We start from the raw sequence: 57,671 nt of genomic DNA, 5'->3' as shown, positions 1-57,671 counted from the left end.
GCCAGGGTTCATCAAGGAGGCCAGGTGGTCGCTGAGCACCCGCACTGTCACGCCCCGCTGGCAAGCTCGCTCCAACGCATCAAAGAAGGGCTTGGTGGCTGCATCGTGGACCAATATATAAAATTCCACGTGCACAAAGCGCTGTGCCGCATCAATCTCACGGGCCATGGCGGCAATGGAGCCATGGTAGTCCGGGAGCAATTCAACGCTGTTGCCGCCCACCATGGGCAACGCGCCCAAGTTGTTGTTAAGGGTGACCAGCGTGGAAAGGCCCTTGGGCCAGTCTTCCCTGTGGCTGTGCTGGTCAAGCCCCTCGGTGCGGGCCAGAATCAACTCGTTGACGTGACGTTGCTTGTCCCTGCGGGCCTTTGGCAGCCGGGTGAAACCCACCAGCAAAAAAGCCACGATACCCACGTAGGGGATAAAGATAATAGTGAGCATCCAGGCAATGGCAGTAGCTGGCCGTCGCCGGGCAGAAATGTATGCCACGGCCACGGCGCCCAAGAGCACATGTCCTGCCAGCAGCAGCCAGGCCAGTGCATCGTGGTTATTGAACATTGCGTTCCGCCGCTTCCTTAAGTCCTTATGTCATGGAAAAGGAGGCTGTGGGTACGTTGAGAGTCCGCAGCCGCCTTCGTGCGATCTTATCCTTGCGTGGAACCGAGAATGCTTAAGCCAGGGCCTTTATCTTGAGCTGAGCGTATTCGGGCTCCGTGATGGTGCCTGCATCCAGTAGCGACTTAGCTGCCGCAATCTACTAGTCTGCCGGACTCTGGATTCCGGCCACGAAGCGCAAGCATTCCCCGCCTTGCTGCTGCGCCGAGGTTGCAGCCTGCTGACTGCGCTTGGTCATGTAGTTGCCTCGGGCGATGAGGTACACAAACACGTCAAAATTGAGAGTTTTGTTTCGGTCTGAATCAGCGTGATTCCAGCAGTGATCTGGTGACGTAGTTGGTGAGGTTGCGGAAGCCGAGTGCGAATCCTTGGAGGTATTCCAGTCCTCCATTAATTATTTCAGTTGAGCCATTGGACGTTCCGGGTAGGTCCACGGAGGCCAACACATCAACGGCCAATACGCCGCCCAAGCGTGTTTTTCTCTCAGTCAGTAGATCGGCACGGGTGAGCAGTGTTCGCAGTGCTTTATAGCGGGGTTCGCCGGCACATGCGCGATGTCCGCACGTTACTTGCTGAATGCGTCAGCGGCCGCCGTTACAGCGCTGCTGGCGGCCATGGTCCTGGCGCGGGTTCTCACGATTGGCCACGCCCACCGTTCCATGGTGTGACAAGCCCTGATTCTGGTGGTTCGCATGATTCCACTCTCAGCGTTCATCACCCAGACCGGCACAGCCAAGATGATCGCGGATGGGATGCTCACGTTCACCGGAGACGGCAGCCCGTACCTTTTGCTACGGGGTATTCTCCTAGTCACCGCGGTCTTGTACATCTCATCAGCAATACGGCAACGGAGTTCCTGGTGCCGTTCTGAGACTGCCTGCGTTCCAGCACACTGGTGAAAAACAGAAAACCCCCGGTCCGAGGACCAGGGGTTTTCTTGTGGAGTTGCGGGGACAGGATTTGAACCTGTGACCTCCGGGTTATGAGCCCGGCGAGCTACCGAACTGCTCCACCCCGCGATGTGATTATTACTTTACCGTCCATTCGCCCGCAGGTAAAACTGAGAGCACGTGACCTTCGTCTCCCTGGCGAAATTGGGCAGAAAAAGGCCCGGCCACCATGAGGTGACCGGGCCTTTTACTCTTCAAGGACGACGACGGACCTAGGGTTTGGCGCTTGGCGTGGCCTCCGGAGTGGACGGCACTACCGCCGCGCCTTCAGCAGCAATCGCTGCGGCAATAGCGGTTTCCAGGGCCTTCTGCGCGGTTCCATAAGCGGCAAAATCGCCCTTCGCGAGAGCGGCCTGCCCGGCTTGCAAGGCCGCATTGGCATCACTGAGCGCCTTGGCCAGCGCCGTATTCTCACCACCCGAGGGAACTCCAGGCTTATCCGTAGAAGTACCTCCGGTACCCTCACCCTTGTTCACACCGGCATCACCGGCAACAGCACCGGAGTCACCGCCAAAGAGCTTGTCCAGTGCCTCGTTCAACGTGGCGGCGTAACCGATCTTGTCGCCGAAGGCCACCAGCACACGCTGCAATGTGGGATATGAAGTGGAGCCCGTTGACTGGACATAAACCGGCTGCACGTACAGCATGCCACCACCCATGGGCAGTGTGAGCAGGTTGCCGTTGATGACGTCAGACTGTCCCAGTTTCAACACGTTCAGCTGTTCGGACACTGTGGGGTCTGACTGGAAGGTGTTTTGCACCTGTCCGGGGCCAGGCACCTGGGTGGCATCCGGCAGCTGCAGTAGTTGCAACTTGCCGTAATCGGGGCTCTTGACACCCTTGACGTTGCCGGCATCACCATTTGCGGCCATGAAGCCGTACAGAATGTTGCGGGAGTCGGTGTTCTTGACTTCCTGCGGTATGAAATCGGTAGTCAGGGAGAACGCAGTCTTGTCCTGGCCAGGCATCTTCAATGACAGGTAGTAAGGGGGCTGCTTGTCAGTGGCCTTGGTAGTGGGATCGTCCGGGACGCTCCAGGCCAGAGTGTTCTTGAAGAAGTTGGTCGGATCAGTGACGTGGTAACGGCCCATCAGCTCACGCTGAACCTTGAACAGGTCTTCGGGGTAGCGCACATGGGACATGACGTCTGCCGACATTTCCGTAAACGGCTTCACCGTGGTGGGGAAAACCTTCTCCCACGCCTTCAGGATCGGATCTTCCGCATCCCACGCGAACAGCTCAACGGAACCATCGTAGGCATCCACAGTGGCCTTGACGGAGTTGCGGATGTAGTTGATGGATGCGTTTGGCAAGGGCGCAATGCCGCCGGCAACTGTCAACGAGTCAGTGGTGGCTTCCTGCAACTGCTGCTGCTGGGAATAAGGGTAGTAGGAACTTGTGGTGTAGCCATCCACAATCCACTTGACCTTGCCATCAACAATAGCCGGGTAGGGGTTGCCATCCAGCGTCAGATACGGGGCAACCTTGGCAACACGTTCTGCAGGGGTGCGATCGTAGAGGATTTGAGATTTCTCATTGACACCGTTGGTGAGTAGCAAATCAGTTGACTGGAACTTCAACGCATACATGGCCCGGTTGAACCAGTTACCCACGGTAGGTCCGGCATTGCCCGTGAACGTTGTCAGTGTCTCATCCGAGGCATTGTCCGTGGCTGCTGCGGCATTGCCTTGGGGACGGTCAAGCTCAATGGGGGCGGTTCCACTGGGGGCGCCAACAACCGAATAGTCGGTGGTTGACTGTCCGAAGTAAATGCGCGGCTGGTAGCTAGTATCAGTGCCCAGCACACCTTCGGAGGGGACGCCGGCCTGCATAAACTCGGGTTTGCCGTCGGCAGTAACGGTGTTGCCGTAGGCGGCAACCACACCATAACCGTGAGTGTAGACCAGGTGCTGGTTGTACCAGCTTTGCTGTTCCGGGCTGATACCGGCAGGGTTCAGCTCGCGCACAGCAATTACGGCGTCCTGGACCTTGCCGTCAATGGTGTACCTGTCAACGTTGAGCGTCTTGGGGAACTTGTAATACGGGCGGTACTGTTCCAGCTGCGCAAACGTTGAGGAGATCAGGTTCGGGTCAAGCAGGCGGATGTTGGCCGCGGTGTCTGCGTCCTGGCGTAGTGCCCCGGCCTCCGCCGTGATGGTTGCGTTATAGGGAGTCACCTCCATACCAGTCAGCCCATAGGCATCACGGGTCATGTTGATGTTGCGTTCAATGTAGGGCAACTCCACGCTTCCTTCGGAAGGTTTCACCTGCCACTGCTGAATGGCCCATGGGTACAAGCCGCCGGCCACGATGGCTGTGACAACCAGCATGCCGGTACCAATCAGAGGAAGTTTCCACTTGCCCATGAAGGCGGCAACAATGAAGAGCACCGCAACGATGAGGGCGGCGGCAGCAAGAATGGCTTTGGTGGGGATGACCGCATGGACGTCGGTAAACATGGCACCGGCACGGTAACCACCATTGTCCTGCAGTGTGGCGTAACGGCCCAGCCAGAAGTTGCCAGCCAGCAGGAGCAGGAAAATCCCAGCCAAAATGGCGATGTGGATCTGCGCCTGTCGGGAGGCGAAGATGCCACGCTCTGTCAGGCGGATTGCCCCGTATAGGTAGTGGGTCAGTATGCCGGCAATGAAGGCAATTACTGTGACACTTATGAGCATTCCCACCAGGAAGCCCAGGAACGGCAGCGTGTTGGTGTAGAAGCTGAGGTCCAAACCGAATTCGGGATCCGTGGTGCCAAACGGCACGCGGTACAGGAACAGCATGACCTTTTCCCACTGGGACATGGCTGCGGTGCCGGCAAACAAGCCAAAGACCACGGGCACACCAACCATCACCACACGGCGGATCGGTTCCAATTGGAGTTGGTAGCGGTTGAGGTTGTCCTCGTGCTCACTGTCCGGGGCGTAAACGGGCCGCGCCTTGTAGGCGGCTCGAATGGAGAAGTACACCCCCAGGGCCATGATCAGGAACGCTGCTAAGAAAATCAGTATCTTGGCAATGCGTTCGGTCCAGAAAACCTCGGAATAACCTATCTGGTTGAACCACAGCAGATCGGTGTATACCCCGGAGAAAAAGAGCAGTGCCACGACCAGCACCGCGACAACAATGATGGTGGGCATCAATGCGCTGCGACGTTTGGGCCGGACGGACTTGCTCGGCGGCGGGTATGGGCGGGATGTCACTCTCTACCTCTAACTCAACTGGTGGATAAGAAAAACTGCATGTGCTTTCAAAGGGTGCCACGAACAAGCTGTGGGCCCAGTTCCGTATGATGCGCAATCGTTACGCACCGAAATTCAATCGTTACTTGCATGTGGGCAGTCCCGATCCGTCCTTGCCGGAGCCGATCAGGGTGACGGCGTTGTACGCATCTTTGAGCGTATCCACCTTGATCACCTGCAGACCATCAGGAATATGCCCCACCACGTCTTCGCAATTTGCACCAGGGGCCAAGAAATAGTCAGCACCGGTACTGCGGGCGCCAATCATCTTTTGGGCAATGCCGCCGATGCCGCCAACGTTACCTTCAGGATCGATGGTTCCTGTTCCGGCAAAACGCTTCCCGCCCGTGAGATCCCCGGGAGTGAGGCTGTCCATGATGCCCAAGGCAAAGATCATTCCCGCACTGGGGCCGCCAATGTTGCTCAAAGTGATCGTGACGTCGAACGGAAAGACGAAGACGTTTTGGATCTGGACGCCCAGCAGGTATTTGCCGTCGCTACCTTGTTTGGGGGTGACGCTCAGTTTCTGCTCCACATTATTTCTGCGCACCTGAAGTTCCACAGGAGCCCCCTTGCCCTCGGCAAGCACAGTCTGAATGACACCAAGGTCTGTGACCTTCTTGCCATCTATGGTGAGAAAGACGTCGTCGGGCTTCAAAATTCCTGACGCGGCACTCTCGGCAGGAATGGCGGCAATGCTGAGATTTGTCTGAAAATCAATACCCAAAGCCGTCATGGCTGCGGCTGTTGCGTTCTCCTGTGAACCGGTCATGGCCGCCGAGTTCTCACTGTTAATGACATCTTGGCTGGAACCGGGAGCGTAGATGAGCTCCGCTGGGTACACGGTGTGCGAGGGTGTGAGCCAGGAGGAAAGCACGTCAAAGAAATTAACCTGGCTATCCGGGAGTCCACCGGTCAAATGCACTGTTGTCAGATCGAGCGTGCCTGAGGTGGGCGGAAAACTCTCGTGACCTGAGATGGTGATGATGGGCTTGCCGTTCAACTCACCAATGGTGTTGATGGCGGGGCCCGGAGATTCAACAACATAAGGCACCGGGATAGTCACCGCGGCCACACCCAGCACAAGCGCCAGCACACCTGAAACTGCCATCAAGGAAATTCTTTTGTCGCGGGACGTACGCGACGGAGCTGCCGCTTTCTCGGGTGTCTCCTGGCTCAAAGCTGTGACCTTTCCAAAGTCTCTGGGGCCTCGCAGGCACCGCCAGTCAAAACGGGGTACCAACCACCTAGCCTACTGTGTCTGGATGTGCTGTGCTTGTGCCGAGGCTGGGAGTCGGCCATGAATGAGTAGTGGCGGAGCCCCAGGCCCAGATACCCTTTGCCTAGAGCGAACAGTGAGTAGGCACAGGGCGACAACGCACCATGGCGGCGGTAACGTGAAGTTATTCAGAGTCCACGCCAACGATCGGGCCATCATGTCATCCACACCATCCAACAACGACGACGAAACCCCGAAGGATCCGCTTCAGGAAATGCTCGCCAACCTTATGGGCGGACAGGGCATGGAAGGCTTTGACCCCGCCGAACTAGCTAAAGCCGCCGGCCTGCCCTCGGATCCCAATGCGCTTGCACAAATGTTCTCCCAGGTACAAGCCATGATGAACAGTTCCTCAGACACCCCCGTCAACTGGGATTTGGCCCACGATGCTGCCCGGAAGGCCGCCGCAGGTGATGACCCCTCCGTGACGCCCCACCAGCAACGCGAAGTTGACGAGGCCTTGCGTCTGGCAGAAATGTGGCTCGACCCCTTTACTGACTTGGCCGCAACTGCCATCATTGGCCGGGCCTGGTCCCGCGCCGAGTGGGTGGAGGAAACCCTCGGAACGTGGAAGCGCCTGACCGAACCGGTGGCAAACAGCATTGCTTTCGCCATCTCCACCGCCATGAACGATCACCTCCCTGAAGAGATGAAGTCCATGATGGGCGGTGCCGCCTCCATGATGCAGAACATGGGCGGTGCGCTGTTCGGTCTGCAACTGGGTCAGGCCGTGGGGGCGTTGTCCAAGGAAGTACTTGGCTCAACAGATATTGGTATCCCGTTGGCCGATCTCCAGATGGCCCTCCTACCCTCCAACATTAAGGAGTTTGGTGAGGGACTGGAAATTCCCGAGCAGGAGATCCGCCTCTTCTTGGCCCTGCGGGAAGCCGCCCACGCCCGCCTCTTCGTTCAAGTTCCGTGGCTGCGCGGGCACTTACTGGGCGCTATCGAGTCCTACGCGCGAGGCATCCACATCGACATGTCCCGCATTGAGGATTTGGCACAAAACCTGGACCCCTCCAATCCGGAAGCCATGCAGGCGGCCTTGTCCGAGGGCGTCTTTATGCCGGCCCGGACCCCTGAGCAGGATGCTGCCCTAGCCAAGCTTGAAACTGCGTTGGCGCTCGTTGAGGGCTGGGTTGACGAAGTCACTTTTGCGGCTGCCGCAAATCTGCCCGCAGCAGCTGCCCTCCGTGAAACTGTTCGGCGCCGCCGTGCCACCGGTGGCCCTGCTGAGCACGCTTTTGGTTCTCTGGTCGGTTTGGAACTGCGTCCGCGCAGGCTCCGCGAGGCCGCTGCCTTATGGGCTTCCCTGAAAGATCTGCGCGGCATTGCCGGACGCGACGCCATCTGGGCGCACCCGGATCTTTTGCCTACCTCAGCCGATCTGGATGACGCGGCAGGTTTCAGCGCACGTCGCAGCGCCGAGGATGCCTCCGAGTTGGATGTTGATGCGGCACTTGCCAAGCTGCTGGACGGCGGTTTTGAGGATTTCCAAACCGACTCCACCACTGATGGCGAAGCAAAAACCAACGACGGCGAACCCGGCCCGGGTGCCGACGGCACCGAGGGCACCGGCGGCACCGATGGTGCCGGCGGCAAAGACTAACCACGCCGTCCGGGATGCTACCGGGGCGGGCTAGAGGGATTTATTCAGTTGTGTATCTCTGTAGCCCCCTCCCCGGTAGCATCATCATTTTCATCCCCTGGCTCCTCATCCATCCCTTGCGCCATGCCGGCGATGTTCCGTGAGGCGGCAAATGAGGCACCTTGCAGGAACGCCTTGGCGGTTTCCAGCTTTGGGTAGCTTGCCAGCTCCGCCCAGAATGCCCGGCTGTGGTTCGGGTGGATCAAGTGGGCCAATTCATGCAGCAGGATATAGTCCAGCACCCACTCGGGCATGCCCTGCACATGATGGGAAATCCTGATGGTCCTGCGCGCCGGGGTGGCGGATCCCCACCGGCCGTTTTGATTCTTGACCCAGCGCACTGATTCAGGCCTAGCGCGGGAGCCTAAATAGGTTTCCGAGAGGTCAAAGCTGCGCTGTAACAAGGCGTGGTCGCTGGCTGGTACAGGGCGTTGGGCATGACTGCGTTCTAGCTTGGCCGCCATATACGGCACCCAATATTGTTCATCTTCTAGACTCAGCCGCGCCGGAACGGCGATCACTGCCTGTCCGTTCTCCCAAAACGCGGCCAGCCCGGTTTTGCGCCGCGCCGTCCGTCTGACCACAATGGGGTCCCCGCTGCTGGTTCGGTGCTGGGAGACGGAGTCTCCCAGCGGTCCTTTGGTTCCCGTTCCGATGGGCCCACGGCGTCGGGAGGCCCGCGGCGCTGGTGTACTTGATGCCGGCGTACTTGATGCTGGGTTACTTGGTGTTGCTGCCATTCTTCGACCGTACCGCCAAGCCGCCGCTTCCGGGTACCCGGAAACAGCTGTCCGTGGATAAGATGCCATGGTCACCTTCCTGTGGATAACTCTCGGTGGCCGGACCCCGGAAGTGCAATGATTTTAACTACGGCACCTGCCGGTAGGGATTCATTGGAGGTCATCATGACGGCTGTCAATCCAGCTCTTCGCATGGTCAGCCGGGGAACCCACAGCGTCCAGATCGGGTTGGGACCTGGCGGGCTGATCTTGGCGGGCCTGCAGGGCACGGATCTGGCATTCATCAAGGAATTGCGTCGAGGAATTGCCGATGACCAAGTAGTGCAGAGCGCGGTATCTCTGGGCATACCAGCCGCTCGAGCCCAGGAAATATGTGCTTTACTCGCCCCCGTTTTGTGCTCCGATACGGAGCTTTCCATCCGGGGCTACCGAGAAGAACGGCTCCATCCGGACAGGACGGCGCTCCTGGGACTATACCGTGACTCCGCCCGGGCCCGCTTGGATGCGCGTGCCCGGAACGTGGTTCACCTGGTGGGGTTGGGGCGCACCGGGGCCGCGTTGGCGGGCGTCCTGGCCAACGCGGGCGTGGGCACGCTCATGCTCGAGGATGACTCTGCCGTCACTGCCGCCGATGTCTGCCCCAGTGCGTTCACCGTGGCGGACATCGGGATCCCGCGGTCCTTAGCACTGCGGCGACACCTCATTGCCTTGGACCCTGGCCTGCATATCCATATGGTGCACGACGGCGGGGCGGGAGGTCCCAGCCTGCAGTACCTTGATCTTGCCGTTGTGGTAGGTCATGACTGTGCAAGCGCGGGCACCATGGCCCGTTTCATGAGCACGGAACGCGCCCACCTTCTGGTGTTGCACCGCGAACAAAACGGCACAGTAGGCCCCCTAGTGGTTCCCGGGGAAACTGCCTGTACCGACTGTGTGGAACGGCACCGCGCCGTGGCCGATCCGCAGTGGCTGCTGACCTGCCATGAGTTGTCTTCAGGCAATCAGCGACCACCGGGCGTCACCGCAAATCCCCCGAACACGGAGGGCAGCGCGGTCTCGCTCGCACTAGCCGGCACGGCAGCCACGCAGGCGCTGATCTTCCTTGATGGCGTTAACCAGCCCAGCTCATGGTCTTCAGTTATGACTTTTCACCCTGACGTTGGCCGCTGGACGGAGCAGGCATTCGGCCCCCATCCGGAATGCGGGTGTCAGTGGCAGAATCAGCCGGTCGCCACAATGTCCAAGACGGCTTCGCCGTAGCGCTCCAACTTTGCCGGCCCCACTCCGGGCAGCGCCGCCAATTCATCGAGGTCTTGAGGTGCAGCCTCGGCAATAGCCATCAAGGTGGCGTCGGTGAACACCACAAAGGCTGGTACCGAAGCCGCCGCCGATTCCTTGAGGCGCCACTCACGTAGCTGTTCAAACACTGCTTCGTCGTAACCGGGCGGGCAGTCAGGGCAGCGCCCAACCTTGCGCTCGGCCCCGGTGTTCAGGATCTTCCCACAGATCCTGCACACCGACGGGCCTGTAACCTTGCGGGATTTGCGGGTGGTGGCCATCCGCGGACCGGTGGGCGCACCGCCCACCGAGTTGGGCCGCAACCCGTCCAAGAAGCGAGAGGGCTTGCGGTTGGCCCGTCCGCCGGGCGTGCGGGCCGTTGACCAGGAAAAGTTCAGATACTCCCGTGCACGGGTGATCCCCACGTACAAGAGCCGGCGTTCCTCATCCACGGTCTCGGGAGTGTCAGCGAAGGAGATGGGCATCAGACCTTCGCTAAGTCCCACGAGGAAAACAGCATCCCACTCCAGACCTTTGGCGGAGTGCAAGGAGGCCAGTGTGACGCCTTGGACCGTGGGTGCGTGCTGCGCCGAGGCCCTTTCCTGCAGTTCAGCCACAAAATCCAGGATGGAAAATGTGTGCTCCGGTGTGCTCCGGGAGAGCACAAGTTCATCAGCCAGTGCCACAATGGCGCTCAGCGATTCCCAGCGTTCCCGGACGGCGCCGCTGGTGGTGGGAGCTTGTGCCTGGTAGCCAAGGTTGCCCAGCACGTCCCTGACGAGCTGGCCCAGGGATTCATCCTCGGCAGCACGGGAAGATGCACGAAGTTGAAGCACGGCGTCCCGAACTTCCTTCCGGGCGAAGAAGCGTTCCCCGCCTCGGAGCTGATAGCCGATCCCCGCTGATGTGAGAGCTTGTTCGTAGGCTTCAGACTGGCCGTTGGTCCTGAACAGGATGGCAATTTCACTAGCGTGGGTGCCGTTCTCCACGAGCACCTTGATCCTTGCGGAGACTGCTGCCGCCTCGGCCTCATCGTCGCTGCACTCCATGAACTCCGGCGCGGGGCCCCCCGTGCGCTGTGCCACTAGTTCCAAGGGCTTGGACCAGAGCGCATCCGCAACCATGCCCCCGCTGCGCCGGTTGGCCAGCAGGTTGTTGGCCAAGCCGACCACCTGTGGGGTGGAGCGGTAGTCACGGACCAGCTTCACCACACTGGATTCGGGGAAGCGCTTGGGAAATTCCAAGAGGTGCCGTGGTGTGGCCCCTGTGAAGGAGTAAATGGTTTGGCTGGCATCGCCCACTACGCACAGTTCATCGCGGCCGCCCAGCCACAGGTCAAGCATGCGTTGCTGCAGCGGGGAAACATCCTGGTATTCGTCCACAACAAAGTGCCTGTATTGATCCCGCACTGTTGCGGCCACGCGCGGATCCTCCTGCAAGATCCCCACCGTGATGAGCAGAACATCCTCAAAGTCAATGAGGTTTCTGTCCGCTTTGACATCTTCATAGCCTTGAAAAAGCCGGCCCACGGTGACCTTGTCCAGGCCTCCGGGCTCCCCGCGATCCTCAGCCTGAGTCAGGTATGTTTCCGGAGTGAGCATGGAAACCTTGGCCCACTCGATTTCGGCGGCCAGGTCCCTGATCGCCGCCCTGTCGGTGGGCAGACGCAGCCGGCGAGCCGCTTCCGCAATGATCTGGGCCTTGTGTTCAAGCAGGCCAGGTAATTGACCGCCGACGGCGTGGGGCCAGAAATATTGCAACTGCCGCAATGCGGCGGCATGGAAGGTGCGGGCTTGGACCGTTCCTACCCCTAGATCGCGCAGCCGGGTCCGCATTTCCGCCGCGGCCCTGGCCGTGAAGGTCACGGCCAGGAGACGGTTGGGGTTGTACACCCCGGTGTGGACCCCATATGCAATTCGGTGCGTGATGGCGCGGGTTTTACCCGTGCCAGCACCGGCCAACACGCACAGGGGTCCGCTCAAGGTGGTGGCCACGGTGCGTTGTTCCTCGTCCAGGCCGGAGAGTATCCGTTCTTCTGCCGTCTGTGCGTCCATGACTGGCAGACCCAGCTTGCTGGGGTCAAAACTCACGCTTGTTCACCTGGTTCCAAAATTTTCCCGCCATACCAATGTTCAATGAGCTCCCGTGCAATGGACGCTCTGGAGGAAATTACCGCTTCCCCATTCAACACTGCACCTTGGAGCTCGGCGCGGCTGAACCACTTGGCTGCCCTGACTTCTGTTAAGTCGGGGGTGGCTACCGTGTCATTCGTGTAGCCGATGTAACCCAGCATGAGGGACCGCGGGAAGGGCCACGCCTGGGATGCCACGTAGTGCAGGGCGTGGAGGCGGACACCTACCTCTTCGGCAATTTCGCGCACCGCGCCTGCCTCAGCACTCTCGCCTGCCTCCACAAAACCTGCCACGGTGGAGTATCTCTTCTGATCCCATTGGAAATTGTTGGCCAGCAGGATTCGTTCGTCGGCACCCACTATGGCGACAATCGCTGCGGGGTCTGTGCGGGGAAAATGTTCAGAACCATCCTGAACGCAGCGCCTCATCCAGCCCGCTTTCATCGGCTCCATGGGGTTCCCACACCTGGGGCAGAAAGTATGGGTGGCGTGCCAGTTGGCAACAGCCTGGGCCTGAATCACAATTTGCGCATCAGCAGCCCGCAATTGTTGACCAACGTCCCGGTACCCCATGAATGAGCTGCCGTCTGGCACCCATCCCAGCTCCCCGGCGTCGTGCGGGAGAGCGAAGAGGATCAGCGGGGTGCCAGCTGCCAAAGGATGGCCCTGTCCGGGAAGCACCTTGCCCAAGTAAACCGTTTGCGTACCTGCTGGCAGATCGCGGGGCAGCTGTGTGGGACTCAGATACGTCACAGAGTAGTCCGGAGAGTTGTGGTCGGGACTGTGCTCGGGCTCAGAAATCAGGGCCTTGCGATTATGGAAAATTACCGCCCTGTAGGTGCCCGTCGACATGACCGTCTCCAAAAACCCCTGTTCGTTGCGTTGCTCGCATTGCCGGTCCAGCACAACATCGGGAGAGGTGTTCGGTTTAGTCATGTTTCTACCGTACGCATGCGCTGCATTTTTTTACATTCCGCGGGGCGTGATTGTGGACAACACGGCACTGTTGTGTGATCCGTGCAGTGGGATCCGTGCAGGACTTCTCACGACTCGCCGCACCAAGGATGCTGGGTTGGCGCCTGGGCGTTCTACGGTAGAGGAGTGAGAAGAATGACTGCAATCGAACTGGCCGCTATTGCCAGCGCCGCCGTGCCCGGACTTAATGTCACCGCTTTTGGGCCCGAACCTGACCATGCAGCCGATTTCTGCTCCGCGTTGTTAGTGGATTCGGAAAACCGCCGCTGGCGGGTCCGTTCGCCTCGGCACGCCGAAGCGAGCGCCCGCCTGGAAACAGAACGCCAAGTATTGCGGGCCTTCACCCCTGCCATTCGGGCGGAATTGCCGTTCTTACTTCCCACCGTTGCGGGGACAGTGCGGCAGGGCGAACTCATCACCTTCGTGTATTCCCACATTGCGGGGAAGGCTTACACGGTGGATCAGCTCGCTGCTGGCAGCGCCACCCTGGCCATGGAAATTGGTGCCGCCATTGCCGCCATCCACGATCTCCCGCAGGAACTCGTCACCAATTACGATCTTCCCAGCTATACGGCCAATGAATTCCGTCATCGCAAGCTCAACGAATTGGATCAGTCGGCCACGACTGGCAAGATCCCGCCAGCTCTCCTGCGCCGTTGGGAACATGCCATGGAGGATGTTGCGCTCTGGCGCTTCAATGCCTGTGTGGTCCACGGCGACCTGCACGAGGACAATATTTTGCTCGACGGCGATCAGGTCACGGCTGTCAACGGCTGGACGGAGTTGCGAGTGGGCGACCCCGCTGATGACTTTGCGTGGCTGGTTGCTGTAGATGATCCGGACTTTGTTGACACGGTATTGCAGGCCTACGCCGGTGCACGCCAGGAAACACCGGATCCGCACCTGCTCCGCCGGGCTGCCCTGAGCGCCGAATTTGCCCTGGCACAGTGGCTGGTCAAGGGCTACGCTGCTGACAGTGCCCGCATGGTGGAGGATGCCGAATCCATGCTGCGCACCCTCGAAGCCGACATTGCCGAGCACGGCGGCCAGCCCATCAGTGTGGAACCCGCAGCGAGCCAGCCAGCCCAGCCCGCACCGCAGCCCACCCAGCTTGCCCAGCCAGCCCAGCCCGCACCGCAGCGCACCCAGCCTGCCCGGCCAGCAGAACCGGTTAGGCCAGTAGTGGAGGCAGTAGTGGAGCCGGCTGCAGATCCGGAGCAGGAAGCTGTCGCCGTCCCTGAGCCTGCAGCCACCCCGGCGGCCAAGGCTAAGAGCACCCAGACCCCAGTGGATGCCGATGATTCCCCCGCCGCTGATGCTGTAGTCTCCCCGGAAGACGTTGACACAACCGCGTTGAAGGTCATAGCCGTCAAGATCCCCCAAGAAGCCAAAGATTCAAAAGTAACTCACGAGACCGAAGGCACCGACTAGCCAAGGCACCTGGACCGGGCCAGTTCAGCCGGTGTAGGCGTTGGTGACGATTGCCTCGAGTTCCTCCTGACCGGCAAGGTCGACTGGCCGGATGAGTTTGTCCTGTCCAACGTAATAAAACGCCGCACGTACTTTCTCCAAGGGGACTTCCTTCAGCCTTGCCCACGCCAGCCGGTAGACGGCCAGCTGCACGCCCCGCACCGCCAGCTGTGCCTTGGAAGGAACCCGGCCGGTCTTCCAGTCGATCAGGTCCCAGCCGCCGTCGTCGTCCCGGAACACGGCGTCAATACGGCCACGCACCACAACATCGGCTACACGGGTTTCAATGGGCACCTCAAGATCGGCAGGTATGCGGGCAGCCCAAGCCGAGTTCTTGAACGTCTCTTGCATGTCAGCCAGTCCGTAGGCCTCATCCACGTAGGCGTCAGCTCCGGGCTCCTCGTCAAAGTCGAATTGGCCGGTGGTGGCGAAGAATTCCTCAATCCAGCTGTGGAATGCGGTGCCCTTGCGGGCAGCCATGCCGGGCTTGGTGGGCACTGGCCGGCGCATGGCTCGGGTGACCTTTTCCGGGTCCTCACCTAGGGCTACGAGCCTCGAGGCAGAAATGTGCGGTGGCAGTTCCACCCGGAGCTGGTCAGACTCCAGCTGTTCCTGCGCCAACAGGACACTGGACTCGGCACCCCAGCGCGGATTGGCTGCCAAAAACTCCTCGCTCCCAGCCTGCACTCCGGCCAGAGCCGCCTCCGCCGCGCTGAGTGTAGCCGCCCGGGTAGTGGCGGCAGCTGTGAACGCTGCCGCAGAGCGTTGAACATTCTCCCGCCGGCCAACCCTGTGGGCTACTCCCACCCGCCCTACAATCTCGGGACCATTTAGCGGATCATAAGGCCACTGCGCACTTTCAGCTCCGGCACTAGCAGGGTTTTCTGCATCCTCTTGCGGGTCTTCACTCCACTGCCCCAGGGCCGCGCTCTTGCTTGCGCCTTCCGTCAATGGCAGCAGTTCGGTCAGGAAGGGTGAGGGCTCAAGCGGTTTCTTCCCACTGCCCCAGACAGTGGTTGAGCACATGAGAAAGTCCCGTGACCGGGTAAAAGCCACATAGGCTAGGCGGCGTTCCTCCTCTTCCCCATGGAGTTGAACGTCGGAGGCAAAGAGCAACTCGTTCTCCATCAACGTTTTTAGATCCGGCACATTCAAATCCCATGCGGGCAGATCGTCCCTGTCCCCGCGCAACGGCCACGGCAATGATTTCGCCCCTGTGCTCCAGCGGTCGGCCCGCTTACTGGGAAAAGCCCCGGCATTCATGCCAGGCACAAACACCACATCCCATTCCAGCCCCTTTGAGGCGTGCACCGTCAACAGCGCCACGGCGTCCGAGTTAGTTTCAACCGGAGTCATTTCCAGACCACCCTCTTCCGATTCGGCCGTTTCCAGCCAAGCAAGGAAGGCGTCCAAGTCCACGCGTTGCGCGGCCGCCATGAAGGTGGCGGCAGCGTCGGCAAAGGCGTCCAGGTGGCGCCGGGCATGGTGAATGCTGGAGCCGGGCTTGGCCGCCAATTCAATGTCCAGAAGCATGGTCTTCTCCACGACCCCCAGCAAATTCACCAGGTCCTCCCCCACAAAGCCGCGCAGCATGCGCAGTTCATCCCGCAGCGCCAACAGCCGTCCTCGCGCAATGTCACTGAGCGGCCGCGCCGCGGCGGGCCAATAATCCGGGCTTAGATAATCCAGTGCCTCAATCAGCGATGATGCGTCCACGAGGTCAGCCGTCACCAGCACAGCGTCCGGCTCTGCCGCCACCTGCCCGCCGGCGGCCACACCGGCCGGCGCCTCATCCGCCAATACTGCGCCGTCAAAGTCCACCCTGTGCTTTGCCGCCCATTCTCGACGCCGGGCCAGGTACCGCGCCCAATCGGAAAAAGCCATCAGGTCTGCAGGCCCAATCCGCCATCGAGCCCCGGTCAGCAGCCGCATCAGCGCATCCGAGCGGCCCGGATCGGCAATGACCCTCAGTGTTGACACCAGATCCACAATTTCCGGTGTCCCCAGCAGCCCGCTCAGCCCCACAATTTCGTAGGGGATGCCCCGTGCCTCAAACACTGACTGAAAACGAGCAAATTGTGCACGACGGCGGCACAGCACAGCCACTGTCATGGCACCTTGACTGCCACCGCGGTGGGTGAAGTCTCCCTTGCGGTCCAGAATCTGATCCGCAATGGCCTGCGCTTCATCCAACTCGGTCTCGTAGCGGGCCAAGCGCACCTCACCGTCCGGGGCGTTCGGCTTTTCACGCAGCGGCGACACCACCACGCGCGGGCCGGCCGCCGCCCGTTCTTGCTCCGTCAAGCCTGCGGCCAGTTTCGCGTTGGCTTTGCGGGTCTGGGCCTGTGTCAGCTGCGCTGACATCACGTTCGCAGCAGAGAGAATATGGGCGGAGTTACGCCACGCAATGGTGAGTTCGGCAGTTGGTGCGTACTCACCGCTGGCCTTGACAAAAATCTCTGGGAAACGGAACAACTGCCCGGCGGAGGCACCCCGGAAACCATAGATGGACTGGTGTGGATCACCCACGGCCGTGACGGGATGGCCGGCGCCGTAGAGATCGGCGAAGAGCTGTAGCTGGGCGTGGGAAGTGTCCTGAAATTCATCCAGCAACACCACCTTGTAGCGTTGGCGCTCCATGGTGGCGGCGTGCGGGACATCCCGGGCTATACGTGCTGCAAGGGCCACAAGGTCGCCGTAGTCAAGGACATTGCGGCGGCGTTTGGCCTCCGCATATTTTTGCACCAGCGCGGCCACTGAGGCCCGGGTGCGCAGCACATCGAGCTGCTTATTGGCCACGGCAGTGCGTGGCTTGGCCGTCTCGGCAATGTAAGGCAGCGCCTCAAAACTCCTCAGATAGCCTGAAATGGTGTCCACCACCTGGTCTGCGTCCTGCAAGTGTTCGGCGCATTCCCCTGCCAGATCCATGACGGATTGGATGAGCGTGGACTTGGCGGCCGTGAAGTGTTCGTGGGCTCCGTCATGACCCTCCACTACCTCACTGGCCAGCTGCCAGGCGTCCGCAGCACCCATCACCACAGCGTCCCGTTCGATCCCTAAGCGCAGCCCGTAGTCGGTCACGATTCCGCTGGCGTAGGAATGGTAGGTGGAGACCTTGGGTTCAAGCGCGTCCCTGGCGGCCGCAGCGGGAGCTAACTCCACTTCACCGGAGCGCGCCAAGGTGCCGAGCTTGGCCAGCTGCCCGCGAATGCGTGAGGCAAGCTCGCCAGCGGCCTTGCGGGTGAACGTGACACCAAGGATTTCCTCGGGGAGAACCAGCCCGTTGGCAACCAACCACACCACACGGTCCGCCATGGTGGTGGTTTTCCCGGACCCTGCCCCGGCAATGACCAGTAGCGGCTCCAGCGGTGAGGAGATGATGGAGGCCTGCTCGGCGGTGGGCGGGAATTGACCCAGGAGGTCCGCCAGCTCGTAGGGGCTCAAAACGGGCCGGGCCTGCTCTGTGGTTTCTTCAAGCGTGTTTGGAGTGCTCATTCGGTGATTTGTTTCCCTTCCGGGCACAGCGGGCAGATGGTGGGCAGGGGGCAGCCACTGCGGGCGGACCAGTCTGCACCGTGACGGGCAGGGAAGGCTGCCTGGGCCATGAGCAGGGCGGCCTCCATGACCTTGAGGGTTGGATCATTCTCACTACCGGCAATCATTGCCGGCTGGTCCTGGGTCTTGACGGTTTTGGTGCCATCCCCCAGCGGCAACAGCGCGGCACCTCCGGAAACTGCGCCGGTCAATCCCGCAGCAGCAGCTTGTTCGGCGAAACCACCTGCTGTTACTGCCACCTGGTAAGCGCCAAGCTGCGGGTGAACTAACACTTGATCCTTGGTGGGTTTGCTGCGTCCGGTCTTGATATCCACGATGACCAGGTTTCCGTTGGCATCGGCTTCGAGCCTGTCCACCTGCCCACGCAAGCGCACGGTGTGTGAGAGTGCAGGCTCCGCCGCGCCGTCGCCGTGTACCTCTGCGGGTACCTCCCCCACCTCCACGGTGAAATTCTGTTCAACACCCAGGAGGGTCCTGCCCTGTTGGCGGGCCTCGATGACGTATTGCGCCAGTTTGCCCAGCATCTCTTGGGCGCGCTGGTAGTCCAGATCGCTTTCCCACGAATCCGGCAGGCCCAGTGATGGCCAGCGCTTGTCCAGCTCGGCGAGGTATTCGTGGCCGGCCCCATGGGGAATTTCCTCGGCGATGCTGTGGATGAGCGTACCCAGGCTGCGGGCAAAGTCAGTGGTGGCTTCTCCCCCAGCAGCCCGGAGGAACCAGTTAAGCGGGGATTTGAGAACTTCCTCAACCTTGGATGGCGAGACCACAACTGGATCCCCCGGCGCCACGATTGGCGCCTGCGTGCTCAACGGCAGCAACCCCCACCATTGCGCCGGGTCCGCGCCGGGCACGTTGTGTTCGGCGAGCACGGCGAGCATTCTGGCGGCCTCAGGATCGGCATGTATTTCCGATTCTTGGCGCAACTCCGCCACGAGCGATCGCAGCGTCATGGGCCGGGGCACCTGCTCAACCGGCCGCACCGGGTACTGGGACTCACCGCCGGAATCAGTCACGGGTATATAGGGTGCTGCCAGGTCGATGAATTGGGAGGGCTGGAGGTCGTGGCCTGCGGCAGCCGTGAGAATGAGCTTCCGGCTGGCTCGTGAAATGGCGGCCGCGAAGCTGCGCAGTTCGTCGTAGCGGATGTCCCGCAACCGGGCGGCAGGATCGATCTGCCGCGCCGCCTCGGCCCCATTTTCCAGCACGTCAACGAGCAACTGGCTACCCAATAGCTCGCCACGCAGCCTGGTATTGGGCCAGACCCCCTCCTGTAGACCGGCCACAATAACAATGGGCCATTCGCGTCCGGCCGCGCTGGCCGGAGTCAGGATTTCCACGGCATCGCTACGCTGGGCACGGGCGGCGAGGGTATCCATGGGCAGTTCCTGGCTCATCAAATAATCCAGGAACTGCTCCGGGCTGGAACCGGGCAATTGATCAACATAACGTTCCGCCGTCTGGAACAACGCCATGACGGCGTCCAGGTCCCTATCGGCACGGATGCCCGTGGGCCCGCCGCGCAGCGCCTGCGTCTCCCATGTTCCGGAACTATCGCAGGCATCCCACAACGCCCAAAGTACAGTTTCTGCGTTGGCTCCGGGCTCTGCCACAGCCTCCCTGCCGGCCGCCAGCATGGCCGCAATCCGCCGCGCATTGGCTGCCTCCCAGCCCAACGGGGACAGCTTCTCCGGGGTCAGCAGCGCCTCCACCAACAGCTCATCGCTTGCCCGCCCGCCGCCGCTGTGCAGTTCCTGCTGCCGCAACGCCTGGCGCAGACGGCGCAGGTGTAGTGCCGTTGAGCGCCCCAAACGCGAGGTCAATAACGCAACGCAAGCCTCGGCGTCGAGCGTTTCCGGGGACAGCGCAATACCAAAAGCTTCCAACAAGGGACGCACCGCAGCCTCGTCGCGGACAGGATTTTCCGCCACCGGAACTTTCACCGCAATGCCCTGCGCACTCAAGTACCGCTGCAACGCCGCCAGCGCTGACCCGGTCCGCACAATGACAGCAATCTCACTTAAACTGTGTCCGGCCAGGTGTTGTAGCGCCAGAATACGCTCGGCTACCAGGCGCAGTTCATGCACCTCGGACGCCACCACATGCGCACTGACAAAGGAATCATCCGCCACGGGCCACGCCGTATCCACGGCTTCCGTACGGTCCCCACCGTCCTGCCGGGTTGATTCGGGTTGGGCTGATTCGGGTTGGGCTGATTCGGGTTGGGCTGCTTCAGGCCAAGCGAACTCGCGGGCCTTGCGGCCGCCGCGAATCTGGAAGATGCGCTCCGCCACCCCCGACCACGCCGCGGCCAGCGGCTTGCTCATGCGGTGCGAGGTGGTCAGCGAAAAATGCTGCAGGGGATGCTCGGCTGTGGCCAAGCGGTCCGCCAAGGTGGCAACCAGGTCCGGGCGCGCCCCACGAAATCCCTGGACCACGGTGTCCGGCGAAGCTGCCACGAGGATGTCCTTGCCGCGGCCCACCAGTGCCAACAGTTCATGGACGGAATTGTTGGCTTCCTGAATGTCATCAACCACAATCAGCTGCAGCCGGTTGCGTTCCTGGGCCAAGAATTCCGGATCAACTTGCAGCAGTGTAGTGGCCGCCGTGATAATCCCGGCGGGGTCAAAGGAACCTGACTTGCCCCAATCCACCACGTCCCGGTATTCGCGGTAGAGCGACGCCGCAGCAACCCAGTCCGGGCGGTTGTTCGCCGTCCCGAGTTGAGCAAGTTCCTCCGGGATCAGTCCGTACTCAATGACACGGTCAAAGAGTTGCCTGATCTCCTGACGAAACCCCCGGGTTTCTTGCGCATCAGCCAATTCCACGGGCCACTTTGGAGCCGTGCCCAAGCCTAGTTTGTGGCCGGTGAGCAGGTCCCTGATGATGAGGTCCTGCTCGGGACCGCTCATGAGCCGTGGCGGACCGTCCAGGTGGGGCATGCGGCCGGCAACCTTGGCACGGCGCAGCAGGTCAAAGGCATAGGAGGACCAGGTCCTGGCCGGGGAGGTGCTCAAGCTTTTGGTGAGCCGGGCGCTAAAGCCGTCGCGAAGCTTAGCGGCAGCCAACCGGGACGGGGCCAGCAGGAGGGCAGCGCCGGGATCAACGCCGTAGTGCTCCATCCGTTGCACAGCTGATTCAATGAGGACGGTGGACTTCCCCGTTCCGGGCGCACCCCAAACGAGCACGGGGCCAGAGCCCTGCTTCAGCTCAACCACAAGCGCCTGATCCGGGCTCAGCGCCGGGGCGCTGCGGTCATTGTGGGCCGGCGGCACCAAGGTCAGCGCCGGGGAGAAAGCTTGTGCTTGCGTACTCATGCTTTCAGTCCATCACGAGGCACTGACATTGTTGTTCTCAGGTGGCTGGCAGGCTGGTGAGTGAGACAGGCGAACGTGTCCTTAATCAGTGCCTGCATCGGCTTCTTTCAGGAGGGCGGCAATTGCGTCAATGGCGTCAAAATCGGCCTCGGCAGGGTTCCAGCGGGCAACCCGCATGTCCACCCGCCAAGGGACTGCCTTCCCGGCCGGGACAACCGCCCCGACATCCCCGCGCAGAGCGGTGCCTTCCTCGCGGTAATGCCTCAGGGCCCGGCCTTCGTGGCACAGCGGCGCGGCACCGCTGGCGCGGATCACCCGCCACCAGGGCGCATCGCTGCCTTGAGCTGACATGACGGCGCCAACCTGCCGCGGCCCGCCACAATCCAGAAGGGATGCAATATCGCCATAAGAGAGGACCCGGGCCGACGGGATTAGCGCCGCCACCGCCAAAACCGCTTCCATATACTGCTCACGCATGGCTCAAGCCTAGTTCGCCGCGGGCCTGCCGTTGCTTCAATGTCCATGGCAGGCGGTAGCGTTATGGAATGACTAGCTGGAATATGCATCCCCGTGCCGCCTTTGACTTGGAAACCACAGGCAAGGATCCCCGCACGGCCCGGATCGTCACCGCCTCGATCGTGGTGTTTGATGAGGCCGGAGCCGTGGCGGACACGCACGAATGGTTGGCCGATCCCGGCATGGACATTCCAGAGGAAGCCGCCGCCATCCACGGCATCACCTCCGAGCATGCCCGGGAGCACGGGCGGCCCTCGGATGTGGTCACGGCCGAGATAGGCGCCGTCCTGTCCACCCTGTTTGCCAACAATATTCCCGTGATCGCCTTCAACGCCAGTTATGACTTCACGGTGCTAGCCCGTGAGGCACACCGCCATGGACTGGCCCAAATCACGGCAACCCCCGTCATTGACCCCTTTATTTGCAACAAACATCTAGACAGGTTCCGCAAAGGCAGCAGAACCTTGGTGGCCTTGTGCGAGGAGTACGGCATCACGCTCGAGGACGCCCACACCTCCGCTGCCGACGCCGAGGCCACGCTGAAGCTGGCTGATGCCCTCGCCGCCAAGTACAGCGCGTTGCGCCTTGACACCACCGAGCTGCACAAAGCACAAGAGGGGTGGGCCAGAGAGCAAGCTGCCGATTTCCAGGCCTATTTGCGCCGGGTCAAGGATCCTGCCGCAGTCATCGAAGGTGATTGGCCGGTCCTGCCCTGAACCACCAGCTAGCAAGATCCCGCCCAGCTATGGCCTAAATCACAGGCGCGATTCACCAAGGCGGGAACTTTTCTACCCGTCAGTAGTGCGTTGCGTTGCCCCGGTCACAGTTCACTGCCCGCACAAATGGCCCAATGATCGGAAGATTCTTTCCTTCTTCCCACACTTGACTGCCCATAAGTTCACATCCGCCATATTCTCGGAGTGAATGACATAATTTAGTTTTGTTGGTTGAGTCCTGCTAAGAAGCTCCTGTGAGTTCTTCTTTTACTCCCCACACCATGCTTACGCCCCCTTTCCGATCCTTTTTTCGGCCTGGGCACCTGTAAAGAAAGTGAACGATTGATGAAGAAATCTGCCCTAAAGTGGCTCACAACCGTCCCGGTTGCCTTGACGCTGGCCTTCTCACTCGCTGCCTGCGGCGGCGGTGCCGGTGACACCAGCTCCGCAAAGTCCACGGACGCTTTGGCTGGCAGCGATCAGGTTTCGCTGGATAAGTACACCACTGCCGATGTCATCCCCCTTGACTCCGTCAAGAAGGACGAGCTTGGCTTGACCACCCCCGGCATCATCTCGGTGGGTACACTCTCTGACGCCCCGCCGAACATCTTCCTCAAGGACGGTGTTTTCACCGGCTACGATAACGAGCTGCTGCGCGCCATGGCTGCCAAACTGGATCTGAAGGTCGAATTCAAGTCCACTGACTTCAGCGCCTTGCTCGCACAGGTGGAGAACAAGCAGTTCGACGTTGGCTCCTCCTCCATCTCCACCACGGACGCCCGCCGCAAGAATGTTGGCTTCACCAACGGTTACGATTTCGGTTACATGGCCGTTGTTGCCAAGACTGATTCGCCCATCAAGGGCTTTGCGGATCTGACCGACAAAACCCGCATCGCTGTTGTTCAAGGCACCGTCCAGGATGACTACGTCACCAACACCTTGGGCTTGCAGGCTGTCCGCTTCGCGGATTACAACACGGCCTACGCGAACTTGAAGAACGGCCAGGTTGACGCTTGGGTTGCTCCTTCCCAGCAGGCCACCGGCCAGGTCAAGGACGGCGACGGCACCGCCATTGCCGAGGAGATCGTCAACACCCAAAACTTCACCGCCTACGCTGTGAACTCACAGAACAAGGCGCTGACGGATGCCCTGAACTCCGCCCTGGATGCGGTCATTGCCGATGGCACCTGGTCCAAGCTGACCAAGGAGTGGTACCCCACCCGCCCCATGCCCGCGGACTGGACACCCGGTTCCAAGGCAGTAACGGTTCCGAAGGCCTAATTTATGGATGTACTTGAGCAGCTCGCAAAAACGTTTTTTGACTGGGAGGCCATGGGGGCAGTAGTCCCCGAAATGCTCACAGTCGGTTTGCCCAACACCCTCATCTTGGCCGTCTCCTCGGCCTTCTTCGGGTGTGTCCTGGGCATGATCTTGGCCGTGATGGGCATTTCCCGCAATCCCTTCCCGCGCTGGATCGCCAGGATTTACACGGATATTTTCCGCGGACTGCCAGCCATTTTGACCATTCTTCTGATTGGTCTCGGGCTGGGCCCGGTGTACCGGATCTTGACAGGGAGCACCAACCCCTACCCCTTGGGTATTTTGGCGCTCTCCCTCATGGCCGCTGCCTACATTGGCGAGATTTTCCGTTCGGGCATTCAAAGCGTTGAAAAGGGTCAGCTCGAGGCATCCCGAGCCCTGGGGTTCAGCTACGGATCAGCAATGGTCCTAGTTGTTATTCCCCAGGGCATCCGCCGGGTCCTTCCGGCACTGGTGAACCAACTAATTTCCCTGATCAAGGACTCCTCCTTGATCTACATGCTCGGTCTTCTGCCTTCTCAGCGGGAAATCTTTCGCGTCGGTAACGATTCGGCCGCCAACACCGGCAACCTCTCACCCTTGATTGCCGCCGGATTGCTTTACCTCTGCCTGACTATCCCGCTCACGCATTTGGTGAACTACATGGACAAGCGCATGCGTGAGGGCAAGGCCCAGAAAATTGAGCCCGATGAAGCGGCCGCAGCTATTGGAAAGGGTGCGTAGAGCATGAGTGATTTTAAGTCAGGCTCCCTGAGCGCCACCAACATCCATTTGGCGTTCGGCTCCAACAAGGTGCTACGCGGTATTGACCTGCACGTTCCGCAGGGCACCACGGCATCCGTGATCGGACCTTCCGGTTCAGGAAAGTCCACGCTGCTGCGCGTCATGAACCGGCTGATCGAGCCGGAACAGGGCGACATCCTGCTCGATGGCCGATCCGTCCTCAAGGACAACCCGGACGAGCTCCGGCGCCGTATTGGCATGGTCTTCCAGCAGTTCAATTTGTTCCCCCACAAAACGGTGTTGGACAACGTGGCACTGGCGCTCATCAAGATCCGCAAGATGCCCAGGGACCAGGCCCGGGCCAAGGCTCTGGAGCAGCTGGATCTGGTGGGTCTCAAGCACAAGGCCGACGCGCGGCCGGGTAACCTTTCCGGTGGCCAGCAGCAGCGTGTGGCCATTGCCCGCGCCTTGGCGATGGAACCGGAAGTCATGTTTTTTGACGAGGCCACCTCAGCCTTGGACCCGGAACTGGTCAAGGGTGTTTTGGCGCTCATGACCGACCTGTCCAAGGGCGGCATGACCATGGTTGTTGTCACGCATGAGATGGGTTTTTCCCGCAATGTCTCCGACACCGTCACTTTCATGGATGCCGGCGTTGTGGTGGAGACTGGTCCCCCCGAGGAACTGTTCAGCGCCCCCAAGACGGACCGCCTGAAGGGCTTCCTCTCCGACGTGCTGTAACGCTTTTTAACTAACGACGGCGGCACTTGCCCCACGCTTGTTGCGTTGGGCAAGTGCCGCCGTCGTTGTTTGACGAGCAGCGGGAGGACAGGGTGGGCCCACATGTCCGAGGGACCCACTGCGAGGCACGAGCAGCGGGAGGACAGGGGGATTCACAGCTTCCGCCCAGCACGGCGGGCGTAATCTGGAAGCATGGCCGAACAGCAGCCGCACAAAGGCGCGTTTGCCCCCGCCCGCAGGGCCAGGAGCATGCTGACACGTGTGCCGGTGTGGATGTGGAGGATGTTCATGCACACCATCAGCAAGGTGGAAGTGCGGACCCTGAATTCTGAGCCCATCACCGATGTGCGGTACTGGCATGACATTGACTTTGTTGGCGACCACATCCATTGGCACCTGCTCGATGTCATGGCCCCTCCCAACACCAGCGGCGAAGAAGCCCTGCATCCCCTCCCCGTGTACGTGTATTTCCATGGTGGCGGCTGGACGTCCGGGGACAAGGCGTCCCTGACCAAATACTGTGCAGGTCAGGCCGCCAGTGGCGTGGTGGTGGTCAACGTGAACTACCGGATGGCCCCAAATTTCCATCTGGGACACGTACTGGAGGACGCCAACGCCGCGTTGGTCTGGGTTGAGGACCACATTGACCATTTCAACGGCGATCGCGAGCGGATCGTACTCGGCGGTGACTCCGCTGGTGGACAAATCTCTGCGCTCATGGCTGCAGCCACCATCCGTTCGGAGCTTGCCGAACACTATCACCTGCACTCGGCCCTGCAACCGAACCAATTGCGTGGGTTGGTGCAGCACTGCAGCATCGTGGACTTTTCGGTGTTCTTCGACAAGGGCTTTGTCATGAGCCTGAATTTCATCCGAATGCTCCTGCCCCAGGGCGATGATGCGGCCAGCCGTCGTAAAAACAAGCACCTCCACGTCCGGCATCACCTTTTGCGCGAGGCCGCCCACTACATGTCCCCCATCGAGTGGCTCGATTCACGTTGCCCACCCGTTTTCGTGACCACCTCGGAGCGGGATTTCTTCTATGACTCCAACATGAACTTCATCAAAACCCTCAGCGAGCAAGGCGTCCCGGTTGACTCCATGGTCTACAGCTGGGGCAGTTCCAACACTGAGCACACATGGCAGCAGAACTTCCGCTATCCCGAGTCCCAGGAGGTCTACCGGCGCCTAGAATCATTCATAACAAGGGTGACCGTGACTCACTGACAAGAACAAGCCCGGCTTTGTGAGGCCTCTCGTGCGTTAGACGGCGGCGGCTGCTGCCTTCGCTGCTGCTGGCAGCGCGTCAAAGATGCGGTTCATGGCGTTGTCGTCATGGGCGGCGGAGAGGAACCAGGCCTCAAACACACTCGGCGGCAGGTACACCCCGGAATCGAGCATGGAGTGGAAGAACGGGGCGTAGCGGAACACTTCCTGGCCCTGCGCATCTGCATAGTTGCGCACGCCGGAAACGGAGGTGCCAAACGCTACGGAGAACAAGTTCCCGGCCCGCTGGATGGAGTGGTCAACGCCCTCGTCGGACAAGGCAGAGGTCAACGCAGTTGAGAGTTCCAGCGAGCGTGCATCCACGGTGGCATACACGGCTGACGTTGCGGCGGTCAGTGTGGCAACACCGGCGGCCATAGCTACCGGGTTTCCGGACAGCGTGCCTGCCTGGTACACCGGTCCCAGTGGGGCCAGGTAGTCCATGACCTCCGCGCGGCCGCCCAAGGCCGCCGTGGGAAGTCCGCCGCCAATGACCTTGCCAAAGGTGAACAGGTCAGGTGTCCACCCCTCTGAAGCGCCGGTCAGGCCCCAGTATCCGGAGGCGCCAACACGGAATCCTGTCAGCACCTCATCCAGAATGAGCAGCGCGCCGTGGGCGGCGGTGATGCGGGAGAGCCCCGCGTTGAAGCCCTCCCCCGGCGTGACAACACCCATGTTGGCGGGCGCGGCCTCGGTGATGACGGCGGCAATCCGGTCCCCGTACTCAGTGAACGCGGCCTCGACGGCAGCAAGATCGTTGTACGGCAACACGAGCGTTTCGGCTGCAGTTGCGGCCGTGACACCGGCTGATCCGGGCAGTGCCAGGGTGGCCAGGCCGGAGCCAGCAGCGGCCAGCAGGGAATCGAGGTGACCGTGGTAGCAGCCGGCAAACTTGATGATGAGATCGCGGCCCGTGAAACCGCGGGCTAGGCGCACGGCCGTCATGGTGGCCTCGGTGCCGGTGGAGACCATACGCAGGCGTTCCACGCCGGACACCCGGCCCTGCACAAGAGCGGCCAGTTCACTTTCGGCCGGGGTGGAGGCGCCAAAGCTCAGGCCGTGGTCAACGGCTGTGTGGACGGCGGCCAGAACAGCAGGGTGGGCGTGGCCCAGGAGCGCCGGACCCCAGGAGCAGACCAGGTCCACGTAGTCGCGGCCGTCAGCATCGGTGAGGTAGGCACCCTTGGCGTTGACCATGAAGCGCGGTGTTCCGCCCACGGAGCCGAAGGCACGCACGGGTGAGTTCACCCCGCCGGGCATGAGGGTCTTGGCGCGGTCAAAAAGTTCTTGTGAGCTGGTCATGAAAAATCCTTGGCGTAGTTATTAGGAGAGGGGGTGAATTAGTTCTCGCGCAGCCAGCCGGCCAATTCGGCCGCCCAGTACGTCAGGATCATGGTGGCTCCGGCACGTTTAATGCTCAGCACGGATTCCTCAATGGCGGCGCGGCGGTTGATCCAACCGTTGGCGGCTGCGGCCTCGATCATGGCGTACTCCCCCGAGATTTGGTATGCGGCAACGGGGACGGGGCTCATGGCGGCAACGTCGGCCAGGATGTCCAGGTAGCTCATGGCCGGTTTGACCATCACAATGTCGGCACCCTCAGCCAGATCCAGCTCCACCTCGTGAAGGGCTTCGCGACGGTTGCCGGGGTCCATTTGGTAGGTGCGGCGGTCGCCGTCGAGCTGGGAATCCACGGCTTCACGGAACGGGCCGTAGAACGCTGAGGCGTACTTGGCTGCGTAGGCCAGTACGGAAACATCGGCGTAACCGGCGGCGTCCAGGGCCTCCCGAATCACCGCGACCTGGCCGTCCATCATTCCGGAGGGCGCCACAACGTGCGCGCCGGCAGCAGCCTGCGCCACAGCCATCTTGGCGTAAATTTCTAGGGTGGCGTCATTATCCACCTGCCCGGAGGCATCGAGCACGCCACAGTGTCCGTGGTCAGTGAATTCATCCAGGCACAGATCACTCATGACCACGAGCTCATCGCCCACCACGGCACGGACATCGCGGATGGCTTTGTTCAGCACGCCAAAGGGGTCCAGCCCGGCACTTCCCGTGGCGTCGCGTTCCGCAGGAATCCCGAACAACATGATGCCGCCGAGCCCCAGGGCCAGTGCTTCACGCGCAGCCGCCACGAGCGAGGAAGTGCTGTGTTGCACCACGCCCGGCATGGAAGTGATGGGCTTGGGTTCGCTAAGATCCTCGCGGATGAAAACGGGCAGGATCAGATCCGATGGTGCCACGGCGTATTCGCGCACCAGCTTGCGCATGGCAGCGGTGGTGCGTAGACGGCGTGGGCGGTGCTGGGGGAAACTCATGATGACTCCATAGCTGTGTGGTTCTGAAAATTTGTGCGGGCCCGTGCCAATGCGGCCACGATCCCTTCCGGCGTGGGATGCTCCGCGGTTGCCGCGACGGGCATCCCCAACCGCTCCGACTCCGCCCGTGTGGGCTCCCCAATCGCAACGACCAGGCAGCCTTTGGGTAGCGGTGTCAGGGTTGTAGCTACCCGCCGGGCTGCGCTTCCCGAAGCAAGTACGACGGCGTTGATCGCCCCCGCCTGGATCTCCCCGGCGGCTTGGGCCGGGGAAAGCTGCTGGAATCTAGGTTCCCTCGCGAGCACTAAGATTTCCCCGGTTGCTGGGCGACCTTCATAAGAGATTCCCGAGGGTTCCCCGCTGAGCTTGCGAAGAGAGGGAAGGGAATCACGCCATCCTGGCTCCGGGGATCTAGATTCCAGCGTTGCGGTCAGTCTTAGTTCAGTGCACGCCGGGTAGTCAACGGTTTTGTATGCGGTGACGGCCTCAACATCCCAGCCCTTGGCCGCGAGCCCGTCGCGCAGGGTGGGTGCGGCCAGGTTCGATGACGGCAGCAGGACACGGTTGCAGCCGGAGCCCGCGTCATTCTCCAATGGGGGCCACAAGGCAACAAGCCCGGCGGCCGATTGCACGTCCGTGGGTGCTAGATCGGCCAAGATGCCTTCGGCGGCGAGGATGTCTACTGAGGTTGGGCCGATCGTGGCCACGGACGTGCCTGCCGGAATGAGCGCGGCCAGGGACGTCCCGGCCCCTTCACACCATTGCTTTAGTGCCCGCACGGTGGTGATGGAACTGATGACCACCCACTGGAACTCTCCCGCGGCCAGCCTGCGCATTGCAGCACCCAACGCGTTCTGCTCGGCGACCTCGAAGTCAATGAGCGGCACCAAAACCGGTTCTGCCCCTGCCGCAGCAAGTGCGGCCAGCAGCGCGCCAGCCCTGTCCACACTCCGGGTGACGGCAACGCGCAACCCGGCCAGCGGTTCGGCACCAACAGGCTGGACCAGCGGGGCGGACTCGGTCATTACGCTTTGGCGCCCAAATCCGCCAGATCGGCCGCACCGCCGGCGAGTAGTTCCTCGGCCAGTTCAATGCCAAGGAGCGTGGCCCCCACAACACTGAGCCCGTCCGTGGCCTTCTTCAGCCGCAAGGAACGCCTTCCATCCAGTGAAACAACCACTGTCTCCAGGTACAGCATGGAGCCTTTACGGTGTGCGAGGGCTCCCACCGGTGCAGCACATCCTGCTTCCAACCGGGCCAAAAGCGCCCGTTCTGCCGTGATTGCCAAACGCGTATCCGTGTCATCAATGGCGGCCAGTGACTGGCCCAGAACGGCGCTCAGATCCGTGTCAGAGGCGCGGCATTCCAGGGCGAGTGCACCCTGGCCGGGCGCAGGGAGCATCACATCGGCTTCCAAGAATTCCGTGACGGCTTCGAGCCGGCCAATGCGTCCCAGTCCGGCCGCGGCAAGCACCACGGCGTCAAGGTCAGCAACTTTTCCGGGAACCACTGCGGCCTCGGGGTTTCCTGGCAAACCAGGGACCCTGCCCAGCCGGGTTTCCACGTTGCCGCGGATGTCCACGATGAGAAGATCGGCCCGTGCGGCGAGCAATTGTGCTGCCCGGCGCGGGGATCCCGTACCTACTGTGGCCCCCAGCGGAAGTTCGCTCAGTTTCAGCCCGTCGCGGGCGCACAGCGCATCCCGTGCATCCGCGCGCACCGGCACAGCTGCAAGAGCCAAGCCGGGCACGGCGGCCGTGGGCAGGTCCTTGAGTGAATGAACGGCCACGTCCACCCGTCCGTCAAGCACAGCGGAGCGCAGTTCTGCGGCGAATACGCCCGTGCCACCCATTTGGGACAGTGGTCCGGTCAGGACATCGCCGTCAGTCTTGATGGGGATAATCTCGGCGTCAAAGCCACCCACAGCACTAAGCTGTTCGGTGATCTGCCCAGTCTGGCTCAGGGCCAGTTTGCTTCCGCGGGTTCCAATTTTCACGCTTGCCACTGTTTGTGCCATGGAGATTAAGAACCACCTTGTGCGGCGGCAGGAAGTCCCACTGTGCTGCCCACTTCGGCAATGGCTGGCTTCTCACCGCGGAAATTGGCGCAGCACCCTGGATTGCACACGTCATACCAGGGCCCCAGCTTGGTCATGGCCGGGCGGTCTGCAATGTTGTTCTGCACGGTCCGCTCACAGATCAAATCCACCAGTCCCTCGACAAACTTTTGGTGAGTGCTCGGGGTGGGTGCGCGGTCAAAGGCCAGGCCAAGTTCAGCGCAAGTCTCCTTCGCCTCGGTGTCCAGATCCCAGAGGACTTCCATGTGGTCGCTGATGAAACCCAGCGGAACCACCACAACGCCCTGTGTCCCTGCCGCGGCAATGTCAGCCAAGGCATCATTGATGTCAGGTTCCAGCCACGGCACGTGAGGTGCACCTGAACGGGACTGGTACACCAGCGAGAATTCCTGCGCGGGGTCAACCCTGGCCATGATGGCCTCGGCGTTGGCAAGGTGCTGGGCCACGTAAGCCGAGTCCTGTTCAAAGATCATTGTTTGCAGTTCCGAACGGCCAGAAGCCTGCGCATCCCTGGTGGGGATGGAGTGTGTGGCGAACATGACGTGGACGGACTGCGGGTCCTTGCCCGCTGCAGCCAAGGCGGCCTTCACGGTGGCCAGTGATGCGGCTGTGCCTTCAATGAAGGGCTCAACAAAGCCCGGGTGGTCAAAGTACTGGCGTACCTTATCCACTGCCAGTTTCCCGTCCAGGCCGGTCTCGGTCAGTGCCATGCCAATGTCCTCGCGGTACTGGCGGCAGCTGGAGTAGGAGGAGTAGACGCTGGTGGTGAGCATCAAGATCCGGCGGTGACCGGAATCGTACGCGTCCTGCAGAACTGCGGGGATGTACGGGTCCCAATTGCGGTTGCCCCAGAGTACCGGCAGAGAAATGTTGCGCGCGGCCAGCTCAGCCTCAAGGGCGGCCTTCAGTGCGCGGTTCTGGGCGTTGATGGGACTGATGCCACCATTGGCACGGTAGTGGTGGCTCACCTCTTCGAGGCGCTCGTCAGGGATGCCGCGCCCGCGCGTGACGTTGCGCAGGAACGGGATCACATCGTCTTGGCCCTCAGGCCCACCGAAGGAGGCCAGCAAGACGGCGTCGTACTCGGCGGGAGCCATCACGGCATTCTCAGTTTTAGGTGCAACGCTCATCGCAGGACCTCGGCAATCTCGGCGGATTCAATCCGGCGTCCGGTGTAAAAAGGGACTTCTTCGCGCACGTGCAGGCGTGCATCGGAGTAACGCAAGCTGCGCATCATATCCACGAGATCGGTCAGCTCGTCAGCTTCCAGACCCAGCAGCCATTCCCAGTCACCCAAGGCGAAGGCGGAAACCGTGTTGGCCAGGACCTGAGGGAATTCCCGGCCCAGCATGCCGTGTTCACGCAGCATGCGGCTGCGCTCTTCGGCGGGCAGGATGTACCAATCGTAGGAGCGGACGAACGGGTACACGCAGACCCAGCCCTTCGGCTCATTCGGGCCCATGTAGCTCGGTGCGTGGGACTTGGCGAACTCAGCTTCACGGTGCACGCCCATGGCCGACCAGGCAATCTCAGTGGCCTGGAACAAAGCGGTCCGGCGAATGCTGCGCACGGCGCGCTGCAGCCCCTGTGCATCGGCCCCCACCAGCCAGATCATGATGTCGGCATCATTGCGCATGGCTGAGACGTCATAGGAGCCTCGCACGGTGATGCTCTCAGTGGCGAGGGATGCAATCAACGCATCAAATTGCGCCACCGCGTCCTCGCCGCCAGTGAAAGATCCGCTCCTCTTGAAGACAGTCCACAGCGTGAACGGCGTTTCAGCAGGAGTTTTAGTGACAGATTGTGTGTAAGTGTCTATCGTCATGGTCTCTAGTTTGCACCTAGTTCCCGTGAAACAAAAAACGGCGTTCTCTACATTGCGTAGAAAGTGCGCAAGATCACAGTCGGCGCGAGGCGTCTACCGCGGCCCGGATCTGGCGTCTGGTGCCACTGACAACCGCGGCCAAGCCGTTCCCGTGCATCCACCCACCCGTCAAAACTAATCCCGGAACCTCATTGGCCAGGGCATGGATCCGGGCCATCTTTGCCTGATGTCCCACGGCGGCAAACGGCAAGGCGCCCCGCCAACGGACCACGTCTGAGCCCAGCAGATCGGCCTCACTTATTTCAATACCGAGCAGGGTGGAGGCATCGGCGAGGGCCGTGGGCAGCAAGTCTTCTTCCTTGGGCGTGCTTGGCGTGAGGCGAACAGCATCGGAAGCTTTGACACCTGCACGGCCATAGGAAAGCCGCAACACATGCGTTCCCGGGCCCGTGGAGTCAGCCAGCCAGTCCCACTTGGCCGTTGCATGGGTCAGCGCCTTGGCCTTGATGCCCTCAACCTCGGGGGCCACCAGCACGCCGGTACCGCGCGGCTCCGAGTCGAGCTCAGGCACGTCCACCACAAGGGTGACCAGGCGGATGTCTGGGCCGGTGGCTGGCATAAAGTCCAAGATGTGCGGCAGTTCCACGCCCAGCAGCTTCACGGCAGTGGGCCCGTCCGTGGCGAGGACTAGCACCCCCGCCGATTCAAACCCGCTGTCGGTGCCATGCTGCCAGTCAACAATCCAGGGCGGGGGCGCACCGCCGTCGTATTTCCGCTGGGGGGGCGTCTGCTCCGGATCGGTGTCACCGCGGTAGACGGCGTTGATCCGATGCCCGGCATGCATGGACACGCCGGAGCTGCGCAAATCCGCCACAAGCGCGGTGACGAGGGAGTGCATGCCGCCCACCAACCCGCCTACGGCGGAGCCGGGCTTGCTTCCAACAGCGCGTTGGGCCGCCACGGCCGCCGCGAGGGAGCCGTGCTCGCGAATGCCCGCGCGCAGCCCCGGCGCCACCACATCAATGTCAAGCACTTCCGGATCGGCGGAGTGAACCCCTGCCACCACGGGAGCCACAAGGCGTTCCAGCACGCGCTTACCCATGCGCGCCCGCACCAGCTCGGCCACACTGGAGACCGCTTCCGTGGTGCCGATGCTGACGGGCATTTTGGCGTCCAAGGCAGCACGTAAAACACCGGAGGCGCCCAGGGCAGCACGCACCTCCGGGGCGCTCAAATCCGAGGGGATACCCAGAATGCCCGTACGAGGCAGGGGCACCGGGCCCTCCGCCAGCCACACCCAGGCACCGGCTGGATTGGGGGTGGTCAGTTGCGCTCCCAGCCCCAATTCGGTGGCTAGATCAGCAACAGCGGTGTTGCGGGTGGCGAAGGATTCCGCCCCCGCATCCAGCACCACACCCGCCACCTCATGGGAGGCAACGCAGCCGCCCCATGTTGTGGCGGCCTCGTAAATGCTCACCTGGAAACCCGCAGCCTGGAGATCTTTCGCGGCCAACAAGCCGGAGATACCGCCACCTACCACTACAGCCCTATTGGGTGCCGGGTGGCTCTGGGGCCTATGCGCCTTGGCTGCGATTCTGCGGTTTTCCATGGATTCCCCTTTTTTGCTGGTACGTCAGTGCTAAATAGAGTGCACAAGTTCCACGAGACGGCTCAGAACAGCCGGATCCGTCTCAGGCGGCACCCCATGACCCAAGTTCACCACATGCGAGGGCGCATGGGCGCCAGCGGCAACAACTTCGCGCACGTGTGCCTCGAGGACCTCCCACGGGGCACTGAGCAACGCCGGGTCAATGTTGCCTTGCAGTGGCACCTTTCCGCCGAGCCTGCGGTTGGCCTCATCCAGTGGCAGCCGGTAGTCCACACCCATGACATCCACGCCCACATCATGCATGGCGCCGAGAAGTTCACTGGTTCCTGTGCCAAAGTGAATCAGCGGCACCCCCAAGTCACGGACATGATCCAGGGCCCGGGACGACGCCGGGGCCACGTGTTCGGTGTAATCGGCCAGTCCCAGCGACCCCGCCCAGGAATCAAAAAGCTGGCCTGCGCTGGCACCGGCCTCGATTTGCGCACGCAGGAATTTGCCTGAGGCGTCGGCAGCCCAATTCATAAGTTCGGCCCACAGGTGAGGCTCGGCGTGCATCATGGTGCGCGGGCCCAGATGATCCCGTGAAGGGCGGCCTTCCACCATGTAGGCGGCCACAGTGAACGGGGCGCCGGCGAAACCAATGAGCGGGGTGCTACCTAGCTCTGCCACCGTCAAAGCAACGGCTTCGCGAATGGGGTCCAGCGCCGCATCCGTGAGCTCGGGCAGTGCCGCAATGTCCGCCGCGGTGCGGATGGGCTTTTCCAGCACCGGGCCTACGCCGGGAACAATATCAACACCCACTCCGGCCAGTTTGAGCGGAATGACAATGTCGGAGAAAAAGATGGCGGCGTCCACGTCATGGCGCCGGACCGGCTGCAACGTAATTTCAGCTGCCATGGCTGGCTTGAGACAGGATTCCAGCATGGTGGTACCCACCCGCAACTCCCGGTACTCGGGCAGTGAGCGCCCGGCCTGGCGCATAAACCAAACGGGACGGCGGCTAGGTGTGCCACCCCGGTAAGCCGTGATCAAGGGGGAATTTGCGGTGCGGCCATCCATCAGGGGGTGGCTTGGGCTCAGTGTCATGGCACCACCCTACCGAGCCATTCTGGGCGTAGTTTGTGCACAAACTGTCACCGCAGAGGTTTCCGCCCCCGACCCACCGGTGGCAAGGCTCACATATTCTTAGTGACGCTTATGTGCATCTTGTGCATAAAAACTCAGCTTGGGGGTCTACCATTGTGAAATTGTGGTTCTCTTTTCATTAGTTGCTTCGCACACAGACATCGATTTGGAAACCGTTGCCCGCCTCAGCGCCGGGGCCGCGGCGGCCAGCGCTGAGCTCTGCGCAGCCAACAATGCCGTGGCCGGGCTCATCACTTTGGCCACCTGCAACCGGTATGAGCTTTACGTTCAGGCAAGCAGTTCCGACGCCGTAGACGCGGCCCGCAGTACAGCCATTGAAACTATTAGCCGCCATAGCGGCCTGTCAATAGTGCACGTCTCGGGGGCTTTGGCCACCTTGCAAGGTGATGCTGTGGTCCGGCACCTCTTTGCCGTGAGTACGGGTCTGGAATCCGCTGTAGTGGGCGAACGTGAGATTGCCGGTCAAGTGCGCCGCGCTCTGGGCACCGCCCAGGATCTGGGGCTCACCACGCCGCCGCTAGTCAGGCTTTTTCAAGCTGCTGCCAAAACTGCCAAGGACGTTGGCGCGCAGACGGCACTGGGGCGCCGCGGCATGTCAGTAGTTTCTGTTGCGTTAGATCTGGCCGCCGAACTACAAGACGCTCCCTCACCTTCGGCCGGCGTGTTGGCCAACGCTCCCTCAGCTTCAGGGTCCCTTGCCGGTTCCTCAGCGGTACTTTTTGGCACAGGCGCCTATGCCGGAGCCGCCATGGCCCAGTTGCTGGAGCGTGGCTGCACTGACATTTCCGTGTACTCCTCCTCCGGCCGGGCCGAGACATTCACCGCCTCACGCGGCGGCACGGCCCTTGACAGCCAGTCCCTACCCCACGCACTGATGCACGCTTCCCTCTTGGTAGGTTGCAGCGGATCCGGGGAGCAAATCAGCACGGCGGAGTTGGCACAGCTTCGCACCGCGGATTCCCCGCAGCTGACCGTCATAGACCTGGCCTTGAGTCACGATTTCACCCCGGATGTGGCTGATCTGCCGGGTGTGGACTTGCTCACTCTTGAAACAGTGCGCCAAGCGGCCCCGGCGGAACAGGAATCAACCCTGACCCAAGCCTCGGCGTTGGTGGCGGAGGCCACCACCAAGTTTGCGCAGGCCCAAAATTCGCGATCCCTGGACCACGCCATTGTTGCGCTGCGCCGGCATACCTTGGGCGTGCTCGATGACGAGCTGGCCAAGGTCCGCAAACAGCACGGCTGCACCGCAGCAACAGCCGAGGTTGAATTTGCCATGCGCCGCATGGTCAAGCAGCTCTTGCATGTGCCTACGGTCCGCGCCAAGGAATTGGCCGCAGCGGGGGATGCTGAAAGCTATTTGGCAGCATTGGATGCCCTCTACGGTTTGCGTCCGTCAGCGCAGGATATTGGTCAGGCCGTGGAAACAGCTTCCCCGGCACAAGAGTCCTTTCCGGTCCTCCCGCTGCGCGAAGAAACGGCCTAAGGTAGCCCCACCTCTTACCGGAATGCGTTGATGCCTGTCAGCTCCGCCGAGAGCTCCCACAGCCTCCGGGCCTGCTCCGGGTCAACCGCATAGGCGTCCACACCGGCAAAGCGTGCAAACTCTGACTGCGGATCGGTGGGTCTGGCCACGTCACAATCCTCGCAGTACACCCCGCCCTTGCCATCCAGCATTGGCGCCGTGGCTGCCCATACCGAGGTTGCGGCGCCCTGCTCAGGAGTTTTGAAGCCTGCACGGACCTTGCCAGCCTCATCCATCCACCCGGCCGCCACCATTTCTTCCTGGCGCAGGTGACGTTGGAGCCCCGTCATGATCCCTCCGGGATTGACGGCAAACGCCCGCACGCCATGGTCCGCCCCGAACGCGTCAAGCTGCACGGCAAAAAGGCTATTGGCTGTTTTGGACGCTCCGTAGGCCTCCCATTTCTCGTACCCCTGTGTAAATTGGGGATCTTCAAAGTGAATGCCGGAGCGTTTGTGCCCGGTGGAGGACAGCGCCACCACCCGCGCCCCACCATCGGATAGCAGCGGCCAGAGCCCATTGACAAGGGCAAAGTGACCCAGATGATTCGTGGCGAATTGCGCCTCCCACCCGGGCCCCACGCGTGTTTCCGGGCACGCCATGATAGCCGCGTTATTGATGAGGATGTCCAACCCGGCGCCCGATTTCAGGTATGTGTTGGTGAAGTTCTGGACACTGCTGAGGTCACCCAAATCCAGCTCGAACACCTCCACACCGCCAAGATCAGATGCGGCAAACACGCCGCGAGCGTGATCGGGGCGGCGGGCCGGAACACTCACGCTAACCCCTGCCCCGGCTAGGGCCCGGACGGTCTCCAGCCCCAGTCCTGAATACCCGCCGGTGACAATGGCCGCGCACCCCGAGAGGTCCATGCCTTCCACCACCATGGCTGCCGTGGTGTGATGATTAAAGCCTGACCCAATGGGAGCTTGCGGCGTTGGCTGATGCTGAAGATGATTCATATGGTGCCCCTTGACCTGCGTGCGGAAGTGTTCTTTTGGGAAGAACTCTTTGAGGGGCAATTTACTCCTGTACGCCCGGTTTGTCTCCGGCCACCAAGGCATTAGTGCCCGGAACGGGTCCAGGCATCAATCCCCCCATCAAGATGTACGACGTCGGCAAACCCGGCCGCGCGCAGGCTCGCCAACGCTTGGGCCGAGCGGGCGCCGGCCTTGCAATGCACAATCAGGGGAATCTCCTGCGGCAATTTATCCAGCGCGGAGCCGTCGCGAATACCCGCCAGCGGAATCAATACTGAGCCGGGGATGCGGGAGATCTCAAACTCAACTGGCTCACGCACGTCCACCAGCACAAAGTCGTCTTTGCCTTGCTCTCGGTTGGCCAAACGTTCGGCAAGATGATCAGCGAAGATGAGATCGGCGTCGTTCTTCACCTCTGGAAGCAGGCCGCAGAAAATCTCATAGTCAATGAGTTCCGTGATGGGGACCGCTGCGGGGTCCTTGGCAATGCGGATTTCACGCCAGCGGGAGGTGAGCGCATCGAAAATCAGGAGCCGGCCCAAAAGGCTCTGGCCAATGCCGGTGATCAGTTTGACCGCTTCGGTGACCATCATGGCCCCAATCGAGGCGCACAGCATGCCAAAAACGCCGCCTTCCGCGCAGGATGGCACAGTGCCGGGGGCTGGCGGCTCGGGGTAAAGGTCACGGTAGTTGGGGCCGAACTTGTCCCAGAAGACGCTGACCTGGCCATCGAAGCGCAGGATGGAACCCCACACATACGGTTTGCCTAGGATGGCGGCGGCATCGTTGACCAGGTACCGGGTGGCGAAGTTGTCCGCGCCGTCCAAGATGATGTCATAGTCGGCGAAGAGTTCCAGGGCGTTGGAAGAATCCAGCCGGACAGGGTGCAGGCGAACATTGATTCCGGGGTTCAACTCCACGATGGAATCGCGGGCAGACTCCAGCTTGGAGCGGCCAATGTCCCCCACCCCGTGGATCACCTGACGCTGCAGATTGCTCAATTCCACGGTGTCATCATCAATGATGCCCAACGTGCCTACCCCTGCCGCCGCCAGGTACAACAGGGCTGGCGATCCCAGCCCGCCGGCTCCAATGACCAGCACACGTGCGTTGCGGAGGCGGCGCTGTCCCGTCAACCCAATTTCGGGAATCAATGCGTGGCGGGAATACCGTTCCAGCTCCTGCGCAGCCAAGGGCGGGCCGGGCTCCACAAGAGGCGGCAAGAGTGGTGCAGAAGTTGAGGTGCTCGCGAGTAAGGGCTGGATCAAGGAAACCATAGCTAACAATCTAAGGTGTGCCTGCCCCAGCCGCCACCCCAGGGGTTGGCGCGGGCGGGGGTTGGCGTGGGCGGTATGCGAAGGAACCGCTTGGTGAATAAACATTGAATATAAACCCGCACATGTGTGTGAGCAAGATCTCATCGCAGGGCGGCTGCCATCTGGCCGATGAAAATCCGGACATTGCTGGTGAGGATGGACCTGGCTGCGTCAATGCCGCTCTTTTGAATGAACTAAGTGCCGCCATTTCTATCCTGAGGCCTCGATAGTTCTGATTTTACTCCGATGACTGGCATTTGGGAGAATTTTCTGCGGTGTGCCGTCTGTGCGCGCCTGTGGGACATGCCGAAAACTACCAGCGGGAACAGGAGCACCATGATTTCAGTTGACCGGGTCAGCAAGAGCTACGGCTCAGGGGATACTGCCGTCCATGCACTCGAGAATGTCTCGTTGAACATCGCCAAGGGCGAGATTTTCGGCGTCGTTGGTCAAAGCGGTGCCGGCAAGAGCACCCTCATCAGGACCATCAATTCTCTAGAACGCCCCGATAGCGGCACGGTCACTGTTGACGGGGCGGATATCAGCCGCCTTAAGGGTGCCGCGCTGCGCTCGGCCCGCCACAACATCGGCATGATATTCCAACATTTCAACTTGTTGAGCAGCAGGACTGTCCAATCCAATGTGGAACTCTCCTTGGAGATCACCGGCATGGACCGGGGCGCACGCCGCAAGCGTGTAGCGGAAATCCTGGAACTCGTGGGGCTAGAGGGCAAAGCCGCAGCCTACCCTGCCCAACTTTCCGGCGGCCAGAAACAACGGGTAGGAATAGCCCGCGCACTTGCCTCCAAACCATCAGTGCTCCTCAGCGATGAAGCAACGTCAGCATTGGATCCTGAGACCACACGGCAGATCTTGGATCTGATTCGTGAACTTAGCCGGGAACTGGGATTGACCGTCATGCTGATCACTCATGAGATGGATGTAGTGAAGAGAATCTGTGATTCCGCTGCTGTCATGAGCCAGGGCAGGATCTTGGAGCAAGGCACTGTTGAGGGGTTGCTCACCACCAAAAAGTCCCTGCTGGGGCAGGCTCTTTTCCAACTTGGTGAGATTCCCAAGAACGGAAACACCATCATTGAGATCACCTTCAACGGTGTTACTGCAGACCGCCCCGTCATTGCACAGCTGGCCAGAACACATGGCATTGACGTGGGTATCTTAGGTGCCGCCATTGAAACCATCCACGGGCGCCAAACGGGCAGAACCCGGCTGGAACTTCCCGGCCAACGGGAAATCGTCACCGCAGCCATCGAAGATCTGCGCAATCAAGGACTTTTTGTGGAGGTAATCGGATGCTAGACCGCAATGACCCGTCCTTTTGGAGTGACCTCTTCGAGACGGTTCTGCAGGGCACTGGTGAAACGTTGTACACGGTGGGCATCAGCCTGCTTTTCACCGTGATTTTTGGCCTGGGTGCCGGAGTTGTCCTGGTGACCACCGAAGCTGGCGGTCTCCTTGCCAAACCCTTCGGCAGCCGCGCCTGGGGAATCATCATCAACAAGGTGCTGGACCTGCTGGTTAACATAGGCCGCTCCATCCCCTTCATCATCTTGATGATCCTGCTGATTCCGTTCACCCGGTTGATTGTGGGCTCCTTCATTGGCCCCACGGCAGCCATTGTTCCACTGACCATTGCCGGCATCCCGTTCTTCGCCCGGTTGGTGGAAATCGGCATCCGTGAGGTACCTATTGGGCTGGTCGAGGCCGCCGAATCACTGGGTGCCACCCGCTGGACCATTCTTTCCAAAGTCATGGTGGCCGAGGCCGTGCCCGCCATTGCATTGGGGCTGTCCACCACCATTGTGGGGCTCATCGGCTATTCGGCCATGGTGGGCGCCGTGGGCGGTGGCGGTCTGGGCGATGTGGCCTTCCGGTACGGCTACCAGCGCTATAGCCCTGAATACATGTTTGCCGTGGTCATCCTCTTGATCTTGCTGGTGCAGCTATTTCAATCCCTGGGCAACTTTGCCGCGCGGCGTCTTTCACACCGCTAAGAAACGCGCCCGTCCGTTCCTTTAGCTTCAATCCCCGAACCGTCAAAAAGTGCATGTCGCGGGAGAGTCCGTCCATGCAAACACCTCTAAGAAAAGAATTGACATGATCCGTTCCACAATGCTCAAAGCCGCCGCGGTTGGCGTAGCCGCTATCCTCTCCCTCACCGCTTGCGGCGCGGGCTCCGAGTCAGCCGCTGACACCATCAAGGTCGGGGCTCTTGCTGTTCCTGCCGGCGACATGCTCAAGTACGTGTCCAAAGAACTGGCCCCGAAGGATGGGCTGAGCGTGGACTACAAGGAATTCAGCGACTACAACACCCCCAATGCTGCCCTCAGTGACGGTGACATTGACGCCAACTTGTTCCAGAACACCACCTTCATGGAGACCTACAACAAGGCCTCCGGCAAGGACCTGGTCAGTGTCGGAAAGGTGTACCTGCCCCCGATGGCCCTCTACTCCAATGACATTGCCACACTGAGCGAACTGCCCGACGGCGCATCCATCGCCGTCCCCAATGACCCCACCAATGAAGGCCGTGCCTTGCTGCTGTTGGCGTCCAAGGGCTTGATTGAGGTCAAAGAGAACCCCATCACGCTCAAGGACATCACCGCGAACCCCAAGAACTTCAAGTTCACCGAGATTGAGAACGCCAGCCTCCCGCAGGCCCTCAATGACAAGGACGCGGCGATCGTCACGTTGGCCTTCGCACTGCCTGCAGGCCTGAGCGCAGACAAGCAGCTCTTGGTGGAGGGAGAGGACAGCGCCTTCTACAATGTGCTGGCGGTAAAGGCGGAGATGAAGGATGATCCCCGCGTGCAGAAGCTCTTCACGATGCTTACCTCACAGGATATGAGGGACTTCCTCAAAACCGAGTTCAAGGGTCTTGTCATCCCCGCATCATAAGTTTCTGTGCACCTGATTCAGGCGCACCCAGGGGCCGCCCTCACCGGCGGCCCCTTTTCTTTTTGTGGGGGCCCTATGAAGATGTGGCTCAGATCCAGGCAGTATTCCTGGTCCCACGCCATGCCTGCTCGGCCCCTACCCATAATTAGCCCGAGTAATCCGGCCAAGTCTGCGCCCTATGGCTGATTACCGGCCGGTAGAATGACACGAACCGCCCCATGCACCAGCCACGGGCATCGGAGGGAAAGGCAGCCATCATGACTTTGAATCCAGCCGCGAAGAATAGCCCCGCGCCGAAGACGCAGTCGAGCCGCATGCCGCGTGATGAGCGCAGAGCACAACTGCTGACCTCTGCGCTGGAGGTGTTTGTCAACCATGGCTATCACGGTGCCGCCATGGATGAAATTGCCGAAACCGCCAAGGTCAGCAAGCCTGTCCTGTACCAACATTTCCCCAGCAAGCGGGAATTGTATTTGGCACTGTTGGAGAGCCATTTGGATGCTCTGACAAAAATGCTGGTGGCTGCCTTGAATTCCACCTCCGATAACAAATTGCGGGTTCAGGCCACCATGAAGGCTTACTTTGAATTCATGGCCAACGACGATCAGGCTCACCGGTTGGTCTTTGAATCCGATCTTGTAAACGATCCCGAGGTAGCTGCCCGACTGGAGGCGTTCAATGCCAACTACGCCGACGCGATTGGTGCTGTCATTGCCGAGGATACTAAGTTGCCCCCTGTTGAGGCAGCTCTGCTGGGCCGGGCGTTGGCGGGTATGGCCCAGGTCAGCGCACGGTACTGGCTCGAAGAAAGCGGCGACCTTGATCTGGATGTGGCCAGTGATCTGGTTTACCGTTTAGCTTGGCGCGGAATTAGCCGATTCCCCAAGGAATCCTGACAAGCTGCCCCTAGAGTGGTTGTAATATCCATCTAAAAGTACGTGTGCACCAAGGAGACAGCTGTGGAAATCAAGATCGGCATCCAAAACATCAACCGTGAAATCATCCTTGAATCCGATCAGAGTGCGGACGACGTCGCCAACCAGGTCTCCGAAGCTCTGGCCAAGGGCTCCGAGCTGCGTCTTAAAGACGAAAAGGGCCGGATGATCATTGTTCCGGGCAACGCGCTGGGATACGTTGAACTGGGTGGCGAGAAGGCTCGCGGCGTAGGCTTCGGCGCACTCTAGAACCCTTTTTTGTCACTGATCCACAGCTCGTAGAGACGGAAACATTCATGGTTGCCCTGGTCATTATTGCCCTCACCGCCGCCGCTTTCGGCGCTATTGCCTGGGCTGTGGACAAACACCGCGCCATGTTCGGGGCAGTGCTCCCCGCCGGTGCCGCCGTGGCTGCCTCTCTCTTGGTCTGGATCCTCACCATGGCTGTGGGGCTAAATAATGACAGCGCCACCGCTTGGATGCCTTGGATTCTTTCCATGCTGGTGGGCGGAGCGGCCGCCTGGGCCACCGCCGGTTTTGTAGGCCGTGCCCGCCACCAGCATCAAGTGGAGCGCAACACCGCAATTTTGCAAATGCACTAACAGCCCGGCGGCTGTACCACGCTAAAGCTGAACTGTCCGGGAAATGATCCCGATCCCGCCTTTGGAGCCCGATATTTCGGTTTCAAAAGGCGGGATCGGGATCAGTTTTTGTTTCCGTTGCAGCTTCTGCACCGGCTGCCACGGCCGCTGCGGAAATGGCTCTGGCCAAGGTAATGTCCCGTGCCGTGATCTGCCCTCCCGCATCATGGGAGCTGGTGGCAATAAATAAGGTGTCATAGCGCCAGTCCACATCCGGGTGATGGTTGGCTTCCTGGGCGAGCGCCCCAATGGCGGCGAACAACTCCAAGGCCCCGGCCGACGTCGGGCACTTCAGCACGCAGCGCAGCTCACCGGCGTATCGCCACTGAGGCAGGGTTGCCAGTTCAGCATCGATCTGGGTCCGGGTCAACACATCATCTGCGGCCGCCATGGCAGGCTCCTTATCTAGTTCTACAGGTCAGGGCGGCCATCCATGGCCGAGGAAGCCAAGGCGTGGGCCCTCTTGGGAATGCGGCCACCCTGTGCTGCCAGTCTTCCACCGATCACGGCGTGTTTGAAGGCTTCGGCCATGACAAGCGGATTTTGGGCACGGGTGACTGCCGTGGCCAATAGGACGGCGTCACAGCCCAGCTCCATGGCAAGGGAGGCATCGGAGGCGGTGCCAATTCCGGCGTCGAGCACCACGGGAACGGACGCGCGGGAAACAATCAATTCAATATTGTGCGGGTTCAAGATGCCCAGGCCTGTACCAATGGGGGCGCCCAGCGGCATGACGGCGGTGGCACCAAGCTGCTCCAACCGCAGCGCCAGAACCGGGTCGTCATTGGTGTAGGCGAACACCTTGAAGCCACGGTTGACAAGCTGCTCGGTGGCATCGGCAAGTTCAAGGGCGTCGGGCAGCAAGGTGTGCTCGTCAGCGATGACCTCCAATTTCACCCAGTCGGTATCCAGCGCCTCACGCCCCAGTTCCGCTGTCATCACAGCTTCACGGGCCGTAAAGCAGCCGGCCGTGTTCGGCAGAATGCGAATGTTGTTCTCGAGCAGCAACTGGAACAAATTGGTGCCACCTCCCGCTGCCTCATCCACCGAGTAGCGGCGCATGGCCACGGTGGTCAGCTCGGTGCCGGAGGCGATGAGTGCGGCACCGAGTCCGGACAGGCTCGGAGCACCTCCGGTGCCCATAATGAGCCGGGAGTTCAGCGCAATCCCGTCAATTACCAGGGAATCGGTGCGGGTCAGTGTTTCGGTCATGGCATTCACTTTTCGGTCTCGGACGGTCAATGATGTGTTGGCGGGGATCTTAGCCACCCTGTACTGCGGTGACAATTTCAAGTTCGTCCTCGTGTTCCACGGCAGTGGCGGACCATTGGCTGCGAGGCACAATGCCTGAGTTGCGGGCAACGGCAACACCGAGCCGGCCGCCGTCGGCAGCCTGTCCCGAGGAGAGCAGCGCCCTGCCTGTGGTGGCCGTGACAAGGTCCGCAACTGTGGTCCCGGCGGGGTGGGTTTCCGTGGTGCCATTGAGTTGGATGGTGAACATGGTTACTCCTACGCGGTGGGGCCGGCGGTGCTGGCAAGCGGTATCGAGGTTGGGCCGGCGGTGCTGGCGGTGCCAGCGGTGACTGATGGAGAAAAACGGTCGGGGCGGAAATGTGTCCAGGCCAGGTCCGTGATGTCCCCCAACAGCTGGCGCACTATCAGCGCGGCGATGGGGGTCAGCAACACACCGTGCCGGAAGAAGCCCGTGGCAATGATGAGACCGGTGATGTCCCGCCCGGTTGCTCCCAAAACCCGTCCCAGCAGCGGGGCGTTGTCAGGGGTTCCGGGACGGGCACGGGCGGTGCATTCGAGCAGTTCAAGCTCGGCCACCGCGGGCAGCAACACCTGGGCATCGCGCAGTAGCTGGTGTACTCCCCCGGCACTGACACCGGCGTTGGCGTCTTCGCGGCTTGTTGCCCCAATCACTACGGTGCCGTCTTCGCGCGGCACAATGTAGACAGGCACCCCGCGCACCAGCCCACGGATGGTGGCGGTGGTCAGCGGGAGCAGATGCTCCGGCACGCGCAGCCGCAAAACGTCCCCATACACTGGACGAACCGGCAGCTTCAGCCCCTCGGGCAGGCCGGCCAGTTGCGGGGCGCCAAGGGCATTGGCCACCACCACTTCCTTGGCGTGGATTTCGCGCCCGTCAGCTAGCAGCACTCCGGTCACACACGAGTGGCTATCCGCCGGATCCTTGTGGAGAAGTCCGACGGCGGTCTCCGCCACGAACGCTGGTGCCGGCACGTTTGTTTCGGTGCCTTCTGAGACGGCGCCCCGGGCCCCTGAAGCGTTTTCCAGTGCCATGCGAAGCGCGGTGGCCATGGCACGCGGGTCAACTTGGTGGTCCTGTTTCATCAGGTAGGCGCAGGAGATGTGTGGGCCGACGAGTGGTTCCAGGGCCCGGGCCTCGCGGATGGAAAGCTGTTCCGAGTCCAGCCCATACTGTTTTTGAACCTCGTGCAGGTCAGCCAGCGCTTGCCGATCCGCCGGGTCCCCGCCCAGAACCAAGGTGGGCGAAACGTTGAAGCCAGTCCCTGCCGCAGCGTCCGCCACAGCGGCACTCAGCCCAACAGGCAGCGAAGCCACGAACTCGGACCAGCGTGCGGCCGAGGCGAGTGTCAGCTCCAGTAGTTCTTCTTCTTGGTAATGGAGTTCGCTGACCGGGGCCAGCATACCGGCGGCGGCAAAGGTTGCGCCAGTGGCGGGGGCAGGATCAATCACTGTGACGGTGTGGCCCGCGCGTTGGGCTTCCCAAGCGATGCCCAGGCCCACTATGCCGCCGCCAATGACGGCTACGTCGGTGCTTAAAATATCGGCCACAATGCCTTCCTTCCCTACGCCGGCATGACCCGGATCAGGTTCCACGCCCGCTGGGGGCGTATTTCGGTCGGCGCATTAGGCGCCCTCTCAGCCAGCTTCACTGGCTCCCGCGGTACTGCACTAGTCTATGAGACATGAGCCCTATTTCTGCCATCCATGACGGCGCCCCCGCCCACACCGTTGCCTCGATCCAGAGCGCCCAACTGTATTTGTGCACGGATTCCCGCGCCAAACAGGGGGATTTTGCCGATTTTCTGCGGGCCGCCTTTGCTGGCGGTGTTGATATTATCCAGCTGCGCGATAAAACCATTGAGGCAGCAGAAGAGCTTGAATTGCTGGCCGTGTTGCGTTCTGTTGCACAGGAATGCGGCAAGTTGTGGGCTGTCAATGACCGGGCGGACATCGCTTCGCTCAGTGGCGCACCCGTGTTCCACATTGGTCAAAAGGATTTGCCGCTGCCTGCCGCCCGCACACTTCTGGGGCCGGTCTCGATGGGCCTTTCCAGCCACGACCCCGCCCAGGTTTCGGCAGCCGCGAAGCATCCCGACGCCGACTACTTCTGTGTGGGACCTCTCTGGGCCACCCCCACCAAGCCGGGCCGGGCCGCCGTCGGGCTTTCCCTGGTGGAGCACGCCGCATCGCTGAACACCACCAAGCCGTGGTTCGCCATTGGCGGGGTTGAGCTGTCCAATGTGGAGCAGGTGGTGGCGGCGGGCGCGTCCCGGATTGTTGTTGTCCGCGCCATCACCGAAGCACAAGATCCGACGGCGGCCGCCCAGGCCCTGCTATCCCGGCTGCCTGCGCTGGGCTAATTCGCGCCACAAGAATTGCGAGAATTGCCAGCCCCTTTGGCTAGGAATACGGGTCGGTGAGTGTGGCTGGTGCGCAGCTGTGCCCGGCAATGGACGCTACCGGCCCGGGTTGGCTACTGCCGCGGAGGACACAATCCGATGGTGGCGCAACGAGGCGTGGCGTTACGAGGCCTAGCTGGAAGACTCTGCGGCCAAGGCGACTTTACGCAGCAGCGTGGCCAGCTTTGCCTGTTCGCTCGCGCTCAGACCGGAGAGCATCTGCCGGTCCCGCTCCAGAAAGCGCGGAAATTCCCGATCCACCAACTCCTGCCCCTGAACCGTCAACCGCAGGAGCACCACCCTGCCGTCATGCTCCCAGGGGAGGCGCTCGATCAGTCCACGCTTGGCGAGCCGGTCGGCATTCTTAGTGGTGGAGGCGCCGCTGAGCATGGTTGCAACAGTCACCTCGCTGGCACGCAAGGGGGCACCGCTGCGGGCCAGGGTGCACAGGACATCGAACTCTGCCCGGGTCAGCCCTTCGTGAACCAAATGACGCTCCGCGCGGTGGTTAGCCAAGGCACCAATCCTGGCAATCCGCCCCATCACCTCAATACTGGCCACATCCAGGTCCGGCCGCACTTGTGCCCAGCCCTTCCGCGCCCTGTCAACGAAGTCACCCGACTCTGCATGTACACTCATGGATCCAGTCTAGAGACTACTCTCACATCATTCACATCTATTTTACTAGTAAAATAGATTGTAGAATGGAAAGATGATCATGACCTCCCGGCTTCGCCACTGTGGCACGGCCCTGGCCCACTCTGTGGCTCCCCGCACCTGGTACAAGTCCCTTGCCATCCACCCGGCCGACGCCATCTTTGCCCCGGCCATCAAGGTGGGCATTGCGGCGAGCCTGGTCTTGGTTGCCGGCGGGCTTATGGGCCAGCAACAACTGGCCGGGGTGGCCACTTTGGGCGCACTGACCAGCGCCTTCGGCCGCTACCAGCCCTACCGCCGGTTGGCTCCCATGCTGGGAATCGTGGCTGCAGCAATGCTGGTCACGGTCGGAATCGGCGCACTGCTCGGTGCCATGGGCGTCCCCATGGCGGCGCAAATCGCTGTGCTATCGCTCATTGCTGGCCTGGCCTCTCACATCTTTGCCGCCTTCCGGATCACCGGCCCGGGCGCCGTCATCATGGTCTTTGCCGCCGCTGCCGGCGCCGCCTACGCGAATAGCCTGGTCGGAGTTGCCCCCATCGTGGCTGCATTGGGGATCGGCGCCGCCGTGGGGTGGCTCGCCGCAATGGCCCCTGTTCTGGTGAACCCGCTAGGGCCGGCCCGCCTTGCCGTGGCCCGGTCCATCACGGCCGTGGTGCGCCTGGCCACGCAGTTCCCCGCAGACGCGTCCCACGGCGGCACCCACCTTGGTGCCGCCCGCGCCGCCGTGCGCGGGGCCCGGGAATCGGTGGCGCTGAGCGCGGGCAGTAGCTTCGGCAGCGGCTCCGGCTCCGTCCGGCCCGCAACCGTCCGGGCCCGGCAGCGCCGCCAAGACGCAGAAGCGTTGAACCTCATTCTGAACGAGGTTGAATCCGTCATTGCCACGGTGGGCCATGCCAGCAGCAAGTCGCTGGCCCTGGCCTTACAAAGGCTCTGGGGGTACGAACACCAGTTGCGCACCCTACGTGGAAAGCCCTCGGCCGGGGCGAGGCCGGTCAGCTCCCCTGCCACTGGGCCGCAGGAGCCCCGTAATTTCTGGCGCACTGCCGGTGCGGGCCTGCGTTCCAGAGCCAGCACCAGCCAGGCCCTGCGCATGGCCGGCGCATCGGCACTTTCCGGGTGGGCCGCCGTCGGGCTTGGCCTTGACCATCCGCTGTGGGCATCCATGGGTGCCGTGGCAGCGCTGCAGGGCCTGAACTACGGCCACACGGTGCAGCGCGGCATCCAGCGGTTGCTGGGAAATGTCATTGGGGCCGTGCTTGCGATAGCGCTGCTCTCGCTGTCGCTGAGTTTTTGGCCGTCGGTGGCGCTGGTTATTGTGTTCCAGGTGTTGGCTGAGCTGCTGGTGATGAAGAACTACACGCTGACCACCATTGCGGTGACCCCGATGGCGCTGATCATAACAGGGCTGGGCTCGCACCTGGGCCCGGCGGCCGCCTTCAGCCGGGTTGCCGATACCCTGGTGGGCGTGGTGATCGGAGTGCTGGTGGCCGCCGTGAGTATTCCACTGGCAGACCACCACCACCTGCCGAAGGTCCCCTGAGATGCTCCACTCCAGAGCCCACCGCTCCCGTTCAATACAGAAGTTTTCTCAGCTGCCCAGTTCCATGGCCTGTGCCAGCAGTTCAAAGCTGCGAATCCAGGCGGCACGGTCGGTGATCTGGGTGGCCACGATCAGCTCGTCGGCACCAGACTTCACGGCAAATTCGTCCAGGTAAGCGCGTGCCACATCAGTTGTTCCCACCGCGGAGTAGCGCATCATGTTCTCCACCTGCTGGCCCGCGGGCGATTCCAGCAACAGGTCTGATTCGGCGTCAGTGAAGGTGCGCCCGCCGCCAACCAAGGCACCCACGCGGCGGCGCCGGGCGGTCAGCTGCAGCGCGTCGGCCTCCTCTTGGGTGTCTGCGAGAATCGCATTCACGCCGATAATCACGTACGGCTCGGCCAGCGCGGCGGATGGCTTGAATTCGCGGCGGTAGATCCGCACAGCGTCTTCCAAGGCCTGCGGCGCAAAGTGCGATGCAAAGGAGTACGGCAACCCCAAGGCAGCGGCCAGCCGCGCACCAAAGAGTGAGGAACCCAGAATGTACAGCGGCACGTGCGTGTCCTTGCCTGGGTAGGCGTTAACGCCGGAGATCCGCGTTTGACCCTCAAAGTAGGCCTGCAGTTCCTGCACGTCCTGCGGGAAGGTGTCTGCCGCGGACGGGTCGCGGCGAAGTGCGCGCATGGTGTTCTGGTCGCTGCCGGGAGCCCGCCCCAGGCCAAGATCAATCCGTCCCGGGTGCAAGGTTTCCAGCGTGCCGAACTGTTCTGCGATCTGCAGCGGCGAGTGATTGGGCAGCATGATGCCGCCGGCGCCGAGGCGAATGGTTTTGGTATGGGCAGCCACATGGGCGATCAACACGCTTGTGGCCGAGGAAGCAATGGAAGGCATGTTGTGGTGTTCGGCAAACCAAATCCGCTTGTACCCCCAGCCTTCGGCCTTTTGTGCCAACGCCACGGATGCACGGAAGCTTTCGCGGATGCCTTCCTCGCCGATGTGGGCGAGGTCAAGGATGGATACGGGCAGTGTCATGGGTGATGCCTTTCAACGAGGGTCTCCCTAGCGCCAACCTCAACTCTCCCCGGGATATTTCCCAGCGTGGCCGCTCTCACGCATCCACCACAGCTCTGGCACGGACTGCTCGGCGGGACGCCAAGACGTCAGCAGCGCAGACCGCCATGGCGCCCAGTGCATAAGCCACCAGATCCAGCGCTGAGAAGGTGGTTCCAAAGAGCAGCCGCGAGGGTGGAAAGCTCTGCGCTAGCTGCTGCGGGATCCCGGTGAGCTGGGACAGTTCAATCATGGCACTGAAGGCGAAAGCCGCCACTGCAAGCCAGTACTGCCGGGCCGCCGGGAAGATGAAGCCCACTAAAAGATAGATCAGAACGGTGTACAGAGCATCGGCCACCAAAGATGCCAGATCGCCTGCGATCAAAAAATGCACAGCCAGCCCCACCACCACGGTGGCAGCGGCTGCGGCGGCAAGGCCGGCGCGCCTCCCCACTAACCTGCGCTTATCCACTGACCGCAACGGCCTGGGTGGAACTGGCGCTAAGGAGGATGAATTTTTATGCGGGGACCGGGGGTGGCTGAGGCAAGGGCATTCCCCGAGCCTACGGGACGGCACTTCGAGTGTTACTCATAGGCGGAAGTAACATATTTTTTTCACCTAGATATGGCTAACCAGACTACTTATTAGATAAACTAGCAATCGAGTGGTTCTCCGAACTATCTTTTCAACACCGCCTCCGGAGAGGGTTTGACTCCGCTATGATCACTGAAAATCGCCGCGATTGGCACCCCGCACGTTGGCTGAGGATCCTTCTCCCCGCAGTGTTGCTCATCATTTGGCTCGGCGCTGCGAGCTTTGGCGGGCCAACCTTTGGAAAACTGTCCTCGGTCTCCAGTAACGATCAGGCAGCGTTCCTGCCTGCGAGCGCCGAGTCCACTGAGGTCAATACTTGGCAACAGAAATTTACGGATTCTCAGGCCATTCCCGCTCTTATTGTCTTCGCCTCTGATTCAGCACTCAGCCCTGCCCAACTAGCCGATCTCTCTACGTTGGCACCGAAGTTTGCCGCGGTAAAGGGCGTTCAGATACCCGTATCCCCGGCCACTAGTTCTGTCACAGGACCCATCCCGTCCAAAGACGGCAAAGCGGTTCAATTCATTGTTCCTATCAGCGATACAAATGACGTCAATACCGTTGTTAGTGACCTTCGCGCTGTAGCGGCAACGGCAGCATCGCCCTCCTTGGCCGCTTACGTGACCGGCCCGGCTGGTCTCACCGCAGACCTGGTCAATGCCTTCGGCGGCATTGACGGCATTCTGCTCCTGGTAGCAGCAGGAGCTGTTTTCTTGATCCTGCTGCTGGTATACCGCTCAATTGTGTTGCCGTTCTTGGTCCTGTTGACCTCGATTTTTGCCTTGTCTGCCGCGATCCTCTTTGTCTACGCATTCGCTAGTTGGGGGTGGATCAAGCTCAGCGGGCAAAGCCAAGGCATTCTCTCCATCCTGGTCATTGGTGCTGCCACGGACTATTCATTGCTTCTCGTGGCAAGGTTCAGGGAGTCTTTGCACCACGTCGAATCGAAATGGGCCGCGATTAATCGGGCGTGGCGCGCAGCATGGGAACCGATTGCCGCTTCCGGAGCAACAGTGATCATCGCCCTGCTTTGTTTGCTGTTCTCAGACCTGAACTCCAACAAGAGTTTGGGCCCTATCGCTGCAATCGGGATCGTGTTCGCGCTACTTTCTTCTCTGACTCTTCTGCCGGTCCTTCTCGTACTGTTTGGACGTGCCGCCTTCTGGCCGTTCCGTCCCAAGGTTGATTCACTGCATGCACAGGCCCACAGCACCGCTGCCCCCACTGTTCACGGCCTTGAGGGTATTACCGGACTGTGGAAGAGGGTGGGGACACTGATTTCGCATCGGCCCAGGGCCACTTGGGCCATCGCGCTTCTGGTTCTGCTCGCCTGCGGTGCGGGCATAGTGCAACTGCAGGCCAATGGTGTCCCGCAAAGCGAAGTTATTCTGACTGCGTCTCAAGCAGTAGACGGTCAGAAAGTATCCGCCCAACACTTCCCCAGTGGCTCCGGCAGCCCTGTGGTGGTGGTGGCCGATCAGGGCAAGGCTGAGGCAGTGCTGGCGGCCGCTACGGCTACGCAAGGAATCAGCTCGGCATCAATTTATGTTGGAAATGTTCGCCCCGGCACTGACGCCGCGCCTGTGGTGCGAGAGGGCAAAGTGATCATCAATGCAGTGCTCAGCTCGGAGCCAGATTCACAGGCGGCAGAACAAGTGGTGCGCTCCCTTCGTCAAGACCTTCCGGCCGTAGATCAAGGAGTCCTGGTTGGTGGAGTGACTGCCATAGCCTTGGACACAAACACCACAGCGCAAAGTGACTTGGTCAAAATTATCCCGATCGTCCTGCTGGTCATCCTCCTCATCCTGATGTTGTTGCTGCGCTCCATCGTGGCTCCCGTGTTGCTGGTGGCCAGCGTTGTCATCTCCTACGTGGCGGCATTGGGCGTCTCGGCGGTGGTCTTCAATCACGTGTTCCATTTCTCCGGAGCTGATGCGGCCGTGCCCTTGTTCGGTTTTGTATTCTTGGTGGCGCTGGGAGTGGACTACAACATCTTCCTCATGACGCGGGTCCGGGAGGAGTCGCTACGGATTGGTACCAGGCCGGGAATTCTACGGGGCTTGGGCATGACGGGCAGCGTCATCACCTCGGCCGGGGTGGTGTTGGCTGCAACCTTTGCTGCCTTGGCGGTGATTCCGATCCTGTTCCTGGCACAGATTGCCTTCATCGTCGCGTTCGGTGTGCTCCTAGATACGGTGATTGTGCGTTCACTGCTGGTGCCGGCTCTCTCCTATGACATTGGCCGCGCTATTTGGTGGCCGTCCAAACTCTCCCATCAGCCTCTGAACGGGGAAATTCGATGACAAGCATTCGCCGCCGCTGGGCGGGCCTAGTTTTCATTAGCATTGCGGTTGCGTTGATCATTGTTGATTCCACCATCGTGAACGTGGCCATCCCGTCCATAGTTCGTGATCTTGGCATCTCATCAACCCAGGTCCAGTGGGTTCAAGAGAGCTACACTCTGGTCTTTGCTGCCTTGTTGTTGGTCTTTGGGACTCTTGCGGACCGTTATGGTCGCCGCCGGACGCTCCTGGTGGGAGTGGTAATCTTCGCCGCCGCTTCAGTCTTCGCGGCACTGGCACCGTCGGGGGATCTGCTCATTGTTGCCCGGATCATCCAAGGCGTTGGCGGTGCCATGGTTCTGCCCACCACCTTGTCACTGATCAATGCCACCTTCCAAGGACGGGAACGTGGCATCGCCTTCGCGGTGTGGGGCTCAACCATTGGCGGCATGGTGGCAGTGGGCCCATTGTTGGGAGGCTGGCTGACCACGTACTATTCGTGGCGGTGGGCCTTTGGAATCAACGTGCCCTTGGCCGTGATTATCATTGCGGGCGTTCTGCTCTGCGTAGCTGAGTCAAAGGACTCTGCTGATCCTCGGCGCATCGATGTAATCGGCGCGGTGCTCTCCGTCTTAGCCAGCGCATCCTTGGTCTTTGGCTTGATCGAAGGAAGAAGCTACGGCTGGTGGCTCCTTCATCCCGGCAAAGCACCCACCTTTGGCACATGGATATGGCCGTTCGCGCTCTCCCCCATCCCTGTGGCGTTCGCCATCACTGTGGCATCAGGTGTGGGTTTTGTTCTCTGGGGCCTCCACCGCCAACGTGCCGGTAAAACAACTCTGCTGGCCTTTGCGCTGTTCCGCATCCCGTCCTTCCGTAACGGAAACATCGCCGCCATGATTGTCTCCCTCGGGGAATTCGGGATCATCCTCTCGCTGCCGTTGTGGCTGCAGAACGTCATCGGCTACAACGCACTACAGACCGGGCTGGTCCTCTTGGCTCTTGCCATTGGCTCCTTTGCCGCTAGCGGCCTTTCCAGCGTGGTGCTCGATAAGATCACCGCCGTCGCTATTGTGCGGGTTGGCATTGTGGCTGAAATTCTTGGCGTGGCCGGGTTGGGGCTCGTCATCTCCGCTAATTCGACATGGCTGAGCATTATCCCGTTCCTCTTTGTCTACGGGTTCGGTGTGGGTCTGGCCACGGCACAGCTGACAGGAGTGGTACTCAAGGACGTTCCCGTGAATAAAAGCGGCCAAGGTTCCGGAACTGCCAGCACCGCCCGCCAGATTGGTTCAGCTCTGGGGATAGCCATTCTCGGGACCATTCTTTTCACTTCCGTAGGCACGTCTTTGAATGCCCGGCTCGCCGATGAGACTCCCCTGCTTCCGGAGTCAGCCCGCACCCAAATCGTGGACACGGTGGTAGTCAGTGCTGGTGGGGCCATCCCTGGCCTGGCGGCCAAGGATCCTCAGGTGGCCGATGCCGCGCGCGCGGCGTTCAGCGACGGTACCCGGTACTCGGCCTTCGCAGCTTCGGGATTTTTAGTCCTCGGGCTGCTAGCTACCTTCCGCTTGTCCGGCGAGGTGCGCCCAGACGAAGTGGAGGAAGCACAAAAAGGGGAGGCAGGAAAGCTCCCGCAAGAAACCTGACCGCGGAGAATGTGGGGACGGCTATGCCCGCACCACGGGCAGTTCCTTCCACTCCGTGGTGTAGCGGGGTGAGGAATGTTCACGCTTCATGGACCATTGAGGGGCCTGGGCGAACCCTCCGATCCCCAGGCCAATGGCGGCGCTGCCGAACTTGTTCCGTACGTTTCCTAGGACCCCACCAACGTCTGCTTGGCTGGCCTCGGTGCTGAAAATATCCAGCACCTCCGTGCCGGACGCCGGTTCCAGCCCACTAAACAAGACCCCTGCACGCAGGTAGGACGCGCCTGCAACGGCATGGTGGCGGATGGCGGCAACGGCTGCACGGACAAAAGTGATGGGGTCACTGGTTGGCCTGTCGAATCGAACGGTCACGGCGGGAAAACTCCCCTCACCCGCCGCAAAGCGGCTAGTGCCGGCGGTAACCGTCATGGCTGAGGCCCGCATCCCCTCCTCGTTGAGCCGGGCCGCGCCACGCTGAGCGTAAACCGCCATGACCTCCTCCATGCCTTCCACCGTGGTGACCGGCTGGGAGAAGCTGCGCGAGAACATGATTTGCTGTTTATCTACGCGTTCCTCAACATGGGGAATACATTGAGTGCCATTGAGTTCGAGCACTGTTCGCTGCAGCACAACGGAGAATTTCTTGCGAATCAGGGCAGGGTCCGCAGCCTTGAGATCGGCGATGGATTCAATGCCCATGAGCTTAAGCCTCGAGGAAGTCCTCTCCCCCACACCCCACAGGCCCGACGCCGGCACGCGCGCCTGGATGCCCGCAACGTGATCCCCCGGCATCGACTCCAGCGCGCACACCCCGTCCAGGCCGGCGTTTTGCTTTGCAATCCGGTTCGCAAACTTCGCCAACGTCTTCGTCGAGGCCACACCAACGCACACCGGAACCCCAACATGGCGCATAACGGCGGCACGAATATCGCGCCCTGCGGCCTGTAGTTGGGCGGGGTCCCCCATCAGCCCAATAAAGGACTCATCGATGGAGTACACCTCCTGCCACGTACCAAAGCGCCCCACCACTTCCATGACCCTGGCGCTCAAATCTCCATACAACTCATAGTTACTCGAGCGGGCCACCAGTCCCCAAGCCTTGGCCTGCCCCTGAATCTGAAACCACGGCGCGCCAGTGGCGATGCCCAGCACTTTGGCTTCAGCCGAGCGTGCCACAACACAGCCATCATTGTTGGAAAGCACCACGACGGGGCGCCCTTCCAGCCTTGGGTCAAAGACCCGCTCACAGGAGACGTAGAAGTTGTTCACGTCCACCAAGGCGATGCGCGCGTTACTCATGACTTCACTGGTGCTTCACCGAAGCAACGAACCCACATAAAACAAGGGTCTGAAGTCCGCAGTGGCTACGCTCCAAGAACTGTAAGCCGCCACTTAATTCGAACCTGAGTTCGGGAAGCGTTGGGGAAATTGCCATGGATTGAGCATAGAGTCACTAGCCCACGGCAGCAAGTCACGGCCGCAAGCCTAGTGTTGGCTCACCAGATGCGGGCCCACCCGTGGCTTCCGGTGGGCGAGGCGCCGCAGTGAGTAAAAGAGCAGTACCGCAGCACCCCACGGCGCCACGAAGGCGGCCGCGGTGACCAGATAAATTCCCAACAAAGAGCAGGCCAGACCAAGGCCGCCTAGGGCGGCAACCCTCAGAGTCAGACTTCCGGAAATCCAGCGCCCCAGCGGCACGGCAAGCGCAAAGCCCACCATCACCGCCGCAGCAAGAATCAACGGCCACTGCAGCGAGTGCTCGGCACCAAGGAGTTGAGCCACCGCTACAACTAGGAGTGCCACGCAGGCCAAACCAGCGGAGAACCACATCACGGCACCAAATCGCGGCAGGAGCATTACTGCACTCAAAACCACTACCGGCAGCGTAGCAAGGGCTCCTGCGGCCAGCCCAAGGTTCATGGCGCGGTTGGCATCCCCCACTCCCGCGCCCCAGTTGCTGCCGGTGAGCGCAAAAGCAGCACAGGTCATTCCTAGTACCAAAGAGAAGAGAGCCACTGCGCTGATTTTAATGAAGCCAGTATTATTGAAGCCAGATTTGGTGCCTCCAGAATGGCTCGGCGCCTTCACTGGGTACGGCACCTTCACTGGGTACGGAGGCTGGCTCAGGCCTGCGCCCGGCAACTTCCCCGGCTGCACACCCTGCTGTGAGCGCTGAGCTTTTATGATTGCCAGCAAAAGCAGTGCAGCAGCCGGCAAGGATCCAAAGATCTGCCCAGATGTCATCACCAGCCCAGCCAGAATCAGGGACAGGAATGCTGCCATGAGGCTGGCCACTACCCATCGAAGCGTCCTCGGGAGCTTATTTTTTAGCACTGAAAGTAGAGGAACAAGGAGGGTCAAAGCGCCGGTACCAGGGCTCCTGATATCACGATTTAATTGATGAGAGCCGGCGCCTTGGTTTTGATTGCGTATTTGAGGATCAGGCTG

The 57,671-nt window shown here is 61.2% G+C and carries 47 protein-coding genes, 1 tRNA gene and 1 pseudogene (1 of these 49 running past the window's edge); 19 read left to right on the top strand and 30 right to left on the bottom strand.

What is annotated here, in order from left to right:
* The 5 genes and pseudogenes from cls to CVS29_RS14450 all read right to left on the bottom strand — a co-directional run.
* Positions 1–558, bottom strand: the 5' end (the start) of a protein-coding gene (cls, locus tag CVS29_RS14475; RefSeq protein WP_110107043.1) for a cardiolipin synthase. 900 nt of this gene lie to the left of the window's left edge; 558 of the gene's 1,458 nt are visible here — the first part of the coding sequence; it begins with the start codon at positions 556–558; the stop codon falls past the left edge of the window.
* A gap of 359 nt (positions 559–917) precedes the next feature.
* A pseudogene (locus CVS29_RS18955) lies at positions 918–1,196 on the bottom strand (ISL3 family transposase); the annotation flags it as partial.
* Positions 1,197–1,560: 364 nt separating this feature from the next.
* Positions 1,561–1,634: transfer RNA gene (locus tag CVS29_RS14460), tRNA-Met, on the bottom strand.
* 143 nt (positions 1,635–1,777) lie between these two features.
* The gene (locus CVS29_RS14455) at positions 1,778–4,705 is read right to left on the bottom strand and encodes a UPF0182 family membrane protein (RefSeq protein WP_110107041.1); all 2,928 of its coding nucleotides are present in this window, start codon (positions 4,703–4,705) and stop codon (positions 1,778–1,780) included.
* 184 nt (positions 4,706–4,889) lie between these two features.
* Positions 4,890–5,918 carry a YlbL family protein gene (locus tag CVS29_RS14450; RefSeq protein WP_110107040.1) on the bottom strand — a complete coding sequence of 343 codons (1,029 nt, stop codon included), beginning with the start codon at positions 5,916–5,918 and terminating at the stop codon, positions 4,890–4,892.
* A gap of 325 nt (positions 5,919–6,243) precedes the next feature.
* On the opposite strand from CVS29_RS14450, the gene CVS29_RS14445 reads away from it, so the two are divergent.
* Complete coding sequence (locus tag CVS29_RS14445; RefSeq protein ID WP_110107096.1) at positions 6,244–7,695, top strand: zinc-dependent metalloprotease; 1,452 nt, start codon at positions 6,244–6,246, stop codon at positions 7,693–7,695.
* A gap of 44 nt (positions 7,696–7,739) precedes the next feature.
* Here CVS29_RS14445 and CVS29_RS14440 read toward each other — a convergent pair whose 3' ends face one another.
* Positions 7,740–8,474: a M48 metallopeptidase family protein gene (locus tag CVS29_RS14440; RefSeq protein WP_110107039.1), complete on the bottom strand. Its 735-nt coding sequence runs from the start codon at positions 8,472–8,474 to the stop codon at positions 7,740–7,742.
* A 117-nt stretch (positions 8,475–8,591) separates the two neighbouring features.
* On the opposite strand from CVS29_RS14440, the gene CVS29_RS14435 reads away from it, so the two are divergent.
* Positions 8,592–9,734 carry a ThiF family adenylyltransferase gene (locus CVS29_RS14435; protein ID WP_110107038.1) on the top strand — a complete coding sequence of 381 codons (1,143 nt, stop codon included), beginning with the start codon at positions 8,592–8,594 and terminating at the stop codon, positions 9,732–9,734.
* Here the strand turns inward: CVS29_RS14435 and CVS29_RS14430 are convergent.
* Together CVS29_RS14430 and nudC are read right to left on the bottom strand one after the other, a co-directional pair.
* A complete protein-coding gene (locus CVS29_RS14430; RefSeq protein ID WP_110107095.1) occupies positions 9,695–11,806 on the bottom strand; it encodes an ATP-dependent DNA helicase UvrD2 in 2,112 nt (703 codons plus the stop codon). The genes CVS29_RS14435 and CVS29_RS14430 overlap by 40 nt on opposite strands.
* A 32-nt stretch (positions 11,807–11,838) precedes the next feature.
* Positions 11,839–12,819 (bottom strand): NAD(+) diphosphatase, encoded by a 981-nt coding sequence (nudC, locus tag CVS29_RS14425; RefSeq protein ID WP_110107037.1) that lies wholly within the window; start codon positions 12,817–12,819, stop codon positions 11,839–11,841.
* Between the two features lie 174 nt (positions 12,820–12,993).
* On the opposite strand from nudC, the gene CVS29_RS14420 reads away from it, so the two are divergent.
* Complete coding sequence (locus CVS29_RS14420; protein WP_110107036.1) at positions 12,994–14,289, top strand: macrolide 2'-phosphotransferase; 1,296 nt, start codon at positions 12,994–12,996, stop codon at positions 14,287–14,289.
* Positions 14,290–14,313: 24 nt separating this feature from the next.
* Here the strand turns inward: CVS29_RS14420 and CVS29_RS14415 are convergent, their stop codons facing one another.
* The 3 genes from CVS29_RS14415 to CVS29_RS14405 all read right to left on the bottom strand — a co-directional run bounded on the left by CVS29_RS14415 (position 14,314) and on the right by CVS29_RS14405 (position 21,674).
* Positions 14,314–17,823 (bottom strand): ATP-dependent helicase, encoded by a 3,510-nt coding sequence (locus CVS29_RS14415; RefSeq protein WP_110107035.1) that lies wholly within the window; start codon positions 17,821–17,823, stop codon positions 14,314–14,316.
* Complete coding sequence (locus CVS29_RS14410; protein WP_110107034.1) at positions 17,820–21,197, bottom strand: ATP-dependent helicase; 3,378 nt, start codon at positions 21,195–21,197, stop codon at positions 17,820–17,822. Before CVS29_RS14410 ends, CVS29_RS14415 begins: the two co-directional genes overlap by 4 nt.
* An 81-nt stretch (positions 21,198–21,278) precedes the next feature.
* The gene (locus CVS29_RS14405; RefSeq protein WP_110107033.1) at positions 21,279–21,674 is read right to left on the bottom strand and encodes an MGMT family protein; all 396 of its coding nucleotides are present in this window, start codon (positions 21,672–21,674) and stop codon (positions 21,279–21,281) included.
* A gap of 68 nt (positions 21,675–21,742) precedes the next feature.
* Here CVS29_RS14405 and CVS29_RS14400 point away from each other — a divergent pair, with 68 nt between their 5' ends.
* The 5 genes from CVS29_RS14400 (at position 21,743) to CVS29_RS14385 (ending at position 26,440) form a co-directional block, all read left to right on the top strand.
* The gene (locus CVS29_RS14400) at positions 21,743–22,429 is read left to right on the top strand and encodes a 3'-5' exonuclease (RefSeq protein ID WP_110107032.1); all 687 of its coding nucleotides are present in this window, start codon (positions 21,743–21,745) and stop codon (positions 22,427–22,429) included.
* Positions 22,430–22,774: 345 nt separating this feature from the next.
* Positions 22,775–23,710: an ABC transporter substrate-binding protein gene (locus CVS29_RS18695; protein WP_179442553.1), complete on the top strand. Its 936-nt coding sequence runs from the start codon at positions 22,775–22,777 to the stop codon at positions 23,708–23,710.
* A 3-nt stretch (positions 23,711–23,713) separates the two neighbouring features.
* Complete coding sequence (locus tag CVS29_RS18690; protein WP_179442460.1) at positions 23,714–24,472, top strand: amino acid ABC transporter permease; 759 nt, start codon at positions 23,714–23,716, stop codon at positions 24,470–24,472.
* Positions 24,473–24,475: 3 nt separating this feature from the next.
* Positions 24,476–25,213 carry an amino acid ABC transporter ATP-binding protein gene (locus tag CVS29_RS14390; RefSeq protein ID WP_110107031.1) on the top strand — a complete coding sequence of 246 codons (738 nt, stop codon included), beginning with the start codon at positions 24,476–24,478 and terminating at the stop codon, positions 25,211–25,213.
* A 192-nt stretch (positions 25,214–25,405) separates the two neighbouring features.
* Positions 25,406–26,440, top strand: a complete 1,035-nt coding sequence (locus CVS29_RS14385; RefSeq protein ID WP_245932255.1) for an alpha/beta hydrolase — start codon at positions 25,406–25,408, stop codon at positions 26,438–26,440.
* 36 nt (positions 26,441–26,476) lie between these two features.
* Here CVS29_RS14385 and hemL read toward each other — a convergent pair whose 3' ends face one another.
* From hemL to hemE, 8 genes are all read right to left on the bottom strand, one after another.
* Positions 26,477–27,781 carry a glutamate-1-semialdehyde 2,1-aminomutase gene (gene hemL, locus CVS29_RS14380; protein ID WP_110107030.1) on the bottom strand — a complete coding sequence of 435 codons (1,305 nt, stop codon included), beginning with the start codon at positions 27,779–27,781 and terminating at the stop codon, positions 26,477–26,479.
* Positions 27,782–27,819: 38 nt separating this feature from the next.
* Positions 27,820–28,800 (bottom strand): porphobilinogen synthase, encoded by a 981-nt coding sequence (gene hemB, locus CVS29_RS14375; RefSeq protein ID WP_110107029.1) that lies wholly within the window; start codon positions 28,798–28,800, stop codon positions 27,820–27,822.
* The gene (locus tag CVS29_RS14370; RefSeq protein WP_110107028.1) at positions 28,797–29,825 is read right to left on the bottom strand and encodes a uroporphyrinogen-III synthase; all 1,029 of its coding nucleotides are present in this window, start codon (positions 29,823–29,825) and stop codon (positions 28,797–28,799) included. Before CVS29_RS14370 ends, hemB begins: the two co-directional genes overlap by 4 nt.
* Positions 29,825–30,817 (bottom strand): hydroxymethylbilane synthase, encoded by a 993-nt coding sequence (gene hemC / locus CVS29_RS14365; RefSeq protein WP_110107027.1) that lies wholly within the window; start codon positions 30,815–30,817, stop codon positions 29,825–29,827. Before hemC ends, CVS29_RS14370 begins: the two co-directional genes overlap by 1 nt.
* Positions 30,818–30,822: 5 nt before the next feature.
* Positions 30,823–32,007, bottom strand: coding sequence for a ferrochelatase (locus CVS29_RS14360; protein WP_110107026.1), 1,185 nt, complete (start codon positions 32,005–32,007; stop codon positions 30,823–30,825).
* Entirely contained in the window at positions 32,004–32,702 is a 699-nt protein-coding gene (gene hemQ / locus CVS29_RS14355) for a hydrogen peroxide-dependent heme synthase (RefSeq protein WP_110107025.1), read from the bottom strand. The genes CVS29_RS14360 and hemQ overlap by 4 nt, the downstream gene beginning before the upstream one ends.
* Before the next feature lie 73 nt (positions 32,703–32,775).
* Entirely contained in the window at positions 32,776–34,311 is a 1,536-nt protein-coding gene (hemG, locus tag CVS29_RS14350) for a protoporphyrinogen oxidase (protein WP_110107024.1), read from the bottom strand.
* A gap of 30 nt (positions 34,312–34,341) precedes the next feature.
* Positions 34,342–35,397, bottom strand: coding sequence for a uroporphyrinogen decarboxylase (gene hemE / locus CVS29_RS14345; RefSeq protein ID WP_110107023.1), 1,056 nt, complete (start codon positions 35,395–35,397; stop codon positions 34,342–34,344).
* Positions 35,398–35,560: 163 nt separating this feature from the next.
* Between hemE and CVS29_RS14340 the strand changes: the two genes are divergently transcribed.
* On the top strand, positions 35,561–36,943 hold the full coding sequence (locus tag CVS29_RS14340; RefSeq protein ID WP_110107022.1) for a glutamyl-tRNA reductase: 1,383 nt from the start codon (positions 35,561–35,563) through the stop codon (positions 36,941–36,943).
* Positions 36,944–36,957: 14 nt separating this feature from the next.
* On the opposite strand, the gene CVS29_RS14335 is transcribed toward CVS29_RS14340, so the two are convergent.
* Both CVS29_RS14335 and moeB read right to left on the bottom strand, forming a co-directional pair.
* Positions 36,958–37,944, bottom strand: a complete 987-nt coding sequence (locus CVS29_RS14335) for an SDR family NAD(P)-dependent oxidoreductase (RefSeq protein WP_110107021.1) — start codon at positions 37,942–37,944, stop codon at positions 36,958–36,960.
* Between the two features lie 101 nt (positions 37,945–38,045).
* The gene (moeB, locus tag CVS29_RS14330; protein WP_110107020.1) at positions 38,046–39,239 is read right to left on the bottom strand and encodes a molybdopterin-synthase adenylyltransferase MoeB; all 1,194 of its coding nucleotides are present in this window, start codon (positions 39,237–39,239) and stop codon (positions 38,046–38,048) included.
* A gap of 375 nt (positions 39,240–39,614) precedes the next feature.
* Here moeB and CVS29_RS14325 point away from each other — a divergent pair, with 375 nt between their 5' ends.
* The 6 genes from CVS29_RS14325 to CVS29_RS14300 all read left to right on the top strand — a co-directional run bounded on the left by CVS29_RS14325 (position 39,615) and on the right by CVS29_RS14300 (position 43,734).
* Positions 39,615–40,598: a methionine ABC transporter ATP-binding protein gene (locus tag CVS29_RS14325; RefSeq protein WP_110107019.1), complete on the top strand. Its 984-nt coding sequence runs from the start codon at positions 39,615–39,617 to the stop codon at positions 40,596–40,598.
* A complete protein-coding gene (locus tag CVS29_RS14320; RefSeq protein ID WP_110107018.1) occupies positions 40,592–41,293 on the top strand; it encodes a methionine ABC transporter permease in 702 nt (233 codons plus the stop codon). The genes CVS29_RS14325 and CVS29_RS14320 overlap by 7 nt, the downstream gene beginning before the upstream one ends.
* Before the next feature lie 103 nt (positions 41,294–41,396).
* Complete coding sequence (locus tag CVS29_RS14315; RefSeq protein WP_110107017.1) at positions 41,397–42,197, top strand: MetQ/NlpA family ABC transporter substrate-binding protein; 801 nt, start codon at positions 41,397–41,399, stop codon at positions 42,195–42,197.
* Positions 42,198–42,454: 257 nt separating this feature from the next.
* Complete coding sequence (locus CVS29_RS14310) at positions 42,455–43,093, top strand: TetR/AcrR family transcriptional regulator (protein ID WP_110107093.1); 639 nt, start codon at positions 42,455–42,457, stop codon at positions 43,091–43,093.
* A gap of 63 nt (positions 43,094–43,156) precedes the next feature.
* Positions 43,157–43,381, top strand: a complete 225-nt coding sequence (locus CVS29_RS14305; protein WP_110107016.1) for a DUF3107 domain-containing protein — start codon at positions 43,157–43,159, stop codon at positions 43,379–43,381.
* A gap of 47 nt (positions 43,382–43,428) precedes the next feature.
* Positions 43,429–43,734 carry a hypothetical protein gene (locus tag CVS29_RS14300; RefSeq protein WP_110107015.1) on the top strand — a complete coding sequence of 102 codons (306 nt, stop codon included), beginning with the start codon at positions 43,429–43,431 and terminating at the stop codon, positions 43,732–43,734.
* 82 nt (positions 43,735–43,816) lie between these two features.
* On the opposite strand, the gene CVS29_RS14295 is transcribed toward CVS29_RS14300, so the two are convergent.
* From CVS29_RS14295 to thiO, 4 genes are read right to left on the bottom strand one after another with little or no spacing between them, the layout of a single operon-like run.
* Positions 43,817–44,164 (bottom strand): 4a-hydroxytetrahydrobiopterin dehydratase, encoded by a 348-nt coding sequence (locus CVS29_RS14295; protein ID WP_110107014.1) that lies wholly within the window; start codon positions 44,162–44,164, stop codon positions 43,817–43,819.
* 20 nt (positions 44,165–44,184) lie between these two features.
* The gene (locus CVS29_RS14290; RefSeq protein ID WP_110107092.1) at positions 44,185–44,985 is read right to left on the bottom strand and encodes a thiazole synthase; all 801 of its coding nucleotides are present in this window, start codon (positions 44,983–44,985) and stop codon (positions 44,185–44,187) included.
* A gap of 49 nt (positions 44,986–45,034) precedes the next feature.
* The gene (thiS, locus tag CVS29_RS14285; RefSeq protein ID WP_110107013.1) at positions 45,035–45,274 is read right to left on the bottom strand and encodes a sulfur carrier protein ThiS; all 240 of its coding nucleotides are present in this window, start codon (positions 45,272–45,274) and stop codon (positions 45,035–45,037) included.
* 8 nt (positions 45,275–45,282) lie between these two features.
* On the bottom strand, positions 45,283–46,596 hold the full coding sequence (thiO, locus tag CVS29_RS14280) for a glycine oxidase ThiO (protein WP_110107091.1): 1,314 nt from the start codon (positions 46,594–46,596) through the stop codon (positions 45,283–45,285).
* 134 nt (positions 46,597–46,730) lie between these two features.
* Here thiO and thiE point away from each other — a divergent pair, with 134 nt between their 5' ends.
* On the top strand, positions 46,731–47,408 hold the full coding sequence (thiE, locus tag CVS29_RS14275) for a thiamine phosphate synthase (protein ID WP_110107012.1): 678 nt from the start codon (positions 46,731–46,733) through the stop codon (positions 47,406–47,408).
* Between the two features lie 171 nt (positions 47,409–47,579).
* On the opposite strand, the gene CVS29_RS14270 is transcribed toward thiE, so the two are convergent.
* Positions 47,580–48,086, bottom strand: a complete 507-nt coding sequence (locus CVS29_RS14270; protein WP_110107011.1) for a MarR family winged helix-turn-helix transcriptional regulator — start codon at positions 48,084–48,086, stop codon at positions 47,580–47,582.
* Positions 48,087–48,159: 73 nt separating this feature from the next.
* On the opposite strand from CVS29_RS14270, the gene CVS29_RS14265 reads away from it, so the two are divergent.
* Entirely contained in the window at positions 48,160–49,647 is a 1,488-nt protein-coding gene (locus tag CVS29_RS14265; RefSeq protein ID WP_110107010.1) for an FUSC family protein, read from the top strand.
* Between the two features lie 48 nt (positions 49,648–49,695).
* Here the strand turns inward: CVS29_RS14265 and CVS29_RS14260 are convergent, their stop codons facing one another.
* Positions 49,696–50,679: an LLM class flavin-dependent oxidoreductase gene (locus CVS29_RS14260; RefSeq protein WP_110107009.1), complete on the bottom strand. Its 984-nt coding sequence runs from the start codon at positions 50,677–50,679 to the stop codon at positions 49,696–49,698.
* Between the two features lie 76 nt (positions 50,680–50,755).
* Entirely contained in the window at positions 50,756–51,169 is a 414-nt protein-coding gene (locus tag CVS29_RS14255) for a ribosomal maturation YjgA family protein (protein ID WP_170120996.1), read from the bottom strand.
* A gap of 248 nt (positions 51,170–51,417) precedes the next feature.
* Between CVS29_RS14255 and CVS29_RS14250 the strand changes: the two genes are divergently transcribed.
* Positions 51,418–53,595, top strand: coding sequence for an MMPL family transporter (locus tag CVS29_RS14250; RefSeq protein WP_110107007.1), 2,178 nt, complete (start codon positions 51,418–51,420; stop codon positions 53,593–53,595).
* Entirely contained in the window at positions 53,592–55,223 is a 1,632-nt protein-coding gene (locus CVS29_RS14245) for an MFS transporter (protein ID WP_110107006.1), read from the top strand. Before CVS29_RS14250 ends, CVS29_RS14245 begins: the two co-directional genes overlap by 4 nt.
* A gap of 21 nt (positions 55,224–55,244) precedes the next feature.
* On the opposite strand, the gene CVS29_RS14240 is transcribed toward CVS29_RS14245, so the two are convergent.
* Both CVS29_RS14240 and CVS29_RS14235 read right to left on the bottom strand, forming a co-directional pair.
* Entirely contained in the window at positions 55,245–56,522 is a 1,278-nt protein-coding gene (locus CVS29_RS14240; protein WP_110107005.1) for a Y-family DNA polymerase, read from the bottom strand.
* Between the two features lie 186 nt (positions 56,523–56,708).
* Positions 56,709–57,506, bottom strand: a complete 798-nt coding sequence (locus CVS29_RS14235) for a hypothetical protein (protein ID WP_146213065.1) — start codon at positions 57,504–57,506, stop codon at positions 56,709–56,711.
* Positions 57,507–57,671: the final 165 nt, after the last annotated feature.

This window comes from Arthrobacter psychrochitiniphilus (genome assembly GCF_003185915.1).
In the GTDB taxonomy this organism is placed as follows: domain Bacteria; phylum Actinomycetota; class Actinomycetes; order Actinomycetales; family Micrococcaceae; genus Specibacter; species Specibacter psychrochitiniphilus.
This window is presented reverse-complemented; position numbering and strand designations above follow the sequence as displayed.

Bases quoted from the DNA above. Each gene is read 5' to 3' on its own strand.
- hemL (WP_110107030.1), bottom strand. From the start codon at position 27,781: ATGACCAGCTCACAAGAACTTTTTGACCGCGCCAAGACCCTCATGCCC.
- CVS29_RS14335 (WP_110107021.1), bottom strand. From the start codon at position 37,944: ATGAATCATCTTCAGCATCAGCCAACGCCGCAAGCTCCCATTGGGTCA.
- CVS29_RS14445 (WP_110107096.1), top strand. From the start codon at position 6,244: ATGTCATCCACACCATCCAACAACGACGACGAAACCCCGAAGGATCCG.
- CVS29_RS14325 (WP_110107019.1), top strand. From the start codon at position 39,615: ATGATTTCAGTTGACCGGGTCAGCAAGAGCTACGGCTCAGGGGATACT.
- hemB (WP_110107029.1), bottom strand. From the start codon at position 28,800: ATGAGTTTCCCCCAGCACCGCCCACGCCGTCTACGCACCACCGCTGCC.
- CVS29_RS14430 (WP_110107095.1), bottom strand. From the start codon at position 11,806: ATGGACGCACAGACGGCAGAAGAACGGATACTCTCCGGCCTGGACGAG.
- CVS29_RS14270 (WP_110107011.1), bottom strand. From the start codon at position 48,086: ATGAGTGTACATGCAGAGTCGGGTGACTTCGTTGACAGGGCGCGGAAG.
- CVS29_RS14440 (WP_110107039.1), bottom strand. From the start codon at position 8,474: ATGGCAGCAACACCAAGTAACCCAGCATCAAGTACGCCGGCATCAAGT.
- CVS29_RS14390 (WP_110107031.1), top strand. From the start codon at position 24,476: ATGAGTGATTTTAAGTCAGGCTCCCTGAGCGCCACCAACATCCATTTG.
- CVS29_RS14400 (WP_110107032.1), top strand. From the start codon at position 21,743: ATGACTAGCTGGAATATGCATCCCCGTGCCGCCTTTGACTTGGAAACC.
- CVS29_RS14360 (WP_110107026.1), bottom strand. From the start codon at position 32,007: ATGAGCGTTGCACCTAAAACTGAGAATGCCGTGATGGCTCCCGCCGAG.
- moeB (WP_110107020.1), bottom strand. From the start codon at position 39,239: ATGGTTTCCTTGATCCAGCCCTTACTCGCGAGCACCTCAACTTCTGCA.
- CVS29_RS18695 (WP_179442553.1), top strand. From the start codon at position 22,775: ATGAAGAAATCTGCCCTAAAGTGGCTCACAACCGTCCCGGTTGCCTTG.
- CVS29_RS14385 (WP_245932255.1), top strand. From the start codon at position 25,406: ATGGCCGAACAGCAGCCGCACAAAGGCGCGTTTGCCCCCGCCCGCAGG.
- CVS29_RS14405 (WP_110107033.1), bottom strand. From the start codon at position 21,674: ATGCGTGAGCAGTATATGGAAGCGGTTTTGGCGGTGGCGGCGCTAATC.
- CVS29_RS14415 (WP_110107035.1), bottom strand. From the start codon at position 17,823: ATGAGCACTCCAAACACGCTTGAAGAAACCACAGAGCAGGCCCGGCCC.
- CVS29_RS14235 (WP_146213065.1), bottom strand. From the start codon at position 57,506: ATGGCAGCATTCCTGTCCCTGATTCTGGCTGGGCTGGTGATGACATCT.
- CVS29_RS14265 (WP_110107010.1), top strand. From the start codon at position 48,160: ATGATCATGACCTCCCGGCTTCGCCACTGTGGCACGGCCCTGGCCCAC.
- CVS29_RS14410 (WP_110107034.1), bottom strand. From the start codon at position 21,197: ATGAGTACGCAAGCACAAGCTTTCTCCCCGGCGCTGACCTTGGTGCCG.
- CVS29_RS14370 (WP_110107028.1), bottom strand. From the start codon at position 29,825: ATGACCGAGTCCGCCCCGCTGGTCCAGCCTGTTGGTGCCGAACCGCTG.
- CVS29_RS14290 (WP_110107092.1), bottom strand. From the start codon at position 44,985: ATGACCGAAACACTGACCCGCACCGATTCCCTGGTAATTGACGGGATT.
- CVS29_RS14245 (WP_110107006.1), top strand. From the start codon at position 53,592: ATGACAAGCATTCGCCGCCGCTGGGCGGGCCTAGTTTTCATTAGCATT.
- CVS29_RS14295 (WP_110107014.1), bottom strand. From the start codon at position 44,164: ATGGCGGCCGCAGATGATGTGTTGACCCGGACCCAGATCGATGCTGAA.
- CVS29_RS14300 (WP_110107015.1), top strand. From the start codon at position 43,429: ATGGTTGCCCTGGTCATTATTGCCCTCACCGCCGCCGCTTTCGGCGCT.
- CVS29_RS14420 (WP_110107036.1), top strand. From the start codon at position 12,994: ATGACTGCAATCGAACTGGCCGCTATTGCCAGCGCCGCCGTGCCCGGA.
- nudC (WP_110107037.1), bottom strand. From the start codon at position 12,819: ATGACTAAACCGAACACCTCTCCCGATGTTGTGCTGGACCGGCAATGC.
- CVS29_RS14455 (WP_110107041.1), bottom strand. From the start codon at position 4,705: ATGCCCACCATCATTGTTGTCGCGGTGCTGGTCGTGGCACTGCTCTTT.
- hemE (WP_110107023.1), bottom strand. From the start codon at position 35,397: ATGACACTGAGCCCAAGCCACCCCCTGATGGATGGCCGCACCGCAAAT.
- CVS29_RS14240 (WP_110107005.1), bottom strand. From the start codon at position 56,522: ATGAGTAACGCGCGCATCGCCTTGGTGGACGTGAACAACTTCTACGTC.
- hemG (WP_110107024.1), bottom strand. From the start codon at position 34,311: ATGGAAAACCGCAGAATCGCAGCCAAGGCGCATAGGCCCCAGAGCCAC.
- CVS29_RS14310 (WP_110107093.1), top strand. From the start codon at position 42,455: ATGACTTTGAATCCAGCCGCGAAGAATAGCCCCGCGCCGAAGACGCAG.
- CVS29_RS14450 (WP_110107040.1), bottom strand. From the start codon at position 5,918: ATGGCAGTTTCAGGTGTGCTGGCGCTTGTGCTGGGTGTGGCCGCGGTG.
- CVS29_RS14260 (WP_110107009.1), bottom strand. From the start codon at position 50,679: ATGACACTGCCCGTATCCATCCTTGACCTCGCCCACATCGGCGAGGAA.
- thiE (WP_110107012.1), top strand. From the start codon at position 46,731: ATGAGCCCTATTTCTGCCATCCATGACGGCGCCCCCGCCCACACCGTT.
- hemQ (WP_110107025.1), bottom strand. From the start codon at position 32,702: ATGACGATAGACACTTACACACAATCTGTCACTAAAACTCCTGCTGAA.
- CVS29_RS14435 (WP_110107038.1), top strand. From the start codon at position 8,592: ATGATTTTAACTACGGCACCTGCCGGTAGGGATTCATTGGAGGTCATC.
- hemC (WP_110107027.1), bottom strand. From the start codon at position 30,817: ATGGCACAAACAGTGGCAAGCGTGAAAATTGGAACCCGCGGAAGCAAA.
- CVS29_RS14315 (WP_110107017.1), top strand. From the start codon at position 41,397: ATGATCCGTTCCACAATGCTCAAAGCCGCCGCGGTTGGCGTAGCCGCT.
- CVS29_RS14250 (WP_110107007.1), top strand. From the start codon at position 51,418: ATGATCACTGAAAATCGCCGCGATTGGCACCCCGCACGTTGGCTGAGG.
- CVS29_RS14320 (WP_110107018.1), top strand. From the start codon at position 40,592: ATGCTAGACCGCAATGACCCGTCCTTTTGGAGTGACCTCTTCGAGACG.
- thiS (WP_110107013.1), bottom strand. From the start codon at position 45,274: ATGTTCACCATCCAACTCAATGGCACCACGGAAACCCACCCCGCCGGG.
- CVS29_RS18690 (WP_179442460.1), top strand. From the start codon at position 23,714: ATGGATGTACTTGAGCAGCTCGCAAAAACGTTTTTTGACTGGGAGGCC.